Origin of the sequence: Pandoraea sp. CB10b_02 (assembly GCF_002216225.1) — a bacterium.
Classification (GTDB): Bacteria; Pseudomonadota; Gammaproteobacteria; order Burkholderiales; family Burkholderiaceae; genus Pandoraea; species Pandoraea nosoerga.
The window spans coordinates 169,548-226,154 of record NZ_NJGW02000008.1; the positions used below are offsets into that span (position 1 = coordinate 169,548).

54 protein-coding genes (2 of these 54 running past the window's edge) are annotated in these 56,607 nt (G+C 65.5%); 25 read left to right on the forward strand and 29 right to left on the reverse strand.

Annotated features, from left to right (window positions below):
- The 4 genes from CDN36_RS11020 to purH form a co-directional block, all read left to right on the forward strand.
- On the forward strand, positions 1–596 hold the final stretch of the coding sequence (locus tag CDN36_RS11020; protein ID WP_287496735.1) for a UbiH/UbiF/VisC/COQ6 family ubiquinone biosynthesis hydroxylase. 775 nt of this gene lie to the left of the window's left edge; 596 of the gene's 1,371 nt are visible here — the last part of the coding sequence; its start codon lies off the left edge, out of view; the stop codon is at positions 594–596.
- A gap of 256 nt (positions 597–852) precedes the next feature.
- Positions 853–1,881 carry a tRNA dihydrouridine synthase DusB gene (gene dusB / locus CDN36_RS11025; protein WP_370749877.1) on the forward strand — a complete coding sequence of 343 codons (1,029 nt, stop codon included), beginning with the start codon at positions 853–855 and terminating at the stop codon, positions 1,879–1,881.
- A complete protein-coding gene (locus CDN36_RS11030) occupies positions 1,878–2,111 on the forward strand; it encodes a Fis family transcriptional regulator (RefSeq protein WP_010803993.1) in 234 nt (77 codons plus the stop codon). The genes dusB and CDN36_RS11030 overlap by 4 nt, the downstream gene beginning before the upstream one ends.
- Before the next feature lie 162 nt (positions 2,112–2,273).
- A complete protein-coding gene (gene purH, locus CDN36_RS11035; RefSeq protein WP_287496736.1) occupies positions 2,274–3,839 on the forward strand; it encodes a bifunctional phosphoribosylaminoimidazolecarboxamide formyltransferase/IMP cyclohydrolase in 1,566 nt (521 codons plus the stop codon).
- A 56-nt stretch (positions 3,840–3,895) separates the two neighbouring features.
- On the opposite strand, the gene CDN36_RS11040 is transcribed toward purH, so the two are convergent.
- From CDN36_RS11040 to CDN36_RS11070, 7 genes are all read right to left on the reverse strand, one after another.
- Positions 3,896–4,513: a HutD/Ves family protein gene (locus CDN36_RS11040; RefSeq protein WP_287496737.1), complete on the reverse strand. Its 618-nt coding sequence runs from the start codon at positions 4,511–4,513 to the stop codon at positions 3,896–3,898.
- A gap of 9 nt (positions 4,514–4,522) precedes the next feature.
- Positions 4,523–5,791: a glutamate-5-semialdehyde dehydrogenase gene (locus tag CDN36_RS11045; protein WP_287496738.1), complete on the reverse strand. Its 1,269-nt coding sequence runs from the start codon at positions 5,789–5,791 to the stop codon at positions 4,523–4,525.
- A gap of 218 nt (positions 5,792–6,009) precedes the next feature.
- The gene (holA, locus tag CDN36_RS11050) at positions 6,010–7,089 is read right to left on the reverse strand and encodes a DNA polymerase III subunit delta (protein ID WP_287496739.1); all 1,080 of its coding nucleotides are present in this window, start codon (positions 7,087–7,089) and stop codon (positions 6,010–6,012) included.
- Between the two features lie 8 nt (positions 7,090–7,097).
- Complete coding sequence (locus CDN36_RS11055; RefSeq protein ID WP_287496740.1) at positions 7,098–7,613, reverse strand: LPS-assembly lipoprotein LptE; 516 nt, start codon at positions 7,611–7,613, stop codon at positions 7,098–7,100.
- Positions 7,614–7,704: 91 nt separating this feature from the next.
- Positions 7,705–10,299, reverse strand: a complete 2,595-nt coding sequence (leuS, locus tag CDN36_RS11060; RefSeq protein ID WP_150554796.1) for a leucine--tRNA ligase — start codon at positions 10,297–10,299, stop codon at positions 7,705–7,707.
- A gap of 278 nt (positions 10,300–10,577) precedes the next feature.
- Positions 10,578–11,375: a 4-hydroxy-tetrahydrodipicolinate reductase gene (dapB, locus tag CDN36_RS11065; protein WP_150554858.1), complete on the reverse strand. Its 798-nt coding sequence runs from the start codon at positions 11,373–11,375 to the stop codon at positions 10,578–10,580.
- A gap of 31 nt (positions 11,376–11,406) precedes the next feature.
- Positions 11,407–12,168: an outer membrane protein assembly factor BamE gene (locus CDN36_RS11070; RefSeq protein ID WP_241013675.1), complete on the reverse strand. Its 762-nt coding sequence runs from the start codon at positions 12,166–12,168 to the stop codon at positions 11,407–11,409.
- Positions 12,169–12,333: 165 nt separating this feature from the next.
- Between CDN36_RS11070 and fur the strand changes: the two genes are divergently transcribed.
- Entirely contained in the window at positions 12,334–12,765 is a 432-nt protein-coding gene (gene fur, locus CDN36_RS11075; protein WP_150554798.1) for a ferric iron uptake transcriptional regulator, read from the forward strand.
- Between the two features lie 208 nt (positions 12,766–12,973).
- The gene (locus CDN36_RS11080; protein ID WP_287496741.1) at positions 12,974–13,807 is read left to right on the forward strand and encodes a Wzz/FepE/Etk N-terminal domain-containing protein; all 834 of its coding nucleotides are present in this window, start codon (positions 12,974–12,976) and stop codon (positions 13,805–13,807) included.
- A gap of 97 nt (positions 13,808–13,904) precedes the next feature.
- Here CDN36_RS11080 and gap read toward each other — a convergent pair whose 3' ends face one another.
- Positions 13,905–14,915, reverse strand: coding sequence for a type I glyceraldehyde-3-phosphate dehydrogenase (gene gap, locus CDN36_RS11085; protein WP_150554800.1), 1,011 nt, complete (start codon positions 14,913–14,915; stop codon positions 13,905–13,907).
- Between the two features lie 28 nt (positions 14,916–14,943).
- The gene (gene tkt, locus CDN36_RS11090; protein WP_287496742.1) at positions 14,944–16,956 is read right to left on the reverse strand and encodes a transketolase; all 2,013 of its coding nucleotides are present in this window, start codon (positions 16,954–16,956) and stop codon (positions 14,944–14,946) included.
- Between the two features lie 197 nt (positions 16,957–17,153).
- On the opposite strand from tkt, the gene CDN36_RS11095 reads away from it, so the two are divergent.
- The 4 genes from CDN36_RS11095 to CDN36_RS11110 all read left to right on the forward strand — a co-directional run bounded on the left by CDN36_RS11095 (position 17,154) and on the right by CDN36_RS11110 (position 20,262).
- On the forward strand, positions 17,154–18,131 hold the full coding sequence (locus CDN36_RS11095; RefSeq protein WP_287496743.1) for a spermine/spermidine synthase domain-containing protein: 978 nt from the start codon (positions 17,154–17,156) through the stop codon (positions 18,129–18,131).
- Between the two features lie 152 nt (positions 18,132–18,283).
- Complete coding sequence (locus CDN36_RS11100) at positions 18,284–18,703, forward strand: VOC family protein (protein ID WP_150554803.1); 420 nt, start codon at positions 18,284–18,286, stop codon at positions 18,701–18,703.
- Between the two features lie 72 nt (positions 18,704–18,775).
- The gene (locus CDN36_RS11105; RefSeq protein ID WP_287496744.1) at positions 18,776–19,573 is read left to right on the forward strand and encodes a 16S rRNA (uracil(1498)-N(3))-methyltransferase; all 798 of its coding nucleotides are present in this window, start codon (positions 18,776–18,778) and stop codon (positions 19,571–19,573) included.
- Between the two features lie 50 nt (positions 19,574–19,623).
- Entirely contained in the window at positions 19,624–20,262 is a 639-nt protein-coding gene (locus CDN36_RS11110) for a YidB family protein (protein WP_150554804.1), read from the forward strand.
- Positions 20,263–20,536: 274 nt separating this feature from the next.
- On the opposite strand, the gene CDN36_RS11115 is transcribed toward CDN36_RS11110, so the two are convergent.
- From CDN36_RS11115 to CDN36_RS11125, 3 genes are all read right to left on the reverse strand, one after another.
- Positions 20,537–21,043, reverse strand: a complete 507-nt coding sequence (locus tag CDN36_RS11115; RefSeq protein ID WP_370749881.1) for a barstar family protein — start codon at positions 21,041–21,043, stop codon at positions 20,537–20,539.
- A gap of 49 nt (positions 21,044–21,092) precedes the next feature.
- The gene (locus CDN36_RS11120) at positions 21,093–21,494 is read right to left on the reverse strand and encodes a guanyl-specific ribonuclease (protein WP_370749883.1); all 402 of its coding nucleotides are present in this window, start codon (positions 21,492–21,494) and stop codon (positions 21,093–21,095) included.
- Positions 21,495–21,820: 326 nt separating this feature from the next.
- Entirely contained in the window at positions 21,821–24,124 is a 2,304-nt protein-coding gene (locus tag CDN36_RS11125) for an NADP-dependent malic enzyme (protein ID WP_150554806.1), read from the reverse strand.
- Positions 24,125–24,527: 403 nt separating this feature from the next.
- On the opposite strand from CDN36_RS11125, the gene thiL reads away from it, so the two are divergent.
- From thiL to CDN36_RS11140, 3 genes are read left to right on the forward strand one after another with little or no spacing between them, the layout of a single operon-like run.
- Positions 24,528–25,559 (forward strand): thiamine-phosphate kinase, encoded by a 1,032-nt coding sequence (gene thiL, locus CDN36_RS11130; protein ID WP_287496772.1) that lies wholly within the window; start codon positions 24,528–24,530, stop codon positions 25,557–25,559.
- On the forward strand, positions 25,556–26,077 hold the full coding sequence (locus tag CDN36_RS11135; protein ID WP_150554807.1) for a phosphatidylglycerophosphatase A family protein: 522 nt from the start codon (positions 25,556–25,558) through the stop codon (positions 26,075–26,077). Before thiL ends, CDN36_RS11135 begins: the two co-directional genes overlap by 4 nt.
- Before the next feature lie 21 nt (positions 26,078–26,098).
- The gene (locus CDN36_RS11140) at positions 26,099–26,602 is read left to right on the forward strand and encodes a CinA family protein (protein WP_150554808.1); all 504 of its coding nucleotides are present in this window, start codon (positions 26,099–26,101) and stop codon (positions 26,600–26,602) included.
- Between the two features lie 91 nt (positions 26,603–26,693).
- Here CDN36_RS11140 and pyrF read toward each other — a convergent pair whose 3' ends face one another.
- A complete protein-coding gene (pyrF, locus tag CDN36_RS11145) occupies positions 26,694–27,506 on the reverse strand; it encodes an orotidine-5'-phosphate decarboxylase (RefSeq protein ID WP_150554809.1) in 813 nt (270 codons plus the stop codon).
- Positions 27,507–27,699: 193 nt separating this feature from the next.
- Positions 27,700–28,662, reverse strand: coding sequence for a magnesium/cobalt transporter CorA (gene corA, locus CDN36_RS11150; RefSeq protein ID WP_150554810.1), 963 nt, complete (start codon positions 28,660–28,662; stop codon positions 27,700–27,702).
- 346 nt (positions 28,663–29,008) lie between these two features.
- Between corA and CDN36_RS11155 the strand changes: the two genes are divergently transcribed.
- A complete protein-coding gene (locus tag CDN36_RS11155; protein WP_150554811.1) occupies positions 29,009–29,881 on the forward strand; it encodes a mechanosensitive ion channel family protein in 873 nt (290 codons plus the stop codon).
- 49 nt (positions 29,882–29,930) lie between these two features.
- Here CDN36_RS11155 and mtgA read toward each other — a convergent pair whose 3' ends face one another.
- The 7 genes from mtgA to mpl form a co-directional block, all read right to left on the reverse strand.
- A complete protein-coding gene (mtgA, locus tag CDN36_RS11160; protein WP_287496745.1) occupies positions 29,931–30,689 on the reverse strand; it encodes a monofunctional biosynthetic peptidoglycan transglycosylase in 759 nt (252 codons plus the stop codon).
- 9 nt (positions 30,690–30,698) lie between these two features.
- Positions 30,699–31,571 (reverse strand): shikimate dehydrogenase, encoded by an 873-nt coding sequence (gene aroE, locus CDN36_RS11165; RefSeq protein WP_287496746.1) that lies wholly within the window; start codon positions 31,569–31,571, stop codon positions 30,699–30,701.
- Between the two features lie 126 nt (positions 31,572–31,697).
- Positions 31,698–32,594, reverse strand: a complete 897-nt coding sequence (gene lpxO, locus CDN36_RS11170; protein ID WP_150554814.1) for a lipid A hydroxylase LpxO — start codon at positions 32,592–32,594, stop codon at positions 31,698–31,700.
- A gap of 125 nt (positions 32,595–32,719) precedes the next feature.
- Complete coding sequence (locus tag CDN36_RS11175; RefSeq protein ID WP_287496747.1) at positions 32,720–33,679, reverse strand: energy transducer TonB family protein; 960 nt, start codon at positions 33,677–33,679, stop codon at positions 32,720–32,722.
- An 8-nt stretch (positions 33,680–33,687) separates the two neighbouring features.
- Positions 33,688–35,877 carry a ribonuclease catalytic domain-containing protein gene (locus CDN36_RS11180; RefSeq protein ID WP_287496748.1) on the reverse strand — a complete coding sequence of 730 codons (2,190 nt, stop codon included), beginning with the start codon at positions 35,875–35,877 and terminating at the stop codon, positions 33,688–33,690.
- Between the two features lie 77 nt (positions 35,878–35,954).
- Positions 35,955–36,566 (reverse strand): YqiA/YcfP family alpha/beta fold hydrolase, encoded by a 612-nt coding sequence (locus CDN36_RS11185; RefSeq protein ID WP_287496749.1) that lies wholly within the window; start codon positions 36,564–36,566, stop codon positions 35,955–35,957.
- A gap of 165 nt (positions 36,567–36,731) precedes the next feature.
- Positions 36,732–38,114 carry a UDP-N-acetylmuramate:L-alanyl-gamma-D-glutamyl-meso-diaminopimelate ligase gene (gene mpl / locus CDN36_RS11190; protein WP_150554817.1) on the reverse strand — a complete coding sequence of 461 codons (1,383 nt, stop codon included), beginning with the start codon at positions 38,112–38,114 and terminating at the stop codon, positions 36,732–36,734.
- Positions 38,115–38,233: 119 nt separating this feature from the next.
- On the opposite strand from mpl, the gene CDN36_RS11195 reads away from it, so the two are divergent.
- From CDN36_RS11195 to CDN36_RS11240, 10 genes are all read left to right on the forward strand, one after another.
- Positions 38,234–38,890: a UDP-N-acetylmuramate--alanine ligase gene (locus CDN36_RS11195; RefSeq protein ID WP_287496773.1), complete on the forward strand. Its 657-nt coding sequence runs from the start codon at positions 38,234–38,236 to the stop codon at positions 38,888–38,890.
- A 171-nt stretch (positions 38,891–39,061) separates the two neighbouring features.
- Positions 39,062–39,586, forward strand: a complete 525-nt coding sequence (locus tag CDN36_RS11200) for a TlpA family protein disulfide reductase (RefSeq protein ID WP_150554818.1) — start codon at positions 39,062–39,064, stop codon at positions 39,584–39,586.
- Between the two features lie 165 nt (positions 39,587–39,751).
- Positions 39,752–40,198, forward strand: coding sequence for a type II 3-dehydroquinate dehydratase (gene aroQ / locus CDN36_RS11205; protein ID WP_150554819.1), 447 nt, complete (start codon positions 39,752–39,754; stop codon positions 40,196–40,198).
- A 70-nt stretch (positions 40,199–40,268) separates the two neighbouring features.
- Entirely contained in the window at positions 40,269–40,733 is a 465-nt protein-coding gene (gene accB, locus CDN36_RS11210) for an acetyl-CoA carboxylase biotin carboxyl carrier protein (RefSeq protein ID WP_206111207.1), read from the forward strand.
- An 87-nt stretch (positions 40,734–40,820) separates the two neighbouring features.
- Positions 40,821–42,182 carry an acetyl-CoA carboxylase biotin carboxylase subunit gene (gene accC / locus CDN36_RS11215; protein WP_150557153.1) on the forward strand — a complete coding sequence of 454 codons (1,362 nt, stop codon included), beginning with the start codon at positions 40,821–40,823 and terminating at the stop codon, positions 42,180–42,182.
- A gap of 29 nt (positions 42,183–42,211) precedes the next feature.
- Entirely contained in the window at positions 42,212–43,105 is an 894-nt protein-coding gene (prmA, locus tag CDN36_RS11220) for a 50S ribosomal protein L11 methyltransferase (RefSeq protein ID WP_150557154.1), read from the forward strand.
- A gap of 24 nt (positions 43,106–43,129) precedes the next feature.
- On the forward strand, positions 43,130–44,218 hold the full coding sequence (locus CDN36_RS11225) for a DUF3426 domain-containing protein (protein ID WP_287496750.1): 1,089 nt from the start codon (positions 43,130–43,132) through the stop codon (positions 44,216–44,218).
- A 33-nt stretch (positions 44,219–44,251) separates the two neighbouring features.
- A complete protein-coding gene (tpx, locus tag CDN36_RS11230; protein WP_287496751.1) occupies positions 44,252–44,749 on the forward strand; it encodes a thiol peroxidase in 498 nt (165 codons plus the stop codon).
- A 192-nt stretch (positions 44,750–44,941) separates the two neighbouring features.
- Positions 44,942–45,877, forward strand: a complete 936-nt coding sequence (locus CDN36_RS11235) for a carbohydrate kinase family protein (RefSeq protein ID WP_150557157.1) — start codon at positions 44,942–44,944, stop codon at positions 45,875–45,877.
- Positions 45,878–45,895: 18 nt separating this feature from the next.
- Positions 45,896–46,375, forward strand: a complete 480-nt coding sequence (locus CDN36_RS11240; protein WP_150557158.1) for an outer membrane lipoprotein — start codon at positions 45,896–45,898, stop codon at positions 46,373–46,375.
- Between the two features lie 187 nt (positions 46,376–46,562).
- Here the strand turns inward: CDN36_RS11240 and CDN36_RS11245 are convergent, their stop codons facing one another.
- From CDN36_RS11245 to CDN36_RS11255, 3 genes are all read right to left on the reverse strand, one after another.
- Positions 46,563–47,174 carry a histone H1-like DNA-binding protein gene (locus CDN36_RS11245; protein WP_287496752.1) on the reverse strand — a complete coding sequence of 204 codons (612 nt, stop codon included), beginning with the start codon at positions 47,172–47,174 and terminating at the stop codon, positions 46,563–46,565.
- Positions 47,175–47,198: 24 nt separating this feature from the next.
- Positions 47,199–47,504 carry a hypothetical protein gene (locus CDN36_RS11250; protein ID WP_150557160.1) on the reverse strand — a complete coding sequence of 102 codons (306 nt, stop codon included), beginning with the start codon at positions 47,502–47,504 and terminating at the stop codon, positions 47,199–47,201.
- Between the two features lie 388 nt (positions 47,505–47,892).
- On the reverse strand, positions 47,893–49,035 hold the full coding sequence (locus CDN36_RS11255; protein ID WP_150557161.1) for a ribonucleotide-diphosphate reductase subunit beta: 1,143 nt from the start codon (positions 49,033–49,035) through the stop codon (positions 47,893–47,895).
- 575 nt (positions 49,036–49,610) lie between these two features.
- On the opposite strand from CDN36_RS11255, the gene CDN36_RS11260 reads away from it, so the two are divergent.
- Positions 49,611–50,573, forward strand: coding sequence for an aldose 1-epimerase (locus CDN36_RS11260; protein WP_287496753.1), 963 nt, complete (start codon positions 49,611–49,613; stop codon positions 50,571–50,573).
- A gap of 145 nt (positions 50,574–50,718) precedes the next feature.
- Here CDN36_RS11260 and CDN36_RS11265 read toward each other — a convergent pair whose 3' ends face one another.
- The 5 genes from CDN36_RS11265 to CDN36_RS11285 form a co-directional block, all read right to left on the reverse strand.
- A complete protein-coding gene (locus CDN36_RS11265) occupies positions 50,719–53,670 on the reverse strand; it encodes a ribonucleoside-diphosphate reductase subunit alpha (protein ID WP_150557163.1) in 2,952 nt (983 codons plus the stop codon).
- 378 nt (positions 53,671–54,048) lie between these two features.
- Positions 54,049–54,648, reverse strand: a complete 600-nt coding sequence (gene ampD, locus CDN36_RS11270) for a 1,6-anhydro-N-acetylmuramyl-L-alanine amidase AmpD (RefSeq protein ID WP_150557164.1) — start codon at positions 54,646–54,648, stop codon at positions 54,049–54,051.
- A gap of 519 nt (positions 54,649–55,167) precedes the next feature.
- A complete protein-coding gene (locus CDN36_RS11275; protein ID WP_150557213.1) occupies positions 55,168–55,680 on the reverse strand; it encodes a DUF1269 domain-containing protein in 513 nt (170 codons plus the stop codon).
- 204 nt (positions 55,681–55,884) lie between these two features.
- Positions 55,885–56,163, reverse strand: coding sequence for a PP0621 family protein (locus CDN36_RS11280; RefSeq protein ID WP_150557165.1), 279 nt, complete (start codon positions 56,161–56,163; stop codon positions 55,885–55,887).
- 6 nt (positions 56,164–56,169) lie between these two features.
- Positions 56,170–56,607, reverse strand: partial view of a cytochrome C assembly family protein gene (locus CDN36_RS11285; protein WP_287496754.1) — the end only. Its footprint extends 447 nt past the window's final position; only the last 438 of its 885 coding nucleotides appear in the window; its start codon lies beyond the right edge, outside the window; the stop codon is at positions 56,170–56,172.

The window sequence follows — 56,607 nt, forward strand, 5'->3', positions numbered from 1 at the left end:
CGCTTTTGCCGCAGGAGCACGGTTACGCGCTGGTCTGGTGCTGCACGCACGCGCAAGCCAGGCGCCGTCGCGAGCTCGGCGACGTTGCACTCCTCGACGAGTTGCACGCCGCCTTCGGCGATCGCATGGGACGCTTCACATCGATCAGCGCCCGCGCGAGCTTCCCGCTCGGCCTGAACGCCCTCGGCAACATCGTGGACGGCCGCGTCTGCGCCATCGGCAACGCCGCGCAGACGCTTCACCCCGTGGCAGGGCAGGGCCTCAACCTGGGCCTGCGCGACGCGTTCGATTTGGCCGACACGCTCGTGCGGCACGCACGGGCGATGGCACCATCTGCCGCGCGCACCGCGATCGATGCGATCGCACCCACGCGCGCCGCGGGCGTTCCCGGCCCTGCCGCCCTCGCCGCCTTTGCCCGCCGGCGCCGCGCCGATCGCGGCCTCACGATCCGCATCACGGACCTCCTGCCCCGCGTTTTCGGCATCGACGCCACACCCGTCGCGCTCCTGCGCGGCGTGGCGCTGGCCGGCCTGGACCTCGTGCCGCCGCTCAAGACCGCCTTCGCCCGGCAAATGATGTTCGGCCAGCGCGGCTGAGCTGCACTGAATTCCACTGAGTTCCGAAGTCCCGGTTACGACGCCGTGCTGTCACGGCCTCGCGGTTTTTCCGGGCGCCTCGGATTCCCCAGGTCCCCTCGCCCGCCCCGCAAGCACTCTCCGAAGCCGCTCCCCGCCTCCCGCACCATCGCTCCGTTTCCCCCTCTCGCTCCCGAGCGTTTTTGCTCATTTTTTAGGCGACGGGGGCAGGTTTTCGCAGTAAAATACAAACTTTTTCCCGGCTTTTCCCTTCATCGTGCGTATTGGCCCTCACGAACTTCGCAACAACCTGTTCGTCGCTCCCATGGCGGGCGTGACGGATCGGCCGTTCCGCCAGTTGTGCAAACGACTCGGCGCGGGCTATGCCGTCTCGGAGATGGTGGCGTCGAACGCGCAACTCTGGAAAAGCGAGAAGACGATGCGCCGTGCGAACCACGCCGGCGAGGTCGCCCCGATCGCCGTGCAGATTGCCGGCGCCGATCCGGTCATGATGGCCGAGGCCGCCCGCTACAACGTCGAGCGCGGCGCTCAGATCATCGACATCAACATGGGCTGCCCGGCCAAGAAGGTCTGCAACGTCGCCGCGGGCTCCGCCCTGCTGCAGAACGAACCCCTCGTCGCCCGCATCGTGTCGGCCGTGGTGGGCGCCGTGGGCGACGTGGTGCCCGTCACGCTCAAGATCCGCACCGGCTGGGACCGCGAACACAGGAACGCGTTGACGGTCGCGCGCATTGCCGAAGACTGCGGCATCAGCATGCTCACCGTGCACGGCCGCACGCGCGCCGACCTGTATCACGGCGACGCCGAGTACGAGACCATCGCCGCCGTCAAGGCTGCCGTCCGGATTCCGGTGGTGGCCAACGGCGACATCACGTCGGCGCACAAGGCGAAGCACGTGCTGGACGTGACCGGCGCTGACGCGATCATGATCGGGCGCGCCGCGCAGGGCCGGCCCTGGCTGTTTCGCGACATCGAGTTGTTTCTCGCCACGGGCGAGATCGCGCTGCCGCCGCGCGTCGACGAGATCCAGCAGATCATGAACGAACACCTGGAGGACCATTACGAGTTCTACGGGGAGTACACGGGTGTGCGCACCGCGCGCAAGCATATCGCATGGTATTCGCGCGGCCTGCCGGGGGCAGCCGCGTTCCGCCAGCGCATGAATACGCTCGACACCACGCAGGAACAGTTGGCCGCGGTCAACGAGTTTTTCGAACAGCAGAAGGCGCACTCGGACCGCCTCTGCTATGAACAAGAATCGCCGAGGGAGCTATTAGCCGCATGAGCAAAACAAACATAGAACAATGCGTGCGCGACAGTCTGGATTCGTATTTCCGCGATCTGGACGGCGCACGGCCACACGATGTCTACGACATGGTCGTTTCGGTCGTTGAAAAACCGCTGCTCGAGTTCGTGCTCGGCAAGGCCGACGGCAACCAGTCGCTCGCCGCTGAATATCTGGGGATCAACCGCAATACGCTGCGCAAGAAGTTGCAGCAGCACGGTCTGCTCTAGCCGTTGCGCGAGAACGGGCGGCCCGCGCAATCCGCGCGCCGTCGCCCGTCAGCCCCGTCGCGGGGCGCGCCGCAGTCGGGATCTCGTCACCATGGCGTCTTCCGGATCACGCCCGCCCCTTCGCCCAACCGCTCCGTTTTTGCCGTTTCACTACCGTCCGTCATGATTAAGCAAGCTCTCATTTCCGTCTCCGACAAGACCGGCATCGTCGACTTCGCGAAGTCGCTCGCTGCGCAGGGCGTGTCGATCCTCTCCACCGGCGGCACCGCCAAGCTGCTGGCCGACGCCGGCCTGAAGGTGACCGAAGTGGCCGATTACACCGGCTTTCCGGAAATGCTCGACGGGCGCGTGAAGACGCTGCATCCGAAAGTGCACGGCGGCATCCTTGCCCGCCGCGACCTGCCCGAGCACATGGCCGCGCTCGACAAGCACGGCATCCCGACCATCGACCTGCTGGTCGTGAACCTCTATCCGTTCGTGCAGACGATCGCCCGGGACGACTGCTCGCTGGAAGACGCCATCGAGAACATCGACATCGGCGGCCCCACGATGCTGCGCTCGGCCGCGAAGAACCATCGCGACGTGACGGTCATCGTCGATCCGGCCGACTACGCCGTCGTGCTCGAAGAGATGAAGGCGAACAACAACACGGTCGGCTACGCCACGAACTTCCGCCTCGCCACGAAGGTGTTCGCGCACACCGCGCAGTACGACGGCGCGATCACGAACTACCTCACGAGCCTGGGCGAATCGCTGCGTCACGACGAGCGCGCGACCTACCCGGCCACGCTGAACCTCGCCTACACGAAGGTGCAGGACATGCGTTACGGCGAAAACCCGCACCAGAGCGCCGCGTTCTATCGCGACATCACCGCGCCGGCCGGCTCGCTCGCGAACTATCGTCAGCTCCAGGGCAAGGAACTGTCGTACAACAACATTGCCGATGCCGACGCTGCCTGGGAGTGCGTGAAGACGTTCGATGCGCCGGCCTGCGTGATCATCAAGCACGCGAACCCGTGCGGCGTGGCCGTGGCCGCCTCGCCGGCCGAAGCCTACGCGAAGGCGTTCCAGACGGATCCGACGTCGGCCTTCGGCGGCATCATCGCGTTCAACCGCGAAGTCGACGAAGCCGCGGCACAAGCCGTTGCCAAGCAATTCGTGGAGGTGCTGCTCGCCCCGTCGTTCACGGATGGCGCCAAGCAGGTGTTCGCCGCCAAGCAGAACGTGCGTCTGCTCGAAGTGCCGCTGGGCGACGGCGTGAACCAGTACGACTTCAAGCGCGTGGGCGGCGGCCTGCTCGTCCAGTCGCCGGATGCGAAGAACGTGGCGCCGCATGAGCTGCGCGTGGTGACCAAGCGCCATCCGACGCCGAAGGAAATGGAAGATCTGCTGTTCGCGTGGCGCGTGGCGAAGTACGTGAAGTCGAACGCCATCGTGTTCTGCGCCGGCGGCATGACGCTGGGCGTGGGCGCCGGCCAGATGAGCCGCGTCGACTCGGCCCGCATCGCCAGCATCAAGGCGCAGAACGCCGGCCTGTCGCTGAATGGCTCCGCCGTCGCGTCGGACGCCTTCTTCCCGTTCCGTGACGGTCTCGACGTGGTGGTCGACGCCGGCGCGACCTGCGTGATTCACCCGGGCGGCTCGATGCGCGACGACGAAGTCATTGCCGCCGCCGACGAGCGCAACGTCGCCATGCTGATGACCGGCACGCGTCACTTCCGCCACTGAGCGCCACTGAGCGCTGGCAAGGCGGCGCCGGACGCGCCGCCTTCGCCGTGACAACCTTAGCGACGCGTCAGCGTCGTGAGGAAAACGTCTGCCGCGTCGGTCCCGGCCCGCAATTCGCACGACACCGGCACGCCCTGGGGATCGATACGCAGCCCGTGGCCGGCCGGCACCATCACGCGATGGCCGTCGCCGAACTGCACGTCCACCTCGCCATCCGCGCAGTAGAGAAACGCGACGGCCTCGGCTTGCGCCGGCAAGGCCCAGGACAACGGTTGCCCCTCGAGGCGGTGCTGCGTCAGCGTGTGCTGCCAACGGTCGCGCCGCGTCATGACGTTGAAGTCGTCGATGGGCACGCCGTCGACGTCCAGGGCCGGCGTGCTGCTTACCGCAAGCTCGCCGCCGAAGGCGTAGGGCGGCGTGTGCGTGCCGAGCGTGACGCCCGGGCGCCCTTCCACTTCGAGCGCAAGCGTACCGCCGCGAATGATCGCAAGCGAACGGTCGATGCCCGGGAATTCGGAGAACGGCCCGGGCGCCGCCACGGTCGCCGTGCTGATACGCCAATCGAAGCCGTCCTCGCCCGCGCGGCGCGCGACCGCCAGCTCCGTGGTCACGCCCTGGCCGTTCTTCCATGGCATCTTCAGAAAATCGGCCGGGCCGAGCAGTCGATGCTTCATGACGCCTGCTTACTTGCGAACTTCGCCGTGTCCGAACACGACGTACTTCATGCTCGTCAGCCCCTCGAGGCCGACCGGGCCGCGTGCGTGCAGCTTGTCGTTCGAAATGCCGATCTCGGCGCCCAGACCGAACTCGAAGCCGTCCGCAAAGCGCGTGCTCGCGTTGATCATCACGCTGGCCGAATCCACTTCGCGCAGGAATCGCATCGCCGCGCTGTAGTCCTCGCTGACGATCGCATCGGTGTGGTGCGACCCGTAGCGGTTGATGTGTTCGATGGCAGCGGCCAGACCGTCGACGATCTTGATCGCCAGCACGGGCGCCAGATATTCGGTCGACCAGTCCTCTTCGGTCGCCGCTGCGACGCCGGTCACGCCAGCCTCGGCCAGCGCCGCCACCGTGCGCTCGCAGCCGCGCAACTCCACCTGCTTGCCCTGGAGCATGCGCGCAATGGCTGGCAGCTGGTCGATGGCCTGCCGATCGACGAGCAGCGTCTCCATCGTGTTGCACGTGCCGTAGCGGTGGGTCTTGGCGTTTTCGCAGATCGCCAGCGCCTTCGCGGGATCGGCACGGCCGTCGACGTAGACGTGGCAGATACCGTCGAGGTGCTTGATCATCGGCACGCGGGCGTCCTGCATCAAGCGTGCGATCAGGCTCTTGCCGCCGCGCGGCACGATCACGTCGACATACTCGGTCATCGTGATGAGTTCGCCGACCGCCGCGCGATCCGGCGTGTTCACGACCTGCACGGCGTCGCCCGGCAGCCCGCTGGCGGCCAGGGCTTCGGCAATGAGCGCGGCCAGCGCCGTGTTGCTTTCGATCGCCTCCGAGCCGCCGCGCAGAATGGTCGCGTTGCCGGATTTCAGGCACAACGCCGCGGCGTCGATGGTCACGTTCGGACGCGATTCGTAAATGATGCCGATCACGCCCAGCGGCACCCGCATCTGGCCGACCTGAATACCGCTCGGCTGCACGCGCACGTTGCTGATCTCGCCGATGGGGTCGGACAGCCCCGCGATCTGGCGCAGACCCTCGACCATCGTGCGCAACGCCTTGTCGGATAGGGTCAGGCGGTCAATGAAGGCCGCATCCTGACCGTTGGTGCGAGCACGCTCGAGGTCGCGGCGATTCACTTCCTGCAACTTCGCGCCGTCGCGCTCGATCGCGTCGGCGATGGCCAACAGGGCCCGGTTCTTGGCTGCGGTGTCGGCACGCGCCATCGCGCGCGAGGCGTCACGGGCGCGCTGGCCCAGTGACTGCATGTAGGCTTTGATATCCATATCGTCGGTGTGGCCGTCTCTTTTGCCGGCGAATCGCTCGGTACTCGCGCGGCGTGCTGTTGGCTGTCGATGGCGGCGCCTTCCGCGGTTCCTGGAAAGACGCTGCACGAAGTCTCGCCGGTCATGCGCCAGATTGTCCGTCAATTGCGGTAGCTTTGCTGGCGCCGCTCCCGCACCTCGGGAGGTGTCGAGCCGGCATTGGCGGGGTCGGGCGCGTTCTACGCGTGCACTGGGTGAGCTGCACGTGCGGAGCGCGCCATCGGCGGTCGCTCGCCTACGAGCAGTAGCGCGAGCTGCAGCATGCCGTCCCACGGGTCGCCAGGCAGCCCATCGGCGCGCAGTCCCTTGACCTGCCGGTCCAGCCGCGCGGCGAGTTGCAACGCCTGTGCGAGCCGCGTCGGCGTGACGCGGTTCGCGGCCTGCTCCATCAGGCGCTCGCGCGGCCCCCACACGCGGTATTCGCGCAGAAGCATTGGCAGCGGCTTGCCGGCAGCCATCCCGCGCGTGATCTTGGCCAGTGTGCGGACCTCTTCGGTCAACGCCCACAGGACGAGCGGGGCGGCTTCGCCCTCGCCGCGCAAGCCGTCGAGCATGCGCACGAGACGCGGGGCGTCGCCGGCCAGCACCGCTTCGCTGAGCTTGAAGACGTCGTAACGCGCCACGTTGAGCACAGCGTCCTGCACCTGGTCGAACGTGAGAACACCCTCCGGATACAACAGGCCGAGCTTCTGGATTTCCTGGTGCGCGGCGAGCAGGTTGCCTTCCACGCGCTCGGCAATGAACTGCAACACGCGGCGTCCCGGCTCGCCCGCTTCGACGCGCTGTCCTTGCGCCGCGAGACGTTGCGCGATCCAGTCAGGCAGGCGGTTGCGATCGACCGGATCGACCTTGACGGTCACGCCCGCCCGATCGAGCGCGGCGAACCAATCGGATTTGGTCGCCGTGGCGTCGAGGCGCGGCAGGGTGATGATGGTGAGCACGTCGCCGCAGGCCGCCTCGGCATGCGCCTTGAGCGCCGCCCCGCCGTCCTTGCCCGGCTTGCCGCCCGGAATGCGCAGCTCGATGAGCTTGCGGTCACCGAACAGCGACATCGACTGCCCTGCGTTGGCAAGCGTACCCCAGTCGAAACTGCGCTCGACGCTGAGCACGTCGCGCTCGGTAAAACCGCCCGCGCGCGCCGCCGCACGCACGCGATCGACCGCCTCCTGCACGAGCAGGCTCTCATCGCCGTAGATCGTGTAGATCGGCGAGAGGGTCTTGGCGAGGTGCGCGTCAAGCGCGTCGGGACGCAGTTGCATGAGCGTGCTTACAGGTCCGGCTTCTTCTCCGGCATGGCCTTCACAGCCTCCATGCGGCGAATGATCTGGTCGACGGCGTCCTTCTGCATGTCGCGGCTGAGCAGCGCGGCTTCCGCATCGCGTGCACTCGACTCGTTGTCGCTGTACGGCAGGTTGCGGGTGAGACGGATGGTGCTCAAGGGAATGATCGGCGTGCCGTCGGGCGTGACGAGTTGGAACGTATAAGTGTTGCGCATCTCGTACTCGCGCGCCTGTCCATTCGCATCGAGGCTCACCGCCGTGCGCGAAGACGAGGCATTCACGATCTCGAGACGCGCGTCCGCGTCCTTCGGCTCGGTGACCACGATCGTCCCCTTGCTGCCATAGCGGATATAACGCGAGATGTCGGTGGCCATCTGGCCGCCGCCCGAGATGTACAGCCGCTTGAACGCATACTCGCTGGCGCCTCGCAACTGGAAGCCGCAGGCGGACAGCGCCAGGGCGCAGCCCAACAGCGCAACCCAGCCGAAGATCCTGCGCGCCATGCCGACGCCTCGTTGCCCGGATGTCATTTGCACGTGATGTGCCCTCTTCCAAACGTTACCCATTCATCGGCCGCCGACGGACGGCGCCGCTTCAGACCACCACGTTCACCAGACGGCCCGGCACGACGATGACCTTCTTCACCGGTTTGCCCTCGCCGAACTTCGCCGTCATTTCGTGCGCGAGCGCCGCCTGCTCGATAGCCTCGCGCGAGGCGTCCTTCGCCACGCGGACCGCGCCGCGCACTTTGCCGGCCACCTGCAGCACGAGTTCGATCTCGTCCTGCACGAGGGCGGCCTCGTCGACCTGCGGCCATGCGGCGTCGAGCAGGTCGCCCATCTGCGAGGCGTAGCCGAGCTCCACCCACAGCGCGTGCGTGATGTGCGGCACGACCGGGTACAGCACGCGCAGCAGAATGCCGTAGCACTCGCGCAGCGCGCCGGCCCCGGCCGCGCCCTTGTCGCCCTCGATGGCGTTGAGCATCTTCATCGCCGCCGAGACCACCGTGTTGTACTGCACGCGCTGGTAATCGTAATTGGCCTGTTTGAGCACACTGTGAATCTCGCGGCGCAGCGCCTGGGCCGCCGGGCTTGCCGCGTCGATGGCGGCGTGCGCCTGACGCAGCAACGCCGCATGCGACTGACCGAAGCCCCACAGACGGCGCAGGAAGCGGCTCGCCCCTTCCACGCCCGCGCCCGACCACTCGAGCTGTTGCTCGGGCGGGGCGGCGAACATCACGAACAGGCGGGCGGTATCGGCGCCGTACTGATCGATCAGCGACTGCGGATCCACGCCGTTGTTCTTCGACTTCGACATCTTCTCGATGCCGCCGAGCGCGACGCGCGCGCCGTCGGCCTTCGCAGTGGCGGCGACCGGGCGGCCCTTGTCGTCGAACTGCACCTGCACATCGAGCGGGTTGAACCAGGTCTTCTTGCCCGAGGCATCCTCACGGAAATACGTCTCGTTGAGCACCATGCCCTGCGTGAGCAGGTTCTGCGCCGGCTCCTTGAAGCTCACCAGGCCCAGGTCACGCATGACCTTCGTCCAGAACCGCGAGTACAGCAGGTGCAGGATCGCGTGTTCGATGCCGCCGATGTATTGGTCCATCGGCATCCAGTAGTCGGTGCGCTCGTCGACCATCTTGTCGGCGTCCGGACAGGCATAGCGCGAGAAGTACCACGACGAATCCACGAACGTGTCCATCGTGTCCGTCTCACGGCGCGCCGGCTTGCCGCACTTCGGGCAGTCGCACTTGAGGAACGCCTCCGACTTCGCGAGCGGGTTGCCGGTGCCGTCCGGCACGAGATCTTCGGGCAGCACCACCGGCAGGTCCTTCTCCGGCACAGGCACGGCGCCGCAAGATTCGCAGTGGATGATCGGGATGGGGGTGCCCCAGTAGCGCTGGCGCGAAATGCCCCAGTCGCGAAGGCGGAACGTGACTTGCTTGTCACCGACGCCCTGCGCCTTGAGGTCGGCCGCAATGGCATCGACGGCGGCCGAGAAGTTCAGCCCGTCGTACTTGCCGCTATTGATCAGCGTGCCCGCTTCCTTGTCGCCATACCACGCCTGCCAGGCGTCGGTGGAATACGTCTCGCCCGGCACGGCCACGACCTGCCGGATCGGCAGGCCGTACTTGCGGGCGAACGCAAAGTCACGCTCGTCGTGGGCCGGCACGCCCATCACGGCGCCTTCGCCGTATCCCATCAGCACGTAGTTGCCGATCCACACCTCGACCTTGTCGCCGGTGAGTGGATGCGTGACGAAAAAGCCCGTGGGCATGCCCTTCTTTTCCATCGTGGCGATGTCGGCCTCGGCCACGCCCCCTTGCTTGCATTCGGCGATGAAGGCCTGCAGATCCGGGCGGTCGGCCGCAAGCCGCGTGGCGAGCGGATGCTCGGCAGCGATCGCACAGAAGGTCACGCCCATGATCGTGTCGGCACGCGTGGTGAACACGCGCAGCAGCCTCTGCTCGCCATCCAGTTCGTATGGGAAGCCGAAGTTCACGCCGAAGCTCTTGCCGATCCAGTTCTGCTGCATCACCTTGACGCGCTCGGGCCAGCCGAGTTCGTCCAGGTCGCCGAGCAGTTCGTCGGCGTAATCGGTAATGCGCATGTAGTACATCGGGATTTCGCGCTTTTCGACCAATGCGCCCGAACGCCAGCCGCGACCGTCGATCACCTGCTCGTTCGCGAGCACGGTCTGATCGACCGGATCCCAGTTCACCGTGCCCGTCTTCAGATAGACGACGCCCTTTTCCAGCATCTTCAGGAACAGCCACTGGTTCCAGCGGTAGTACTCCGGCTTACAGGTGGCGACTTCGCGCGACCAATCGATCGCCAGGCCCATGGCCTGCATCTGCTTCTTCATGTACTCGATGTTGTCGTAAGTCCACTTGGCCGGCGGCACGCCGTTGGCCATGGCGGCGTTCTCCGCCGGCATGCCGAATGCGTCCCAGCCCATCGGCATGAGCACGTTGTAGCCGCGCATGCGCATCTGGCGGTACATCACGTCATTGATGGTGTAATTGCGCACGTGCCCCATATGCAGCTTGCCCGACGGATACGGCAGCATCGAGACGCAATAGAATTTCTGTTTGTCCGCGCGCTCGGTGGTCTTGTAGGCGTCGATCGCCTGCCAGTGTGACTGGGCGGAGGCTTCGACGTCGGCGGGAACGTATTTTTCTTGCATGATGGGTCGGCGAATAGGATTCGGCTCGGTTTCGGCCCCGACGCGTGCGGCAAAACGTGCGCCACGCGTGGAGTTTCGGGGCAGATCCGGGGAAAACGATGATTATAACGCCGCCGGGAGCGGATTCGGCGTGGCGGCAGCGGGATTTGACCTTGCGTCTGACGAGGCGCGATCGGCGCCGAACCGTGGGCATCGACGGCGGCCGTGCACGCCGCCAGAAGACAGCGGTTGCGGGTGCCGAGGCGCTGCACTGGCGCGGCCTGCGGCACCTCGGGCGATCAGCGCAGGCCCAGCACGTCCTGCATGTCGAACAGACCGGTCTTGTGGTGCGCGAGGAAACGCGCCGCGCGCAGCGAGCCTTGCGCGTAAGACAGACGGCTCGACGACTTGTGGGTGATTTCGATGCGCTCGCCGATGCCGGCGAACAGCACCGTGTGGTCGCCGACGATATCGCCGCCGCGCACGGTCGCGAAGCCGATCGTCGACGGGTCGCGCTCGCCAGTCACGCCCTCGCGGCCGTACACGGCACATTCCTTCAGATCGCGGCCCAGGGCTTCGGCCACCACTTCGCCCATGCGCAGGGCGGTGCCCGACGGCGCATCGACCTTGTGACGGTGATGGGCCTCGATGATTTCGATGTCGTAGCCGGTATTCAGAATCTTCGCGGCGACCTCGAGCAGTTTGAAGGTGGCGTTCACCCCCACGCTCATGTTCGGCGCGAACACGATCGCCACACGTTCGGCGCCCTTGGTCAGACGCGCCTTGTCATCGTCCGACAGTCCGGTCGTGCCGATGATCATCTTCACGCCGTGCTTTTCGGCGGCGGCCAGGTGGGCGAGCGTGCCCTCCGGGCGAGTGAAGTCGATCAGGTATTCGGCGTTGGCGAGGGCGGCGTCCAGATCCGCGGTGATTTTCACGCCGGTGTCACGGCCGAGGAAGGCCCCCGCATCGACGCCAAGCGCCGGACTGCCTTCACGGTCGAGCGCGCCGACCAGTTCGGCGTCATCGGCGGCCAGCACGGTTTCGATCAGCATCCGGCCCATGCGGCCGGAGGCGCCTGCAATCGCGATCTTCATCATGGTGAGTCTTTGGTCGTCTTCCAACGGCTTACTTCGGCATCGAGAACAGACCGCCGCCCGAAGTCACGCGCGGCGACGGGACGATCCCGGTGCCGGTGGCCGTGGCGGTGGACGGGGCGCCGCTGCCGGAGGAACCGCCGCTGGCAGCCGGCGAAGCCGCCTGTGCTTGCGAGGCGGCCTGGGTGCTCGGCGTGCTCGGGGCGCTCGAAGCGGCGCCGGCGTTCGCGGCTGCTGCATCCGTGGAAACCGTCGCGACGCCCGTATTGGCCGGCACGGCGGCCGTAGGCGCCGCCGCTGCGGCGTCGGGCGACGGTGCGGCAGCCTCGGCGGCCGCCGCACTGGCGGTCGAAGGCGCCGGGGCTTCGGTCTTCACGGCTTTGCCCTTCTGGCCGTCGATTTCCTGGACCAACTGGTATTCCGTCGGCAGGTTTTCGCCGCCCTCCCAGCGGACCAGCGAGTCCCCATCGAAATAGACCTTCAGATGGCGCTCCTGCACCACCGACGCATTGCCGCGCTTGAAGTAGAAGACGTAGTCCCAGCGATTGGCGTGGAACAGGTCCGTGAGCAGCGGCGTGCCGAGCAGCTGACGCACCTGGTCACGCGTCATGCCGGCCTGGAGCTGGTCGTAAGCTTCCTTCGAGACGAAGTTACCCTGCACGATGTTGATGCGGTACGGCGTGACCACGCCGATCACCTTGTCGGTCACGCTGTCGTAAGTGGAGCAACCGGCCAGCGCCAGCAGGGCTGCGGCCGCGTAGACGGGAAGCGGAAGGGAGAGATAACGACGCAAATCTGACTCGCTTTCAAAAAAATCGAACTTGATCCGGCACGCCCGGCGCGCCGCCACATCGCCCCTGTTGACGGCAGAAACCGTCCCGTTTGCCCCGGTTTGCGCCCGGGCAAGGCAAAAAGGCATTATTATTGGGGCTGTATTGTACTCTAGGGACGTAGAGCGATGCCGAATCCCGCCGATTTGAAAAATATCGGACTGAAAGCCACGCTTCCGCGCCTCAAGATTCTGGAGATTTTCCAGAACAGCGAGGTGCGCCATCTGACTGCTGAAGATGTTTACCGGCATCTGCTCGATGAAAAGCTCGATATCGGTCTGGCCACGGTCTACCGTGTGTTGACCCAGTTCGAGCAGGCCGGGCTATTGTCGCGCAGCAACTTTGAATCCGGCAAGGCCGTTTTCGAACTGAACGAAGGCCATCATCACGACCATCTGGTCTGCCTGGACTGCGGCCGCGTCGAGGAGTTCTTCGATGCCGAGATCGAGCGCCGTCAGAAGCTGATCGCCAAGGAACGCGGCTTCGCGCTCCAGGAACACTCGCTTGCGATGTACGGCAGTTGCACCAAGGATCCGTGCCCGCATCGGCAGAAAAATTAAAAAACGTTTTTGCGTAATGCCTCCTGTTCGGGGGGCATTACGGACAATTCCCGCCCTGCTGACAACTTCCGGAACTCGAAGCGCCCTCTCTCGTCTACAATGCTGTCCGCAAACCGGGTATGTTAGCGGGGGACGGCCGTCCTCGGCACGATTGTATTGAGGTTCAACCCCTCCTATGACTAGCGAAAAATCGCCTGACGCCGTACAGATGGATGCCGACGAAGTATCGTTGGCCGATATCCTCGCGTTTCTTCAAAGGAATCTGAAGATCATCATCTCGCTTGCCGTGCTCGGCGCGGTGCTTGGCGTAGCCATCACCTTCGCGCTGCAGAAACAGTGGGAAGGCAAAGTAACGTTGCAGGTCGGGCGCGCGGCGGGTTCACCGGTTGTGGGCCCTGACGGGCCGCTAATCGAATCGCTGCAACAGACGGTCGGCCGGATCCAGTTGAACGCTTTCCGGGATAAGGTCGCGGCCGAGGTGCTGCCCCCGTTGCGTGGCAATGTGGATGAATTACGCAAGAGCGTTGTGTGGAAGGCGCTCAAGGCCCGCACGGTCCAGGGAACGGCTTACTTCGAAATCACGGCGCGAGGAACGTCGCCGGAACAGACGGAACAGGCACTGAACGCGGCATCGCATCTCATCCAGGTCGAACATGCCGCGATTCTCGAGCGCGCCCGCGCGCTCCCCAAGCAGCAACTCAGTGTCATCGACGCCGCCATCGAAGCCAATACCCAGGCGCAGCAAGCGCTCAGCAAGGCATTGGCGAATTCCAAGAACTCGGACTCGGTGATGGCGTTGAGCGCACTGCAAAGCAGCCGGACGGAGCGCGCCTCCCTGAACGAAAGCCGCTTCCGCGCAGCCCAGATGCTGGCACCGGATCAGTCATACAACACGCGGATCATCAGCGACGTTCAGGTCGAGCAGAGGCCGGCCTTCCCGCGCAAGTCGTTCTTTGGCGCCGGCGGGCTGATTCTCGGCGCCCTCCTGGGTGTTCTCATCGGGTTTATTCGCCACACGCGTTCGGCGAACGCTCGACGCTAACCGGCAACGCTACGTTCATCGCGGAAGACCAAACAAAAAGCCGCTGTCTCACGACAGCGGCTTTTTCGTTCCTGCGGCCTGGCGTCCGCCGTGGTGCTTACTTGGCCGACATCAGCGCGACGGTCGTGTCGAGCATGCGGTTCGAGAAGCCCCACTCGTTGTCATACCACGAGCTCACCTTCACCAGACGCCCCGACACCTTGGTCAGCGTGCCGTCGAAATTCGACGATGCCGGGTTGTGGTTGAAGTCGACCGACACCAGCGGCGCCGTGTTGTACGTCGCGATCGCCTTGAGCGGGCCCTCGGCAGCTTCCTTCAGGATCGCGTTGACTTCGTCCACCGTCGTGTCGCGCTTGGCGACGAACGACAGATCGACGATCGACACGTTGATCGTCGGAACGCGAATGGCGTAGCCGTCGAGCTTGCCGTTCAGTTCCGGCAGCACCAGACCGACCGCCGAAGCCGCGCCCGTCTTGGTCGGAATCATGCTCATCGTGGCCGAACGGGCGCGACGCAGATCTTCGTGATAGACGTCCGTCAGCACCTGGTCGTTCGTGTAGGCGTGAACAGTCGTCATCAGACCCGTTTCCAGGCCGATCTTCTCGTGCAGCGGCTTGACCAGCGGTGCCAGGCAGTTCGTGGTGCACGAGGCGTTCGAGATGACCGTGTCGGTCGACTTGAGCACGCCTTCGTTCACGCCGAACACGACCGTGGCGTCCACGTCCTTGCCGCCCGGCGCCGAGATGATCACCTTCTTGGCGCCGCCCTTCAGGTGAGCGCTGGCCTTTTCCTTCGACGTGAAGAAGCCCGTGCACTCGAGCACGACGTCCACGCCCAGTTCGCCCCACGGCAGTTCAGCCGGGTTGCGGTTGGCCAGCACGCGAATCTTGTCGCCGTTGACGATCATGTAATCGCCGTCGACCGACACCGTGCCCGGGAACTTGCCGTGCGCCGTGTCGTATTGCGTCAGGTGAGCGTTCGTCTGCGCATTGCCGAGGTCGTTGATGGCGACGATTTCGATGTCGTGCTTCTTGCCACCTTCGTAGTGGGCACGCAGAACGTTGCGGCCGATACGGCCATAGCCGTTGATAGCGACGCGAATGGTCATGGGGGTTTCTCCGTAAGGTCTAACGAAATCAGCCAAGCACGGACTTGACCGTCGCGACCACGTGGTCGACGGTGAAGCCGAAGTGTTTGAACAGCACGCCGGCCGGAGCCGACTCGCCGAAGGTATCGATGCCGACCACGCCGCCCTCCAGGCCGACGTACTTGTGCCAGAATGCCGTCACACCGGCCTCGATCGCAACTCGCGGCACGCCGCGCGGCAGCACGCTCTCGCGATAGGCCTTGTCCTGGCGATCGAACACGTTGGTCGACGGCATGGACACGACACGCGCCGCAATGCCCTCGGCTGCGAGCGCCTGCGCGCCCTTGAGGGCCAGATCGATTTCGGAGCCGGTCGCAATCAGCACGATCTGCGGATTCGCAACGTCGCGCAGCACGTAACCACCGCGGCGAATGTCGGCGATCTGCGCCTCGTCGCGCGAGACGAACGGCAGGTTCTGACGGCTCAACACGAGGCTCGACGGACCGTCGTGACGCTCGAGCGCCGCAACCCAGGCCGCCGCCGTCTCCGTCGTATCGCACGGACGCCACACATCCATCTGCGGGATCAGACGCAGGCTCGACACATGCTCGATCGACTGGTGCGTCGGACCGTCTTCGCCCAGGCCGATCGAGTCGTGCGTGAATACGAAGATGGAGCGCAGCTTCATCAGCGCCGCCATGCGCAGTGCGTTACGGCTGTAGTCGGAGAACGTCAGGAACGTGCCGCCGAACGGGATGTAGCCGCCATGCAGCGCGATGCCGTTCATGACGGCGCTCATGCCGAACTCGCGCACGCCGTAGTTGATGTGGTTGCCGAACTGCACGCCCTCGGCGTTCACGCGCACCGCCTTGCTGGCCTTCCAGTTCGTGAGGTTCGAGCCGGTCAGGTCGGCCGAACCGCCGAGGAACTCGGGCAGCACGGCAGCAAGACCCTCGATGGCCAGTTGCGACGCCTTGCGCGTGGCCACCGTCTCGGCCTTCTCGTGGGTCTTGGCAATCAGCGCCGCCGCCGCCGTTTTGAAGTTGCCGGGCAGCTCGCCCTTCATGCGGCGCTCGAACTCGGCCGCTTCGGCCGGGAACTGGCTGCGGTACGCGGCGAAACGCTCGTTCCACGCGGCCTCAGCCTGCTGGCCCGCTGCCTTCGCATCCCACGCGGCATACGCCTCGGCCGGCACCTCGAACGGCGGCAGGTTCCAGCCCAGCGCGGCGCGCGTCGCGGCAATTTCCTCGGCGCCGAGCGGCGCGCCGTGCACGTCGTGGCCGCCCTGCTTGTTCGGCGCCCCCTTGCCGATCAGCGTCTTGCAGCAGATCAGCGTCGGGCGGTCGGACGTCTTGGCCTTCGCGATCGCCGCGTCGACGGCGTCGACGTCATGGCCGTCAACGCCGCGGATCACGTTCCATCCGTAGGCTTCGAAGCGCTTCGGCGTGTCGTCGGCGAACCAGTGCTCCACGTCACCGTCGATCGAGATGCCGTTGTCGTCGTACAGCGCGATGAGCTTGTTCAGACGCAGCGTGCCCGCGAGCGAGCAGGCCTCGTGCGAGATGCCTTCCATCAGGCAGCCATCGCCGAGAAACACATACGTGTAGTGATCGACGATGTCGTTGCCGGGACGGTTGAATTCCTTGGCAAGCAATGCTTCGGCGAGCGCGAAGCCCACGGCGTTGGTGATGCCCTGGCCCAACGGGCCCGTGGTCGTCTCGACGCCCGGCGTGATACCCACTTCGGGGTGCCCCGGCGTCTTGCTGTGCAATTGGCGGAAGTGCTTGAGTTCTTCGATCGGCAGATCGTAGCCCGTCAGATGCAGCAGCGAGTAGATGAGCATCGAGCCGTGACCGTTCGAGAGCACGAAGCGATCACGATCGTACCAGTGCGGATTGACGGGGTTGTGCTTGAGGTGACGGCCCCAGAGCGCGACCGCGATATCGGCCATGCCCATCGGCGCACCAGGGTGGCCGGAGTTGGCCTGTTGGACCGCGTCCATGGAGAGGACGCGAATGGCGGAGGCCATCAGCGCAGCCGTTGCAGGAGAGGAGTTCGTCATGGTGACCAGCCGGAAGAGCGGGCGTGCCCCGTTGCCGCGAGCTGCCGCGCGAAATTCAAATGCAGGAAAAGACCAAGATTTTACCAGATGCGGCACTCGCCCGTGTCGATTGCGCCGAACTTCCCCAACCGGCGAGAACGTGGAATCATGCGAAGAAGTGGCTCGTTCGCCACAAATTAGAGGAAGTTGCCTTGCCGATGCCGACCAAACGCGACGTCACTCCCGAAGATTGCGGCACCTCCCCATCGGGCGGGGTGCAGCCTTTGAGCGCCCCGCTCGGACCTTGGGCCAGCTATGCGTTCGCCGGACGCACGGTCTTCGCCACGACGACGCCTCATCAGCGCATCGAAGTCGTCGATCTCCCGGCGCTCGGCCCGCTCGGGCGCGCCTATCGGCTCGACGGCCGCTTCATGGCGTCGCTCGCCGACGCCCACATCTGCCACGAACTCATGGTGCATCCGCTGCTGCTCGCACACGGCGCGGTGCAACGCGTGCTGATCCTGGGCGGCGGCGACGGCGGCTCGGCCCGCGAGGCGCTGCGTCACCCCGGCGTGCGCGAAGTCGTGGTCGCCGAGCTCGATGCGCAAGTCCCCGCCACGATCCTGCAATACCTGCCGGCCATGGCCGACGGGGCGTTCGACGATCCGCGCACCACGCTCGTGATCGGCGACGCGCGCGATCTGGTCGACGCAGCGCTTTGCCGCAAAGAGCGCTTCGACGCCGTCGTCTTCGACCTCACGGAGGCCGACGGCAACGCCGCCGCGCTGCACGAGGCGCCGTTCTTCGCCAGGATTCGCCAACTGCTCGGGCCGGGTGGTGGCGTTGCGCTGCAACTGGGCTCGCCTTGGTTCCAGCGCGATCAGGTGCGGCGCGTACTCGGCGCGCTTCGCGGCGTGTTTCGGCATGTCCGCCCGGCCACCGCCTACGTGCCGCTCTACGGCACGCAATGGGCGCTGGCATACGCGAGCGACGCCTTCGACGTGCGCACTGCCCTCCACGCCGCCCCCCACACCGCCCCGTCCGCGCCCGGGCCGGTCGCGCGTGAGTCACACCATCTACGCTACTTACGCCACTACGCCCCTCACCGGCATGCCGCGCTGTTCGACATCGCGCCCGAACTGGCCAACATTCTCGGCGAAGCGCGCACGGGGAATGCGCCGGAGACCACACGATGAGGCACGATGACACGTGGCGGATGAAGCGTTCACGCGTTCCTTGTATATTGAGGACAAGTCATGACCGTCGGCCTGCGAACGTCCGCCCGCCGCAGGACGTTGAGAGCCGCCCGACCGGCTCGCCGGGCTGACGGACCCACCGGAGCCGAGCCATGTCCGATCCCCGCCCCTCCCATGTGCCGTGGTTGACACCGTACCTGACCGTGCGCGACGCCAAAGCGGCGGCAGCGTTCTACGAACAGGCCTTCGGCTTCACCGTCCACGACATGGTGGACGACGACGGTGCCGTCATGCACGTCGAAATGTACTATCAAGGCCAGTTGATCCTCATGTTTGCTCCCGAGGGAGCGTTCGGCAGTACGGCACGCTCGCCGCGCTCCTCCGGCGTGGAAGCCCCCCAGAGCTTTTACGTCTACACGGAGGATGTCGACGCGCTCTACGCGCGCGCGACGGCAGCCGGTGCAAAAGGCGTCATGCCGCCAAGCGATCAATTCTGGGGAGACCGGTTCTGTCAGTTGGAAGACATTGACGGCTATCGCTGGGGCTTTGCACGCCCGACGACCTCGCGGTAGCGGACCGACGCCCGCGCGCTTTCGAACGCCCGCGAGCGCGTGAGCGGCGCATCTCGTGCGGCGCGCTGCGGTATGCTTCTGTTCCCGGCACCGACCCCGGTTACTGTTTTCGCTCAGCGTTCCCAAGCTTCCATGCCACGTTTTTTCATCGACGCGCCGCTGCACGCGGGCGCGCTGCTCGATCTTCCCGAAGCCGTCGTCCGGCACATACAGGTCCTGCGCCTGAAAGCGGGCGACACGCTCACGCTCTTCAACGGCGCGGGCGGCGAATTTCCCGCCGTGCTCGTGAGCCTGGACAAACGCCACGCCGCGGCGCAGCTTGGCGAGCATGATCCGCGCGAGGCGGAAACGCCTTATCGGATCACGCTGGCGCAGGCAATCGCAGGCGGCGACAAGATGGACTGGCTCATCGAGAAGGCGATCGAACTGGGTGTCGCCGACATTCAACCGCTTGCCACGGAGCGGTCGGTCATCCGGCTCGAAGGCGAGAGAGCGGCGAAACGCGTGGCCCATTGGCAGGCGTTGGCACAGGCCGCGTGCGAACAATGCGGCCGAAATCGTGTCCCGCGCATCCTGCCGATCCGCCCCATCGCCACCTGGTTGCGCGACCAGGATGCGATTACGAGTTACGCATGGCGTGTGCTATTGTCACCTAGAGCAGACGGCGGCTTCGATACGCTGCCGCCGCAAGCGCCGTCGCAGCCGGGCGTTCTGCTCTTCGGCCCGGAGGGCGGGCTGGCGCCTCAGGAAGAGGCCTTCGCTCGGGAGGCCGGGTTTACGGCCATCCGTCTGGGCGAGCGTATCTTGCGGACGGAAACGGCCGGCATGGCGGTACTCGCTGCATTGGCCGCGCGCTGGGGTGGTTGGTAAGCACGGATGATTCAAGAAAACGGCTTCACAAGCCTAAAGGAGTAATCGTCATGGGTATCCTCGATTCCATTCTCGGCGGCGCCGTCGGCAACCCGGCAGGCGAGAACAGCGGCGGTGGCAATACGAAAATGTTGCTGCTGATGGGCTTGCTGGCGATGATCGCCAGCCGTTCGGGCAGCCCTCAGGGGCAGGACGGCGAAGGTGGCGGACTGCTCGGCTCGTTGGGCGGCGCACTCGGCGCAATGCTGGGTGGCGGCGCGGCTGGCGGTGGCGCCGGCGGCCTCGGCAGCCTTCTGGGCGGCTTGCTCGGCGGCGCGCAGACCCCGCAGGCGGGTGCGGGCGCGCCGGCGACCTCGCCCGGCGACTTGATCGGCGCCCTCGGTGGTCTTGGCGGCCTGACGCAAGTGCTGGAGAGCGGGGGCTTGGGAGACGCGGTCCGCTCCTGGGTCGGTACGGGCGCGAATCAGGCGGTCTCGGCCGATCAGGTGGCGCAGGCGCTGGGCCCGGGCGGCCAATTGCAGCAACTGGCGAACACGGCCGGCGTCAGTCAGGAAGAGGCTGCGCAGCAGTTGTCGTCGCTCCTGCCGGAAGTCGTCAACCACCTCACACCGAATGGTGACATGCCGCAGGGACAGTTCGATCTCGCGAGCCTCGCTCAGCACTTCCTCGGCGGACGGCCCAGCGCATAAGTCCGTCCACCCCGGCCCTGAAACGGAAAAAGGTCCGCTTGGCGGACCTTTTTCTTGGTAACGGAATGCCGAGCCGAGCCCCGCAGCGGATAAGTCGAAGTGGACGGACTGAAGTGGACGACTGAAGGGGCGCGCACCCAAGTGAGCGCGGCGAATGCGCCGAATGCCACCAATGCGACCAATGCGGCGTCCGCCGCCTTCTCCCGCCAAACACTGTCAAACTACGTCGATCAAAGGCGAAAGGGCGCCGGGTGTCGCGCGCCCATACCTCGCCTTACGCGAATGAATAAAAGACGCGGAACGAGACGCGGCGCTCAGCCCAGAATTCCGCAGCGTCGCGAAACACATCCAACAGTGTCTCGCGGCCATCCTTGTCGAACTTCGTCACCACGGGCAATCCCTCGAGCACCACGACGAAGCCCGGCTGAGGGCCGCAGTGACTGACCAGATCGGTCAGGCAGTCGTGCAATGCATCGTAGTTCTTCCCGAAATGCTTGGGGAAGAGGAACGATGTCGCGATCGTCTCCAGCACCTCGGCCTTGCTCTGCGCCTGCGAACAATTGGCGTACAGGAAATGCTGCCCGAGTCGCTCGGCCTCTGCGGCCAACTCCGGCACGCGGAATGCGCGGATCGACTGCACGATATTCGGCCTGACGGTCTTGAAAAGACTCATATCTCCCTCTTCCGATAGGGCATGGCGGCGGCCAGCCCGCGCTACAGCATGCAGGCCCAGCACCTGCTTGAACAAGTTGCCCTCGCCCGCACCGAATGGATCTGCCATAAGATCTTTCCCGCGTTCCTGTGCGAAAACCGGCTCACTCATACTGCTGTCATTCCCTTATGCGTCTAAAGCTGTTGTAGTGATCTTGGGTGTAGTAACACGGATCGACCACGCGTTGATCGCCGCCACAGACGATGCGCCTGGCGCCCCTGTTGCGGGCACCGGGAGTCGGCACCGTGTATTCATGGTAATAGCCGCGCGGCATTTTGGGCAGGCGCTTTTCGTAGTTCCCGAACACGATGCCATCCTTGGCATACGGGAACGGCCCGCCCTGGGCAATCAGCGTCAGCGTCCGCTGCGCTTCGCGGGGCAATTCGGCAACGGCAACCGTTGCCGTTGAATCTGCGACGAACGGCGCGGTTTCGCGCGCCATGACATTGCCCGCCAGAATGACACCGCTCGCCGCCGTCAGTGCCACGATGCCCCGGTGAAGCCAACGTGCCATGGTCATAGCTAGCCTGCCTGCCCGGCGATCTTGCGCTGCGGGCCCGTTCTGGTGGGTGAAGCCGTAAGGTTATCGCTATTGCTCGAGAGAATCAATGTCGGCTTACATTTTGCAACCAAACCACTCGGCAAATCCCAAGAAACACAAGGTTTTTATCAAAAGTAAGCACCCACATTGGCATATACGACGCCAAAATGCGCGTGGCCGGAACGACAAAACGCCGCCCATGCCAGGCGGCGTTTTGTCGTAACGCGCGGCCGCAATGTTTTGCCGCGGTGTCATGCCATGAACGGGCACAGAATGGCGGCGAACCGCCGCTGGAGGCTACCCGCTCAGACGAGCCCTTGTTGCGCTGCCGCATCGGCCACCACGAGCGCCGCCATGTTGATGATCCGGCGCACCGTGGCCGACTCGGTCAGGATATGCACGGGCTTGGCCGCGCCGAGCAGGATGGGGCCAATCGCAACGTTGTTGCCTGCCGCCGTCTTGAGCAGGTTGTAGGCGATATTCGCGGCATCGATGTTCGGCATTACCAGCAGGTTGGCCGCACCAGTGAGCGTCGAATCCGGCATGATGCGCGCGCGCAGTTCCGGATCGAGCGCGCAGTCGCCGTGCATTTCACCGTCGACCTCCAGTTCGGGCGCACGCTCCTGCAGAATCGCCAGCGTTTCACGCATCTTGCGTGCGCAATTCGCATCGCTCGTGCCGAAATTCGAGTGCGAGAGCAGCGCCACCTTCGGCTGAATGCCGAAACGGCGAATTTCCTCGGCTGCCATCAAGGTGATCTCGGCCAGATCTTCCGCGCTGGGATCCTGGTTGATGTGCGTATCGACGAGGAATATCTGGCGGTTCGGCAGGATCAGTGCGTTCATCGCACCATAGACGTGGCCGCCCGGGCGCTTGCCGATCACGCGATCGATGAAGTGCAGGTGGCGCCCCGGCGTGGAGACCGTGCCGCATATCAGGCCGTCCGCCTCGCCCTTGCGCACCAGCATCGCGGCGATCAGCGTCGTGCGGCGGCGCATTTCCACGCGCGCATACGACGCCGTCACGCCCTTGCGATTGGTCAATTGGTGATACGTCTCCCAGTAATCACGGTAGCGCTCGTCGTGTTCGGGGTTGACGATGGTGAAGTCGACGCCCGGCGTGAGGCGCAGGCCGTACTGCTGAATGCGGTGTTCGATGACGGCGGGGCGGCCGACCAGAATCGGCGTGGCAACGCGCTCGTCCACCAGCACTTGCACCGCGCGCAGCACGCGCTCCTCCTCACCCTCGGCAAACGCAATGCGTTTCTTGTCGGCGGGCACGCTGCGTGCGACCGAGAACAGCGGCTTCATCAGGCTGCCACTGTGATACACGAACTGCTGCAGCGACTGCGAGTAGGCGTCGACGTCCGCAAGTGGACGCGTGGCCACGCCGGCGGCCATCGCGGCTTCGGCCACCGCCGTCGCGACCTTGACCAGCAGACGCGGATCGAACGGCTTGGGAATCAGGTATTCCGGGCCGAACGACAGATTCTTGATGCCATACGCCGATGCAACGATGTCGCTCTGTTCCTGACGCGCCAACTCCGCCAGTGCATTGACGGCGGCGATTTCCATCGAGCGCGTGATGGTCGTGGCGCCGACGTCAATCGCGCCACGGAAAATGAACGGAAAGCACAGGACGTTGTTGACCTGATTCGGATAGTCGGTGCGGCCGGTCGCCATCACGCAATCGGGACGGACTTCCTTCGCCAGTTCCGGCGTGATTTCCGGATTCGGATTGGCCAGCGCGAAAATCAGCGGCTTGTCGGCCATGGCCTTGACCATTTCGGGCTTGAGCACGCCGGCCGCCGACAGACCAAGGAAGATGTCGGCGCCGCCGATCACTTCGGCCAGGCCGCGTGCTTCAGTCTTTTGCGCGAAGCGGATTTTCTCCGGGTCCATCAATTCGGTGCGGCCTTCGTACACTACGCCGGCGAGGTCCGTCACCCAGATGTTCTCGATGGGCAGCCCCATGTCCACCAGCAGGTCCAGACAGGCGAGCGCTGCCGCGCCGGCGCCGGACGCCACCAGCTTCACCGAGCGCAGATCCTTGCCCACGACCTTCAGACCGTTGATGAGCGCTGCGGCGACCACGATGGCCGTGCCGTGCTGATCGTCATGGAAGACCGGAATCTTCATGCGCTCGCGCAGCTTGCGCTCGACGATGAAGCACTCGGGCGCCTTGATGTCTTCAAGGTTGATCGCGCCGAAGGTCGGCTCGAGCGCCGCGATGATGTCGACCAGTTTCTCCGGGTCTTTCTCGTCGATCTCGATATCGAACACGTCGATATTGGCGAATTTCTTGAAGAGCACGCCCTTGCCTTCCATCACCGGCTTCGAGGCGAGCGGACCGATGTCGCCGAGGCCCAGCACCGCCGTGCCGTTCGAAATCACGCCCACCAGATTGCCGCGCGCCGTGTAGCGCGACGCGTTGAGCGGATCGACGACGATCTCCTCGCATGCGGCCGCGACGCCCGGCGAATACGCCAACGCCAGATCGCGCTGGTTGAGCAACTGCTTCGTCGGCGCGATGGCGATTTTGCCTGGCGTGGGGAATTCGTGATATTCGAGCGCAGCTTCGCGCAGTTTCGGATCGATCGGCGTGGGCATGTAGGAAAGCTCTTGGCGAACAGAATTGTCAAAATTTCAGTGCGAATTGTAGCCCCATTTATTCACGCCATTTATGCAAAAAACGGATAAGGGCTGCACCCGCTGCGTGCCGATAGTCGCCAAAAAGCCTCGCAAATTCAACGCTGCAACGCACCATCGAGCCATTTTTCGGACGGGTGGCCGTCCACGACTCAGGTGTTGTCCGAGCGCCCGCTAATCCGTCGTCCGATTTCGCCGTGCGCCGCGGCGTCTCGCTTGGGCAAAGCGCTGCCGGCTCTTAGAATAGGGCTTCACGCTGCACGACACTGCAGCCCTTTCATCCCATGCCGGCGGCGGCCCCAACGTTGCACCAGTTTCGTGCATCGATGCGCCCGGGCCGGCGACCGAGCCGTCGCTCATGATCATGTCTTGCGTGCCGCCTTCTGCGTCTCCTTCCGCGTCTCCTTCCGCGTCGTCTTCGCCGCTCTCCGAGTTCTCGTTGATCGATCGCTTCTTCGCCCATGCCACGCAGCCGGGCGAGCACGTGGCGCTCGGCATCGGCGACGACTGTGCGCTGTTGCGGCCGAGCGCCGGCGAGCAGCTCGCAATTTCCACCGACATGCTCGTGGAAGGACGGCATTTCTTTCCCGATGCCGACCCGCGTGCGCTGGGCCACAAGACGCTTGCCGTCAATCTGTCGGATCTGGCGGCAATGGGCGCAAAGCCGATCGGGTTCACGCTGGCGCTGGCGCTGCCCGAGAGTGATCCGGCGTGGCTCGCTCCATTCGCCGAAGGACTGGCAGCGTTGGCCGATCGCCACGCGTGCCCGCTCGTTGGCGGCGACACCACGCGCGGCCCGCGCAACCTTTGCGTGACGGTCTTCGGCAGCGTGCCCGCCGAGCATGCGCTGCGGCGCGACGCGGCGCGGCCCGGCGACGACATCTGGGTTTCCGGCGATCTCGGCGATGCGCGGCTCGCACTCGGCGCGATGCGAGGCGAATGGTCACTCGCGCACGACGATCTTGCACGGGCGCGACGCGCGATGGACCTTCCGGAGCCGCAAGTCACGCTGGGCCTTGCGCTGCGCGGCGTAGCGCGCGCCGCGCTCGACATCTCGGATGGATTGCTGGGCGATCTCGGACACATCCTGGCGCGCTCCGACGTGAGCGCGCGAGTGAATGTCGACGCCCTGCCGCGCTCGGCGTTGCTCGCGAAGCAAGCGCCGGCGATCCAGCGACTTTGCACGCTGGCGGGAGGCGACGACTACCAACTGTGCTTCTGCGCGGACAGCGGGCAACGCGCCCGTATCGAGGCGATCGGCGATGAACTCGGCCTGCGCATCACGCGTATCGGTACAATATCGGTTCCCGACGCCCGCCAGCAGAGACTGCAACTTCATGACAATACCGGCGCGAGCGTCGCTGCCGACTTCAAAAGTTTCGACCATTTCCAATGAGCACTGATCAACCGGCCGCCGTCAATCCAGGCAGCGGCCCGCGCCGGCCGACCTCGCGATTCCTGCTGTCGCACCCCGCACATCTGTTTTCCCTCGGCTTCGGCACGGGTCTGTCGTCATTCGCCCCGGGCACCGTGGGCACGTTTTTCGGCTGGGCGTCCTATCTGGTGCTCAACCTGTATCTGACCGTCACCGGCTGGGGTGTGCTGATCGCGGCATCCATCGTCGGCGGCATCTGGATGTGCGGCTACACCGCGCGCAAGCTCGGTACGCAAGACCCCAGTGCGGTGGTCTGGGACGAGATCGTCGCCTTCTGGATCGTGCTGCTGTTGATTACGCCAGCGAGCTTCGTCGGTCAATTGGTGGCGTTCGTGCTGTTCCGCTTCTTCGACGCCGTAAAGCCGCCGCCGGTCCGCTACTTTGACCGTACCGTCAAGGGCGGGCTGGGCATCATGCTCGATGATCTCGTCGCGGCGTTCTGCACGTTGCTCGTGATCGCGCTGTGGCGCTCCATCTGATCTTTTTCAAGGCGTCGTCCCGTGGTCTCCGAACAAAATCTCCTTGCCCAACTCGCGGTGAAGGTCGGCAATCGTCTGCGCGACGAGCGGTTAATGCTTGCAAGCGCCGAGTCGTGCACCGGCGGCCTGGTCGCCGCCGCGATCACGGATATTTCGGGCAGCAGCAACTGGTTCGAGCGCGGCTTCGTGACGTACTCGAATCAAGCCAAGACGGAAATGATCGGCGTGCCGCCGGAGCTGATCGACAGGCATGGCGCGGTAAGCGAGCCTGTCGCGCGCGCCATGGCCGAGGGGGCGCTGCTCAACAGCCGTGCGCAGATTTCGGTGTCGATCACGGGCGTGGCCGGGCCGGGCGGCGGGACTGCCGACAAGCCGGTGGGAATGGTGTGCTTCGCATGGAGCAATCGCCTGAGCACGATCGTCGAGACGAAGCACTTCAAGGGCGATCGCACACAGGTGCGCAGCCAGGCCGCGCAGCACGCGCTGCGGGGCATTCTCGAGCTGCTGGACAAAGCGGAAAGCTGAGAGGCGACGAAGCGCTGCGCCGCGAGTCGGTGCAAGCGGTCGGCAAGGCGCCGGCCCAGCGAAACGGGCGGCGGCGTCTCGGGACCGAGCCTCAACGATAAGCGTTAATGCTATCCCGCGTGTTCTGCGCCGCCGCGGCGGCGGCCGCGGCAAACCGCTCGTCGCGGCCGGCATAAATGATGGCGCGCGACGAGTTGATCATCATGCCCGTGCCGTTGCCGGTGCGCCCGGCCTTCACCGTCGCTTCGACGTCGCCGCCCTGGGCGCCCACGCCCGGAATCAGCAGCGGCATGTCGCCGACGATGCCGCGCACCGCAGCAATTTCCGCGGGGAACGTCGCACCGACCACGAGACCGATCTGGCCGTTGGTGTTCCAAGGCCCGGAGGCGAGACGCGCGACCGTCTGGTACAGCGGCTTGCCGTCGACATCGAGGAACTGCAGATCGCTGCCGCCGGGATTCGACGTGCGGCACAGCACGATCACGCCCTTGTCGGGATAGGCCAGATACGGCTCCAGCGAATCGAAGCCCATGTACGGGTTCACCGTTACGGCGTCGGCGCGATAGCGCTCGAACGCCTCCCTCGCATATTGTTCGGCCGTGCTGCCGATGTCGCCGCGCTTGGCGTCCAGAATCACCGGCAGCCCCGGGTGGTCGGCGTGGATATGCGCAATCAGGCGCTCGAGCTGCGCTTCGGCGCGATGTGCCGCGAAGTACGCGATCTGCGGCTTGAACGCGCATGCATACGGCGCGGTCGCGTCGACGATCTGGCGGCAGAACTCGAAGATCGCATCCGGCTGGCCTTGCAGATGGGCGGGAATGCGCGACGGCTCGGGATCGAGACCCACGCAGAGCAGCGAGTTGTTGTGTGCCCAGGCGGCGTTGAGAGCTTCGATGAATGTCATGGCGGTGTTCCAGCGGGTTGCGCGGCGGTGGTCCGACGCGGCGTGATTCGGGCGGGCGCAATCCCGCAAGGCCGCCATTTTACCTGCTCGGCGGGCCCGCCCCGCCGGCGCGGCGCGCATGCCGCGCCGATGTCCCCGCGGCCCTCCGACAGCCGCCGACAACACCTGCCGGGAACAAGCCGCCGCGTCGCGCTCAGTCGAGCCAGCCGCGATGCCGGAAATACAGGAACGGCGCGATGGCCGAGAGAATCATCAGCCCGATCGCGAACGGATAGCCCGCCTCCCAGCGCAACTCCGGCATCATCTGGAAGTTCATGCCGTAAATGCTCGCGATGAGCGTCGGCGGCAGAAACGCCACGGCTGCCACCGAGAATATCTTGATGATCTTGTTCTGGTTGATGTTGATGAAGCCGATGGTCGCGTCCATCAGGAAGTTGATCTTGTCGAACAGGTACGCCGTGTGATTGTCCAGCGACTCGATGTCGCGCAGGATCTGCTTGCCTTCCTGATACTGCTCGTCCTTGAGCATGCGCGCGCGCATGAGAAACGACACGGCGCGACGCGTGTCCATCACGTTGCGCCGGATGCGCCCGTTCAGGTCCTCCTCCGCCGCAATGCTCTCGAGCGCCTTGGCGGCGTCCGCGTCAGTGAGGTTCTTGCCGAGCACGCGCTTGCTCACTTCCTCCAGCGCCGCGTAGACGCCCTCGAGCGCGTCGGCCGAGTATTCGGCATCGGTCGAGTAAAGATCGAGCAGCACGTCCATCGCATCGCGCACCGAGCCCGGACGGATACGCGCGCGCATGCGCACCAGGCGGAACACCGGCAGGTCTTCGTCGTGAATGGAGATCAGCAGATCCTTGAGCACCACGAACGCAACCGGCACGTTGCGCGATTGTTCCTCGTCGTCGAGCAGAAAATCGGTGCGGATGTGCAACACGCCGCTATCGTCTTCGTAATAGCGCGCCGAGGCCTCGATGTCGGTCACTTCGTCGCGCGACGGCAGTTTGACCCCGTAGGCCTCCTCGACCCAACGTCGCTCTTCCTCCGATTCGCTGTGCAAATCGACCCAGACCGGTGACACGCTGGTCAGGTCGCTGGGTTGGTCGCAAGTCACCTGTTGCAGGCGGCCATGATGGATGACGAAGGCATTGATCAAACGAGGTTCTCCCAGCTACGCGGCGACGCCAAGTGTAGCAGCCGCGCCACAGTGACGCCAATGGCGGCATATCGTATCGCCACGGGGCACGCGCCGCGCCGCATTTCGCCGTTTGTCGGCGGCAGCCCGACATTCACGTGGGACCGACGCTGGCGTCACGCAGGAGCATGGCCAATTTCGACGGATTCGGGCGCATCGACGGCGAGCGGTGGCGGGCGGTGGCGAGCGGTGGCGGGCGATGGCGGGCGATGGCGAGCGGTGGCAAGTTGCGCAGAACCAATCTACGCGCTTTGCGTCAACTCTGTTATCGCCGCCGTCAGGCATCCATCCCCTGGGAGACATTCAAATGACAGAAGTGACGACCCCGCTCGCGTCCTTCGACGCCGCGATGGGATTCCTCGCCGCCAATGCCGTGCACTACGGGCTCTCGTTCGTGCAAGCCGTGCTGATTCTGTTGATCGGTTTCTGGATCGCGTCGCGTCTGGCGCGCATGGTGCGCGGAGCGCTCGGCCGCTCGCCGCACTTCGACGCCACGCTCAAGCCGCTGATCGAGTCGGTCGTGCTGTGGGCCGTGCGCGGCATCACGGTCATTGCGGTACTCGCGCAGTTCGGCGTGCAAACGGCCAGCATCATCGCCGTATTGGGTGCTGCCGGGCTGGCCATCGGCCTCGCGCTGCAGGGCACGCTGCAGAACATCGCGGCCGGCACGATGCTGCTGGTGCTGCGTCCTTTTCGCAACGGCGACTACATCACGGCCGGTTCGTCGGTGGCGGGCACCGTGGAAGAGATCGGCCTGTTCACGACCACGCTGACCAACGCCGACGGCATCTACGTTTGCGTGCCGAACAACCAGATCTGGGGCCAGCCGATCACGAACTTCAGCCGCAATGCCACGCGTCGCATGGAAATTACCGTGGGCGTGTCGCTCGACGACGATCTCGACGCCGCCATGGACGCCTTGCGCGCGCACGTCGGCGGCGACAAGCGCGTGCTCGACAAGCCGGCGCCGGAAGTCATGGTCAAGCAGGTGAGCGACAGCGCCGTGATCGTGAACGTGCGCGTGTGGTCGCTGCTGGAGAACTACTGGAGCCTGTACTGGGACTTGCAGCGCAGCGTGAAGGAAACCGTCGAAGGCGTGGGCTGCTCGTTGCCGTACCCCACGCGCACCGTCGTCCACGTGCCATCGCAGCCGGCGCCAGACGTTTCCCAGCGCCACTGAACGTCCCCGCGCTCATGCGAGCCACGCGCACCATGCGCAGCCCCGTCGGCTATTGCGGCAATTCGGCCGCACCCATGCGCCGCGCGATGACACCCGCGCGTTGCGACAGATAGGGCGAATTGCGGTGCGTATCGAAGTAGCGCGGACGCGGCAGCATCACCGCCAGACGCGCCGCCTGCCACGGCGAGAGCTTCGAGGCGGGAATGCCGTAGTAATAGCGCGCTGCGGCTTGCGCGCCAAAGACCCCCTCGCCCCATTCGACCGAGTTCAGATAGATCTCGAAGATCCGCTGCTTGTCCATCCAGAATTCGAGCATCCAGGTAATGCTCAACTCCTCGGCCTTGCGCAGATAGCTTTTCTCGCTGGAGAGAAAGAGGTTCTTGGCGAGTTGTTGCGAGATGGTCGAGCCGCCCGCGACGATGCGCCCTCTCTTCTGATTCTTCTCCCACGCGCCGAGCATCGCGTCGATCTCGTAGCCGTCGTGATTGACGAAGTTCGCGTCCTCGCTGGCGATGATCGCGCGTTTGAGGTTGCGCGAAATCTGATCGTAAGGCACCCATTCGTGCCTGAGCACCGCCCCCGGGTCCGACTCGCGCAGGCGCGCTTGCGCGGCGCGCATGAACGCCGTGGAGTCCGGATTGAAGCGCACCCACCAACCGATCTGGAGGAAGTAGTAGAGCTGGGTCGCGAGCACGCCCACGACCAGCAGCGTCAGCACGTAGGCGGTCCAATGCCACGGCCCCCAGCGGCGTTTGCGAGACGTGCGGGAGGTCCGGCCGGCACGGGAAACGCGGCGCGTCGCAGCCATCGCCGTGCGTCAGCCTTTGCCGGTAAGCCGCGCACGCAGGGCTGCGCGCACGGCGCCGGTGGACGGCCGCACGCCGCGCCACAGGGCAAACGCTTCGGCGGCCTGCTCCACCAGCATGCCGAGCCCGTCCGCGGTGCGCGCCGCGCCGGCCGACAGGGCGTGCGTCATGAAGACCGTCGGCTGCGCGCCGTACATCATGTCGTAAGCGAGCGCCCCCGCGGCGTAGACGCCTGCCGGCAGCGGCGGCACGTCGCCCTGCAAACTGCCCGCCGTGGCGTTGATGACGACGTCGAACCCCGCCGGCACCGCCTCCCATCCCCCTCCCGCGAGCGAGACACCCTGGCGCGCCGCTGCATCGCGAAAGCGCGCGACCAGTTCGTCGGCACGCGCTCCCGTGCGGTTGGCGACGAAGAGCGCCGCCGGGCGCGCCTCGATCAAGGGGAGCATCGCGCCGCGTGAAGCGCCGCCCGCGCCCAGCAGCAGCACGCGGCGACCGCTCAGCGATACGCCCAGCGGCCCCTCGATGTCGCGCACGAGACCGACACCGTCGGTGTTGTCGCCGGTCACGCCCTGCGCGTCGAACACCAGCGTATTGACGGCGCCGGCGGCCTGCGCACGCTCGGTCAGGCGATCGGCCAGCGCATGCGCCTCGAGCTTGAACGGCACGGTGACATTCGCGCCCCGTGCGCCATGGGCGATGAAGTCGCGCACCGTGGCGGCGAACGCGTCGAGCGGTGCGAGCAGTCGTTCGTAGGTCAGATGCTGCCCCGTCTCGCGCGCAAACTCGGCATGGATGAACGGCGACTGGCTATGCTCGACCGGATGGCCGATTACGGCATAGCGATCGGCGGGCGATTTCCCGACAGGCGTTTGGTTTGTCATCGTCGTCAAAGACGCGGCGCCTGGCTTTCGCTCAGGCGCCGCGTTCGGATGTGTCTCAAATCGTCCGGCGTCGACGACAGCGCTTCGGGGCGCCCGCGCGCCGGGCCGGTATTTCCCGGGCGTCGATCACCAGAAGATCCACAGCGCAATGCCGCCGAACAACGCCCACTTCACCGCATAGTACACGTAGCGGTTCCACGCCTTGAGGCGTTTGCCGACGATGCGGATCGAATAAATATACTTGAACGCCTTGTTCAGTCCACCGGTGCGATCGCCGGCATCGTTCGGCGAGGCGGCCGCTCCCACGAGGTGACGGCCGACCCAATGGTTCACCGCCTGCGTCCAGCGATACTTCATCGGCCGCTCGACATCGCAGAACAGAATGATGCGGTTCTGGCCGCTCTGGTTTTCCGCGTAGTGGATGTACGTCTCGTCGAACACCACGCCTTCGCCGTCGCGCCAACTGTATCGCTGACCGTCGACGTCGATGTAGCAGCGATCGTCGTTCGGCGTCACCAGGCCGAGGTGATAGCGAAGCGATCCGGCGAACGGATCGCGGTGGCGCACGAGGCGGCTGCCGTGCGGCAATTCGGCGAACATTGCGGCCTTGATCGTCGGGATCTTGCTCACGAGTTCGGTCGTCACCGGGCACAGCTCGTAAGCGGACGGATGCGCGTCGTCATACCACTTCAGGTAGAAACGCTTCCAGCCGCTCTTGAAGAACGAGTTGAAGCCGACATCGTTATATTTGTCGGACGCCTTGATGCGACTCGCCTCGAGCAGCGCCACGGCTTCGGTGCGGATCGCCTCCCAGTTCTGCCGCAACGGCTCGAGTTCGGGGAAATTTTCCGTCTTCAGATACGGCGTCGTCGGCACACGCGAGAACGCATACATGAAAACGTTCAGCGGCGACAGAAACGTCGAGTGGTCGGACAGCTGGCGGAAAAATTTGTGACGAACCTTGCCGCGCAGATGGACATACAGCGCGCACGCGGCAATGATCGCCAGGACGATCCATTTCATGGCGAAGACTTTCCAGTTCGGGAAAACCCCGTAATTATAGAAATTTTTGGAAAGACTTACCGGCCAGCCCTTGCCCGGGCGCCGCGCATCGCTGGCCAACGGGCGTCAACGCCCCGGATCGAGCGCTATCGCGGCGATGTCGTGAGCGCGGCGCCCGACGTCGGCGAAGCGAGCGTCTCGGCCTGCACGCCCTGCCGCGTGAAAGTCATGCGCGTGACGATTTCGAGGATGTCGTAGCGCTGCTTCATTTCGGGGGAGAAGTCCCCGAACGGCGCACTCGCCTGCACGATGGCCACCGCGCGGCGATCGAGGTCCCGGTTGCCGGAGCTGCGCGTCACCTCCACGCCGGCAACGTTCCAGCCGTCCTTGTGATACCCGAGGCCGCCGCGCTGATTGACGTTGAGCGTGACGATGAGCTCGCCGTAAAGGCGCTCGTTGCCCACCTGCGGGAAATGCTCGGTGCCGTAGCGCTCGACGCGATGGCGCAGGGTGTCGAAGTACCGGGCATACGCGACTTCACGGGTGTTGGCCGTGACCTGACCGCGTTTCGGACGGGTCTGATAGGCGCGCAACTGCTTGTCGATTTCGGCCTGCAATCGCGCGATTTGCTGATCGACGTTCTCGTCATCCGCGCCGTGTCCCCGCTGCGCGACATCGGTACGGTTGCGCTGCGCTTGCGGCGCGGCTGCGTACTGGCTGCGCAACTGCGCGAGCAGCTTCTCCTGCATCGCCTCGAGATCGCTGACGTTGCGCTGCATCTGCGCGATCGGCGCACCGTCTCGCTGCACCTCGCGCGACGGCAATGGCGACGTGGCGCGTTCACCATCGTGCTCGCCGCCACCGATGAGATTGGCCTGCGCGAGCGCCGTGGGCTTGTCGGGGGCCCGGGCGGACTTGGCGTTGACGAGCACGACTTCGAGCGGCGTGTCCGCGCTGTGCAGACGGAAGCGGTCGGGCGCGACAAAATGCACGGCCAGCGCGAGCAGATGAACGACGGCCGAAAGTAGCAGCCCGGTCCCGAGCGGATGCTCGCGCATGAACTGCCAGCCGCGGCGTCGCGCCGCGGCCGTCGTACCGGAGGCCAATGCGGGTTTCAGCACGCCGCGCCGGCCGAGGCGTCGCGCGCCTGCGCAGCCATCAGAGCGGCCGCCAGCGGGGATGCGTTCGCAGCATCGGCGTCGGACGCATGAGATGCGGGGGCGGCATTGCGGCCACCGTCAGCCCCGCCGCGGCCCTCGGCATGGCCGCCGCCATCCTCGCCGCTCTGGCCCGCTCCGTCGGCGCCCTCGGCACCTTCGGCTCCATCCGTCCCATCGGCGCCGTCACTGCCCTCGCCGCCTTCTCCCTCGCCGCCGTCGCCTTCGTCATCGTCGTCGGCGAGCGCGCTCTGGCCCGCGCCGAGCACCTGCGCGACGCGCACGGAAATGCTCAACGTGACGACATCGAGCGACAGGATATCGAGCATGATCTGCGTGCCGCGCGCGTGCAAGCCGAGGCCCGGCACGATCAACGTGAGCGGAATCTCGTTCAGACGCACGGTGTCGCCCTTTAGCACGCTGGCCTGCACCTGCGAACGGTTCTCCTGGAGCAGCCAGCGCAGACACCAGTAACGCTCCATGCGGCTCTGATGCTCCGCATACGCGGCATAGGCCGCCTCGAAGCTCGAGACCGTGGCGTAGAGGTCGGCATCCTTGGGCTTGAATGGCGCGGCGAGCTTCGCCGTCACGCCATGCCGCACACAGGCGAGCAGTTGCCACTGGTTCACCAGGTCCACGTAACGGCGCAGCGGTGACGTGCTCCACGCGTACTGCTCCACGCCCAGGCCTTCGTGGGGCGCGGGCGAGGTCTGCATGCGCGTGCGATTGACGCCGTAAGCGCGCTGGGCGCGATAGATGCCCGGCACGCCGCATTCGGCAAGCAGGCGTCCCCACCGACTGTTCGCGAGAATGGCCATTTCGGCCACGATCAGATCGAGCGGCGCGCCGCGCATGCGCTGCTTGATCGTGACGTGCTCCCCGTCGACGTAGAAGTTGAAGTCCGTCTTGTTCTGGACCTCCGGACGCAGGCCGTAGCCCACGCGCGCCGCCTGGCGCTTGTCGTACAGCGACTGGGCGAACGGCCACAGCAGCCGCAGTTCTTCCTTGCGCGGATAGTCGCCGCTGCCGTCGGCAAGCGTCTCGGCCGTGATGACCGCATCGAGTTCGTTGTGGCGCAGGTTCGCGGAAATCGGCACGCGTTCGGCGCGCGTTTCGGTCGCGACGATCTCGTAGGTGTCCGTCTTGACGACCACATAGAGCGACAGCGCGGGCCGCGCCCCGCCTTCGGCGAGGGTGTACGCCTCGACCACCGCGTCGGGCAGCATCGTGATCTTCTCGCCCGGCGCGTAGACGGTTGACAACCGCGCGCGCGCAATCTCGTCGATGGGGTCGCCGCGCGTGATGCCGAGGCCCGGCGCCGCGATGTGGATGCCCACGCGCATGAGGCCGTCGGGCAGCCGTTGTACCGACAGCGCGTCGTCGATTTCAGTGGTCGTCGAATCGTCGATCGAGAATGCCTGCACTTCGGCCAGCGGCAGCTCGTCGGCCGGCAGCGGCGGCGGCCCCACGTCCGGGAAACCGGTCCCGCGCGGGAAGTGCTCGTAGAGGAACGCCGCCTCGTGATAGGCGCGCGGCGACGCGATGCCGCCGCAGGCGAGCATCACCTCGGCGTGCGTCTTGCCCATCGCGATGGCGGCGGCGTCGAGCGCCTTCCACTCGATGGCGTTCTTGTCGGGGCGAAACAGCAGCGCCAGTTCCTTGCCGCGCAGGGCCTCCGGCAGCGTGCCCGCGATCAGCTGGTCGGCGTAGCTCGCCTGGAGTTCGGCCTGCTGCTGCTTGCGCGCCAGCCCGGCGAGCGCCGCCTGTAACTGCTCCTGCGGCGCACGCTGATATTGGCCGCGGCCTTTGCGACGGAAATAGATCGGGGAGGCCTGCAAGGCCAGCGCCAGGCCCGCCTGTTGCGCCGCGCTCGCGCCCTCGCCGAAGTATTCGGCAGCGAGCACCGGAAACGGAAACTCTTCGGCGGGCGCGCATTCCCACAGGAAACTCATGTCGATTTCCTGGGCTGCGGCCTGTGCCTGCGCGATCAGTTCGGCGGGCGTGGGCGACTCGAAGCGCAGCAGCACGTCGCGTCCCTTGATCTTGCTGCGGCGCCCGCCAGGCAGTTCCACCTGATACGACTCACCCTGCTGCGACAACACCGTGCCAGCCTTGAAGCCGCCGGATTCCTCAAAAAAAATGTTCATGAAACAGCCATCGATCGCAATAGGCGATATTGTAGCCCGCCAATGTGCGGCGGTTTAAGGCAGAACGGGCAAACGCCTCATTCGCCGGCGAACGCTGCGGCAGCGCCTGGCGCGGGCGGCACGTCGATGCCGGCGAAGCGCAACACGTCGTCCATGTAGTTCGCGAAATCGGAAATCCCGTGGTCGCTCCCCTCGATCAGCGTGAGCTTGGCGCCGACAAACTTGGCCACCATGTCACGGTAGTCGAGCGTCTGGTCGCCGGTCGCCGCCACAAGGTAGTAGCGTTCGGGACGCGAGATCTGGGCCACGTCGATCATGCGCAACTCGTCGAGATGCCTCGGCTCGACCACGATCGAGCCGCCACCGTGCCACATGGGCTGCTCGCCAAGCCATTTGCCCAGATCGTCGTAAGGCCGCGTGGCCGGATTGAGCAACACCGCGCGGCAGCCGAGCTTTTCGGCCAGATACGTTGCGTAATAGCCGCCCAACGAGCTGCCGACGATGGTGAGCTTGTCGGCGCTCACGCCCGTGAGCAGACGTTGCGCGTCGACTACCGCCGCCAGCGGCGAGGGCGGCAGTTGCGGACAGGCCCACTGATGACCAAGGCCCAATCGATGCATGCGGGCCGCCATCAACTGGGCCTTGAAGGAACGCGGCGACGAACGGAAGCCGTGCAAATAGAGAATCATGTGAGCCTCCGGAGAATCTGGGGCAACCGGCGCATACGCCGGCCACGGGGGGTCGCGCGATTGCCGCGCCGATGTTGTGCGAGGGGTTCGAGGCGTGTCCGGGCGTGTCGAGGCGTTCGGCCCGTCTCGGGCGCGCTCACGCCCGCCCGCGTCGACGAAAGCCCATCAGGCATGCGCGGCGAGCGCATCGAGCAGCTTCTGATGAATGCCGCCGAATCCGCCGTTGCTCATCACCACGATCTGGTCGCCTGGCTGCGCCGCGGCACTGACCGCGCGCACAAGGCCGTCGATCTCGCTAAACGCCTGCGCGCGCGCGCCGAGTGGGGCCAGCGCGTCGGCAAGGTTCCAGCCCAGCGCGTCCTTGCCGGACGGGGCGCCGTAGCCGAAGACGAGGTCGGCGTCAGCGAGGCTGGCGGGCAATTGCGCCTTCATCACGCCGAGCTTCATCGTGTTCGAGCGGGGTTCGAGCACGGCCAGAATGCGGGCATTGCCCGCGCGGCGCCGCAGGCCGGCCAGTGTGGTCTGGATGGCCGTCGGGTGGTGGGCAAAATCGTCATACACGGTCACGCCGTTCGCCACGCCGCGCACTTCCATGCGTCGCTTGACGTTCTGGAATTTGCCCAACGACGCGGCCGCCTGCTCCGCCGGTACGCCGACATGGCGGGCGGCGGCGATGGCCGCGAGCGCATTCATCCGGTTGTGTTCGCCCTGCAGCGACCACTTCACCTCTCCCGCGGCCGCCGGACCGTGGTGAACCCAGAACGACTCCTGCCCGCCGGCGAGCGAATCGTTGGCGTGCGCGACATGCCAGCCGTCTTCCACGCCGAAGCGTTCCACTTCGCTCCAGCAGCCGCGCCCCAGCACCCGCTCCAACGCGCCTTCGCGCCCGTTGACGACGAGACGGCCCTGCCCCGGCACGGTACGCACCAGATGGTGAAACTGGGTCTCGATCGCGCCGAGATCCGGAAAGATGTCGGCATGATCGAATTCGAGATTGTTCAGGATGGCCGTGCGCGGGTGGTAGTGGACGAACTTCGAGCGCTTGTCGAAGAACGCCGTGTCGTACTCGTCGGCCTCGATCACGAAGAAGTCGCTGTCGGTAAGCCGCGCCGAGATGCCGAAGTTCATCGGCACGCCGCCGACGAGAAAGCCGGGGTGATAACCGGCGTCCTCCAGGATCCACGCCAGCATCGAGGTCGTGGTCGTCTTGCCGTGCGTGCCGGCGACCGCGAGGACCCACTTCCTGGAGAGCACGTGCTCGCCGAGCCATTGCGGGCCCGACGTGTACGGCAGATTGCGGTTCAGAATCTCTTCCATCAGCGCATTGCCGCGCGACACGACGTTGCCGATGACGAACAGGTCGGGCTTGAGCGAGACCTGATCGGCGTCGAAACCCTCGATCAGGCGAATGCCCTGCGCCTCGAGCTGGGTGCTCATCGGCGGATAGACATTGGCATCGCAACCCGTGACGGTGTGGCCGGCCTGACGCGCCAGAACCGCCAGACCGCCCATGAACGTGCCGCAGATGCCAAGAATATGAATATGCATGGATGGGGAGCGTGGTGAGGGACGGGGCGAACCCGTACCGGAATCGGGGTAGTGCAAAGCCAAGGGCTCCATTGTACCTGCGGCGAGGCGGGCAACGCCTTTCGGGTATCATCGACGGCATGACACGCAAATCCTGGAACGACGCCCAGCGCCTGCGCGAAGAAATCGCCCTGGCCGCGGCCCGCCTCATCGCCGAGGAGGGCGCGGACTACGCCATGGCCAAGCGCAAGGCGGCCAGGCAGGTCACTGGCGAGAACCGCATTGCGGGCGAATTGCTGCCAGATAACGATCAGATCGAGGCGGAAGTGCGCGAATACGTGCAAACATTCCTTTCTGATACGCAACCGGCAGAACTAGCCCACCTGCGCGAAGTCGCGCTCGCGGTCATGACGGAACTCGCCCGCTACCGGCCTTATATCACCGGCGCTGTATACAATGGCACCGCCACGGCGCTATCCGACGTCTATCTGCAGGCTTTTTGCGACAACCCGAAGGAAGTGGCCATCGATCTGCTTAATCGGGGCATTGACTACGAAGTCTCCGAGACCCGCCACTTCAACGGCCGGGGCATGGTCGAGACCCTGAGCTTTCTGTGGCGCATACGGGGTCAGCGGCGTGAGCCGGTCGGCGTGCATCTGTCGCTGTATTCGCTCGACGACATGCGCGGCGCGCTCAAGGCGACCGACGGCAACGGACGGGCCGTGCGCACGGACGCGGAAGGATTGCGTACCCTCATCGCGGAGACCGAGGCCAGGCAGGCTGCCCATAGCGGCTGAGGCGTCGGCGGATCGAAGCGAGACCGGTGTAGATCGGTCTGAATTAGTTTGAATCGGCTTGGGTCGGCTTGGATCGCCCTCCTTTCTCCGCCATTGGGGGGCTGTTTTTCGTTTATCGTACTTTTCGGACGCTTTCACCCGCCCTTTACCGCCTTTACCGTCTTTACCATCATGGCAAAACGCATTGTGATTCTGTTGCTCCTCGCGCTCGTGGGGTTGGGCGCGGGGTTCTGGTTCGGCCATCGAAGCCAGCAGTCGAGCGGGGCGACCGACGCCGCCGTCGCGCAGTTGCTGGCGACTCGCCTGCCGGACCTGCGCGGTAATGAACAGGCCGTCTCGCAGTGGCGAGGCAAGACGCTCGTGGTCAACTTCTGGGCGCCGTGGTGCGGCCCGTGCGTGGAGGAAATGCCGGACCTGCAGGCCCTTTCCACGGAATACGGCAGCAAAAACGTGCAATTTGTGGGGATTGGCATCGATTCGGCGCAGAACATGATCGCTTTCGAGCAGAAGGTGAAGGTCGACTACCCACTGCTGGTGGCCGGCTACGCAGGCACCGATCTGGCGCGCGCGCTGGGCAACAAGGCCGGCGCGCTGCCCTTCACTGTCGTGGTGGACGCTCAGGGCCGTCTGCACTACGAGAAGCTCGGCCGAATCACGCCGGACGAGGTGCGCACGGCGCTCCGGCCACTGATCTGACCCCGTCGATCTGCATAGCCGCGCACGGCCAACGGGCGCCCTCGAAGCCTGACATTGCGGGAACCCCTGCCGAAGCCGGCCGGCGCGGGCCGTTTTTCGCCCCACTGGACAAAATCGACCAACTGGCGTTTAATTGCGCCCAATTTCGTGAAATTTGATTCGCCAATGCCTCACCGCATTCTCGTGCTCCACGGCCCCAACCTGAACCTGCTCGGCACTCGCGAGCCGGAGGTGTACGGTCGCACGACGCTGGTGGACATCGACCAGGCCCTGGAGGCTCACGCCCAGGCGGCCGGTGCGCAGGTGGCGACATTCCAGAGTAATCACGAAGGTGCCCTGGTTGACCGGATTCAGGCGGCGCGCGGTGAGTCGATCGACTTCATCGTCATCAACCCGGCGGCCTACACCCATACCAGTGTGGCCATCCGCGACGCGCTGTCCGGCGTCGGCATCCCGTTCGTCGAGGTTCATCTCTCGAACGTTCATGCGCGCGAAGCCTTCCGGCATCACTCGTACCTTTCCGACATTGCGCAAGGCGTGATCTGCGGCCTGGGCTGGCGCGGCTACGTCTACGCACTCGATTTTGCCCTGCGGCGCCTCGCCGGCGGGTAGTCCCTTTCATCCCCTATCTTCCCTCGCGGGGCGTTGCCCCGCGTCGACACCGAATCAAGGAGCTTCCTTCATGGATTTGCGCAAACTCAAGACGTTGATCGACCTCGTGGCCGAATCGGGTATTTCCGAACTCGAAGTCACCGAAGGCGAGGGCAAGGTCCGCATCGTCAAGGCGCCGCCGCAGGTGATCGCCGCGCCGGTGCAGATGGCCATGCCGGCCGCCGCGCCGCAGGCCGCCGCGCCGGCGCCCGCAGCCGCGCCCGCGGCGCCGGTCGCGCCGGCCGCCCCGGCACAGCCGCAGGGTCACGTCGTGACGTCGCCGATGGTCGGTACGTTCTACCGGGCACCCTCGCCGGGCGCCGACGCGTTCGTGCAGGTGGGCGACTCGGTCAAGGAAGGCCAGACGCTCTGCATCATCGAGGCGATGAAGCTGCTCAACGAGATCGAGTCGGACAAGGCCGGCGTGATCAAGGAAATCCTCGTCGAGAACGGTCAGGCCGTGGAATACGGTCAACCGCTGTTCGTGATCGGCTAATGCCGGTTGTCGGACGCCGGCGCCGCCGCTCGACAGCACGGGGCGTCCGGCCCCGCTCCTCTCCCCTTACGGGCAGGACTGCACATAATGTTTGAAAAAATCCTCATCGCCAACCGCGGCGAAATCGCCCTGCGCATCCAACGCGCGTGCCGCGAGATGGGCATCAAGACCGTGGTGGTCTATTCCGAAGCCGACAAGGACGCCAAGTACGTCAAGCTCGCCGACGAGTCCGTCTGTATCGGCCCGGCCCCCTCGGCCCAGAGCTACCTGAACATGCCAGCGCTCATCAGCGCGGCCGAAGTCACCGACGCCCAGGCGATTCACCCGGGCTACGGCTTCCTCTCGGAGAACGCCGACTTCGCCGAGCGCGTAGAGCAATCGGGCTTCACCTTCATCGGCCCGCGCCCCGACACCATCCGCCTGATGGGCGACAAGGTCTCGGCCAAGCAGACGATGATCAAGACCGGCGTGCCGTGTGTGCCGGGCTCGGAAGGCGCGTTGCCCGAAGATCCCAAGGAAATCGTGCGTATTGCACGCCAGATCGGCTATCCGGTGATCATCAAGGCCGCAGGTGGCGGCGGCGGGCGCGGCATGCGCGTGGTGCATACCGAAGCCGCGCTAGTGAACGCGGTCAACATGACGCGTGAAGAAGCCGGCCGCGCTTTCGGCAACCCGGAAGTGTATATGGAGAAGTTCCTCGAGAACCCGCGCCATATCGAAATCCAGGTGCTGGCCGACAAGCACAAGAACGCCATCTGGTTGGGCGAGCGCGACTGCTCGATGCAGCGCCGTCACCAGAAGGTGATCGAAGAGGCGACCGCGCCGCTGATTCCGCGTCGCCTCATCGAGCGCATCGGCGATCGCTGCGCCGACGCGTGCAAGAAGATGGGCTACGTTGGCGCCGGCACCTTCGAATTCCTGTACGAGAACGGCGAGTTCTACTTCATCGAGATGAACACCCGCGTGCAGGTCGAACACCCGGTCACGGAGATGATCACGGGCGTCGACATCGTGCAGGAGCAGATTCGCATCGCCGCCGGCGAGAAGCTCGCCTACCGCCAGCGCGACATCCAGTTCCAGGGCCACGCCATCGAGTGCCGCATCAACGCGGAAGACCCGTTCAGGTTCACGCCGTCGCCGGGCCGCATCACCTCCTGGCACATGCCGGGCGGCCCCGGCATTCGCGTCGACTCGCACGCGTACAACGGCTACTTCGTGCCGCCCAACTACGATTCGATGATCGGCAAGCTGATCGCCTACGGTGCAACGCGCGAGCAGGCGATCCGCCGCATGCGCGTGGCGCTGTCGGAAATCGTGATCGAAGGGATCCAGACGAACATTCCGCTGCACCGGGAGTTGATGCTCGACGCCAAGTTTGTCGAAGGCGGCACGAGCATTCACTATCTGGAACACAAGCTGGCGCAGAAGTCTGCCGTCGGCGGCAATTGAGCCTCACATCGAAGCAGGAAACGCTCGTCATGTATCGCGAACTCGTCGTTGAAGTTGCCCGCGCCCAGGCCGAGGCCCTGTCGGACGCCCTGCTCGATCTGGGCGCGCTGTCGGTGTCCGTGGAAGACGCGGACGCGGACACGCCCGACGAGCAACCGATGTTCGGCGAGCCGGGACTCACTCCGAAGGACACCGCGTGGCAGCGCTCGCGCGTGGTGGCCCTCGTGGGTGAGGACCAGGACGCCGCCGTGCTGCTCGCGGCGGCCGTCAACGAACTGGGTCTCGGCCAGTCGCCGGCGTATACGCTGCGCGAGGTCGAGGAGCAGGACTGGGTACGCCTTACGCAATCGCAATTCGAGCCGATGCAGATCGGCCAGCGCATCTGGGTCGTGCCGTCGTGGCACGACGCGCCTGATGCCGACGCCCTCGTGCTCGAACTCGATCCGGGCCTCGCGTTCGGCACGGGCAGCCATCCGACCACGCGTCTTTGCATGGAGTGGCTGGAACAGCACGTGCAGCCCGGACAGTCGTTGCTCGACTATGGCTGCGGCTCGGGCATCCTGGCTATTCTCGCGCGCAAGTGCGGCGCGGATCCGGTCATCGGCATCGATATCGACCCGCAGGCGGTCGAATCGGCGCGCTACAACAGCGAGCGCAATCATGCGCCGGTCGAATACGGACTGCCCGACGAACTGCGCGACGGCCAATTCCATGTCGTGGTCGCGAACATCCTGTCGAATCCGCTCAAGCTGCTCGCGTCGATGCTGACGTCGCGCGTCGCCCCCGGAGGGCGGCTCGCGCTGTCCGGCGTGCTCGAGCGGCAGGCCGACGAAGTGATCGCGGCCTACGCGCCTTACATGCAGATGGCGGTCTGGCGCGCTCACGATGGCTGGGTCTGCCTGCACGGGCAGGCCGCGCGCTGAGCCGACGACGACGCGCCGACTCCCATGACCCAGTCCTCGCGCGTTCTCGCCACCCGCTGCCCCCATTGCCACACCGTCTTTCGCGTCGTCGCGGATCAGCTCAAGCTGCGCGACGGTCTCGTGCGTTGCGGCAACTGCCGTGAAGTGTTCGACGGACGCACCTATCTGTGCGAACCGCCGAACGACGAGATCGCCGGCGACAGTCCGGCCGCGCCGGGGACACCGGAGACACCAGAGGCTGCTCCCGCCGTACCCGACACGCCCGCCGCCACGGACACCGGCGGCTCGCCGGGCACATCGGCCCCGACCGCGCCCGCCGCCGGGCCCGCCCATACGAGGCCGCCGGTTCCCGAAATGCTCACGCCCACGGCCATCGCCGCGCTGCTGGGCGCGCCCGATGAGAGTCGCGCCCAGATGCAGCACGGCCCCGGGCGCTATATGGACGACGACCTCACTGCGTTGCGTGCGCCGACAACTGCGCCCGCCTATGCGACGCCGCAACCGCCGAAGACGTTCACCGGCGGCCGCGACCCGGCGACCCGCCACGGCGCGGCGCGCGTGGTATGGCGAGCGCTGCTTGCCCTGGCGATCATCGGACTGCTCGCGCAATGGGCGTGGCTCGAGCGCGCCGCGCTCGTCGACCGCGTACCGGCCTTGCGCGGCGTGCTCGCGGCAATCGGCCGTCCGCTGCACGTGACGGTTGCGCCGCCGCGCCAGCCGGACATGATTCAGATCTCGGGCGTCACGCTCGTCACCGACGCCCCCGACGCGAACGCTACAAATGCCGCAACCTCCGATGCAACCGCCGACGCGGCATCCGAGGCCGCAGCCGATCCAACGGCCCGGCCGAACGACACGGTCCCGATGACGCTCACCGTCTTCATCCGCAACCAGGCGGACCATGCGCTCGCCTGGCCGTCGCTCGAACTGACGCTGTCGGACATCGACGGCAAGCCGGTCGTGCGACGGGTTTTCGCGGCGAGCGACTACGTGGCCGACGCCGCGTTGCGCGACGCCGGCCTGGCACCGCGCAACGAACGCACGATTCGGTTACGATTGTCGGCGCAGGCAGCGCTGGCCAGTAACTATCGGGTGCTCGCGTTCTATCCCTGACACGCGCTGCCGCACTCAACCTAGGAGATATCGATGTCCCAAGTCACGCTCGGGGGCAACCCCATCGAAGTTGACGGCCAGTTCCCGCAGCCGGGGCAGACCGCGCCGGCCTTCAAGCTGGTCAACGCCAAACTGCAGGACGTCTCGCTCGACGACTTCGTTGGCAAGCGCAAGGTGCTCAACATCGTGCCGAGCCTGGATACGCCGACCTGCGCCACGTCCACCCGCAAGTTCAACGAAGCCGCCAGCAAGCTCGAGAACACCGTCGTACTGGTCATTTCGGCCGACCTGCCGTTCGCGATGAGCCGCTTCTGCGCCACCGAAGGGCTCAACAACGTCATCCCGCTCTCGACCATGCGCGGTCGCGAGTTCCTCAAGAACTACGGTGTGGCAATTGCCACCGGGCCGCTCGCCGGTGTCGCGGCGCGCGCCGTCATCGTGCTTGACGCGGACAATCGCGTCGTCCATTCGGAGCTCGTGTCGGAAATCAAGAACGAACCGAACTACGACGCAGCGCTTGCCGCCAAGTAAGCGCCGGCGTTCCTTCCAGTGCACCCGGTGCATGCAATGCCCCGCGCCGGCGGGCGCGTCGCGGCGCACCCGGGCGCACCGGCGGCATCGGCCGCGTGACATCGCCGACGCGCATCGGTGCGAGGCGCCGGCCCGCGGTTTGACAGAGCCGCCCTTCAGCCCCCCATCCATTCTTTCGCAAGGACCCATTCCGTGACTACCGTGATCTGCGGCTCGCTCGCCTACGACAACATCATGACCTTCGAAGGCCGCTTCGGCGAGCACATCCTGCCCGATCAGGTGCACATCCTGAACGTCAGCTTTCTGGTGCCGACGATGCGCCGCAACTTCGGCGGCTGCGCGGGCAACATCGGCTACAGCCTGCATCTGCTCGGCGGCAAGCCGGTTGTCATGGCCACCGTCGGCGAGGATGGCGCGGCGTATCTCGAGCGCTTCCAGTCACTCGGCATGACCACGGAATTCGTGCGCACCGTCTCCGGCAGCATGACGGCCAACGCGATGATCACGACCGATCTCGACAACAACCAGATCACCGCCTTCCACCCGGGTGCGATGATGTTCTCGTCGCAGAACCGCGTGGCCGATGTGCAGGGCGCAAAGCTCGGCATCGTCGCGCCCGACGCGCCGGACGCCATGCTCGCGCATGCCGAAGGTTTTGCCGCCGCCGGCGTGCCGTTCGTGTTCGACCCGGGCCAGGGTCTGCCGCTGCTCTCGCCCGAGGCACTGCGTCGCATGGTGGAACTCGCTACTTATCTTGCGGTCAACGACTACGAAGCCAAGCTCCTCGCCACGAAGACCGGCTGGTCGATGGAAGACCTGCAGTCGCGCGTCGAGGCACTTGTCGTCACGCGCGGAGAGCACGGGGCCCTGATCTTCGCCGGCGGCAAGCAGCACGACATTCCGGCCGTGACCGCCAAGCGTGTCGTCGACCCCACCGGTTGCGGCGACGCATTCCGTGGCGGTCTGCTCTATGGCATCGAAAAGGGCCTCGACTGGCCGACCACCGGCCGCCTGGCCAGCCTGATGGGCTCGCTCAAGATCGCCGAGCAGGGTCCGCAGACGTATGCACCCACGCGCGCCGAGATCGAGGCGCAATACGAAGAAGCGTTCGGCCACCGCTTCGAGTGAATTGATTAAGGCACAACGATGGCACGACTGACCACACCGCTCATTCTTCTCACCGCCGCGGCTTCGCTCACCCTGTCCGCCTGCACGGCGTTCGGGCCGAGCAACTCCGCGAGCGTCTACAGTAGCCGTCAGGCACAACGTGAACAGGTCGTCCGCATGGGTACGGTCGAATCGGTGCGTCCGGTGACGATCGACAGCAGCAACGGCGACCCCGGCATTCTGGGCATCGCCGGCGGCGGCGCGCTCGGTGCGATCGGCGGCAGCGCGATCGGCGGCGGTCGCGGCTCGATCGCGACGGGCATCGTCGGCGGTCTGCTGGGCGCGGTTGCCGGGCAGGCCATCGAAAGCCGCATGAGCAAGAAGGCGGGTCTGGAAATCACCGTGCGACTGGACAACGGTGAGCTGCGTGCGATCACGCAGGACGCCGACGAGGCCTTTCAACCGGGCCAGCGAGTACGCCTGCTCTCGAGCGGCGGTGTGACGCGTGTGACGCACTGACCTTCGGCGCTTCAGTACGGCGCGCGGCGAATGCGGCGCCCGCAGGGAAGCGGTATCGCAAGGCGGCGAGACGACGGCCATGAAAAAACCCGCTGTGACACGTAAGCATCACAGCGGGTTTCGGATCGAGTAGGCCTACTCGATCAAAAGACACCGAAGTGCCTTGGTTCCTGCATCGGCACTCGGATTACGGACGGCTGCCGGTCGGGAACGGCCATGCCGCTGCCGGGTTCAACGCCGTCTTGGCTGCTGCGGGCGCCGGTGCGGGAGCAGCGGCGGCAGCGGCAGGCTTGGCGGCAACCTTCTTCACCGCGGCCTTCTTCGCAGCAGGCTTCTTGGCAGCAGCCTTCTTCGCAGCAGGCTTCTTGGCGACAGCCTTCTTCGCAGCAGGCTTCTTGGCTGCGACCTTCTTCGCCGCTGCCTTCTTGGCTGCCGGCTTCTTGGCGGCGACCTTCTTCACTGCTGCCTTCTTGGCTGCCGGCTTCTTGGCGGCGACTTTCTTGACTGCTGCCTTCTTGGCTGCCGGCTTCTTGGCGGCGACCTTCTTCACTGCTGCCTTCTTGGCTGCCGGCTTCTTGGCGGCGACCTTCTTCACTGCTGCTTTCTTGGCGACCGGCTTCTTGGCGGCGACCTTCTTGGCTGCCGGCTTCTTGGCAGCTGCGGCCTTCTTCGCGACCGGCTTCTTGGCGGCCACGGCCTTCTTCGCGACCGGCTTCTTGGCGGCGGCAGCCTTCTTCGCTACCGGCTTCTTGGCGGCAGCCTTCTTGGCTGCAGGTTTTTTCTTAGCAGTAGTAGCCATCACATTACTCCTTAACGTGAGAGATCACTCAAACAAACCACCTGAGAAGGAAACCCGACCACCGTGCGGCGAACTGCCGGCGAGCGGGCTATTCATCGGCGTACGCATCGGACATCGACGGCTTACGCTAATGAATTCGGCGCTGCGCGCGCGATGCGAACCGTGTGTGCTCACGCGCGCAAAAAAATTGCCGGCGACATTGCCGCCAGCAATTCGATTGTCTTGAGAAAGGGGATTCGCCAGATTCTTCGGGGGGTAGCTTGCCTGTCCCGTCATCGGGATGGAGGAGATTGCGATAGCGGATAAGCGATACTGCTTGCTATGCACCAAGGTTTTTACGCTCCGTAACTACCAGCTCTCTGTCGCGGGAGGAAAGCGATGCACGCTTTCGTGTGTTCATCGAGACTGCAATTTATTTGAGCGAATAATAATTCTTTTGTGATGCGATGTTAATACTTTGCGCACAAAAAAGCGCACATCGATCGCAATGAAGAAGTCAATCTGTTGTATTTGATGCACAGCGCACTCGCATGCCGATGTGCGCGAAGCACTCACGCAGCGTCGATCACGACGCGTGAGCGAGGAGGATGTGTGTGACCCGCACGTTCTCTTTTGCTTCTCCTGCTGCCAGTCACACGTGCGTAGCACGCACACACCATCCTCTCGAAAACCGCATGGTTGCTGGCTTTGCAGCCAGCAACCCTTTCCCGCAGCCTGCTCAGTCCCAGCTCAGTGCGCCGCCGGTCTGGTACTCGATCACACGCGTCTCGAAGAAGTTGCGCTCCTTCTTCAGGTCGATCATCTCGCTCATCCACGGGAACGGATTTTCTTCGTTCGGATAGAGCGCCTCGAGACCGATCTGAGCGCAACGGCGGTTCGCGATGAAGCGCAGATAGCTCTTGAACATGCCCGCGTTCAGTCCGAGCACGCCGCGCGGCATCGTGTCTTCGGCGTAGCGGTACTCGAGCTCGACGGCCTTCAGGAACAGACCGCGGATCTCTTCGCGGAATTCCGGCGTCCAGAGGTTAGGGTTTTCCAGCTTCACCTGGTTGATGAGGTCGATGCCGAAGTTGCAGTGCATCGACTCGTCGCGCAGGATGTACTGGTACTGCTCCGCGGCGCCGGTCATCTTGTTCTGGCGGCCCAGCGCGAGGATCTGCGTGAAGCCGACGTAGAAGAACAGGCCCTCCATGATGCAGGCGAACACGATCAGCGAGCGCAGCAGCTTCTGGTCGGCTTCCTGCGTGCCGGTCTTGAACGACGGGTCGGCCACCACCTCGATGAACGGCAGCAGGAACTCGTCCTTGTCGCGGATCGACGGCACTTCGTGGTACGCGTTGAAGATCTCGCCCTCGTCCAGGCCCAGGCTCTCCACGATGTACTGGTAGGCGTGGGTGTGGATCGCCTCTTCGAACGCCTGACGCAGCAGGAACTGGCGGCACTCCGGTGCCGTGATGTGGCGATAGGTGCCCAGCACGATGTTGTTCGCGGCGAGCGAGTCGGCCGTCACGAAGAAGCCGAGGTTGCGCTTGATGATGCGGCGCTCGTCTTCGGTCAGGCCGTTCGGGTCCTTCCACAGGGCGATGTCGCGCGACATGTTGATTTCCTGCGGCATCCAATGGTTCGCGCAACCGGCCAGATACTTTTCCCAGGCCCACTTGTACTTGAAGGGCACCAGCTGGTTCACGTCCGTCGTGCCGTTGATCACGCGCTTGTCGGAGGCGCTCACGCGGCGCGTCGACTGCGAGGCGATCACACTCGGGGCGTCCCCCTGCGTGCCGAGAATGTTCGGCTGCGGCGAGAGCGGCGCCGCCGGTGCGGCGGGTTTGGCGATGGAGGTGTCTTCTTCCCAGTTCAGCATAGGGTCTCAGTCCGTTCAGGTTGGTGCGATACACGCAAGAGCGCGCATCGCCGAAGTGACAGATCAGCGCTTCGCGTGCGAAGGCCGACCAAAAACTTGCGATCCGGCGGCCGGCTGCCTTTCGCGAGTCGCGCGAAATTCACCGGAGGTCATGCCGTGTTTCGAGGTGATGCAGATGCGCAATGGCGCTGTATTGAACGACGATGCCGACGCGAGAGCCACCACAACATCCTCACCTCCCGACGTCGAATTGGATGACTCCAATTTAGCACAATTGTGTCACTCATTCCAGCGAACGACACTAGATATAGTGTCGCAGTGCACGATAACCACTATACCTAGTGTTTTCGCCCATTCTCCCGATGGGCGCCATCCGGCGCCGCGGGACCGGCATCTTGCCACGAATCGGCCGCTCGCGACAGCCTTCGCGCGCCCGGGTGCGAAGCCTAGCGGCGACAGTGCCGCCGTCGTCGCGGCATTGGCGTATCCTGTGCGGCAAGCGTCGCCGCGCAGCGAACCGGAACGGCAGATTCCGGCGCGCGCATCTTCGACGCAGATGAAGGAGAAACCCGACGATGACTTCCCCCGACGCCGAACGCGCACGCACCGGCACACCCGCCGCCGGCCCCACGCCGCTTACCCTCACCCCCGGCAAGCCGATCCGCCTGTCGGCTGGCACGCTGATTGCGGAGATCCAGCCGGCCTGTGGCGGACGGCTTTCGCGGCTCGCCCGGCGCGACACGCGCGGTGACGATTTCGACTATCTCGTGCCCCTGGGCAACGAGCCGTTCCCCTCGGACGAATGGCCGAAAGCCGGCGCGTTTCCGATGCTGCCGTATACCAATATGCTGCGCGAGGACACGCTGCACTGGCAGGGGCGCGCCATCACCGTTCTCGAGGCGCCGGCGGCGTCCAGTTCGCTGCACGGCTGGGGACTGCGTCGCGCGTGGGAAGTCGTCGACGAGAGTCCGCACTGCTGCGTGCTGCAACTCGACAGCCCCGCACAACCCGAGTGGCCCTGGCACTACCAGGCCTACCTCGCCGTGACGCTCGACGCGCAGGGCGTCGACGTGCAGTTGTCCATCACCAACCTGTCGACGGCCGACATGCCGGCCGGCCTCGGTCTGCACCCGTACTTCCGCTGGCCGGCAGGCGCGCGTCTCACGTTCGAGTCGGAAGCCGTCTGGCGCTCGCCTTCGGAGGACGTGCGCTGGCCGAGCGAGCAACGCGTACACGTGGGCGCGATCGAAGTCGTCTCGGTGGGCGGCGGACTCGACACCGAGGGCCGCTCCACCTGGTTCGCCGAAGTGCCGGCCGACACAGGGCGCTTCGAGGCGCGCATCGACTACGCCGGCGGCCTGCGCTCGGCCACCGTGCGCAGCGAGGACGCGGCATGGCTCGTCGTCCACTCGCCGGCCGGTCGCCCTTACCTGTGCCTGGAACCGTCGACCCATCGCGTGGGCGAGTTTGACGAGGACCACACCGTCGTGCCGCACGGCGAGACGCTCAGCCTCGCAATGCGCATCGATCTGCGCTGAAGGGGACGGCGCCGGCCCGCCCGTCGGCGGCGCCTCTGTCCGCCCGCGCGGCGCACACCGCGCAAAGAAAAAACCCCGTCGGCCCGCAAGGGCGACGGGGTTTTCCGTGTGCCGGGCGCCACATGCGGCCCCCGGCAGACCCGGCTTACTGGCAGGCCTCGCACTCCTCGAAGCCGGGGTCGCCCGGACGCATCGTGCAGACGGCGCCTTCGGCTTCCGGCATCGGCTGGGCCAGCGGCGAAGTCGGCTCGGCCGAGAAACCACCCGACACGCCGCCCGAGGACGGCACCGCGTTGAGCGCGCCGTGGCTCACCGTCGACTTCTCGACGTGCGTGGCGGCCATGGTGCGCAGGTAGTACGTGGTCTTCAGGCCGCGCGTCCAGGCCAGCTTGTACGTCTCGTCGAGCTTCTTGCCCGAAGCGCCCGCCATATAGATATTGAGCGACTGCGCCTGGTCGATCCACTTCTGACGACGCGACGCCGCCTCGACCAGCCACTTCGGCTCGACTTCGAACGCCGTGGCATAGATCTCGCGCAGGTCGGCCGGTACGCGGTCGATACGCGAGAGCGAGCCGTCGAAGTACTTCAGGTCGGCGACCATCACTTCGTCCCACAGGCCGCGAGCCTTCAGATCGCGCACCAGATACTCGTTGACCACCGTGAACTCGCCCGACAGGTTCGACTTCACGTACAGGTTCTGGAACGTCGGCTCGATACAGGCGGACACGCCGATGATGTTCGAGATCGTCGCGGTCGGTGCGATCGCCACGCAGTTCGAGTTGCGCATGCCGTGGGCAGCGATGTGCTTGCGCAGGCTGTCCCAGTCGAGCGTGGCCGACATGTCGACGTCCACGTAGCCGCCGCGCTCCTCGGCCAGCAGCTTGAGCGAGTCTTGCGGGAGGATGCCGCGGTCCCACAGCGAGCCCTTGTACGATGAATACTGACCACGCTCCTTGGCCAGTTCGGTCGACGCCCAGTAGGCGTAGTAGCACACGGCTTCCATCGAACGATCGGCGAACTCGACGGCGGCCTGCGACGCATACGGCGTGCGCAGCAGGTGCAGGCAGTCCTGGAAGCCCATGATGCCCATGCCCACCGGACGGTGATGCAGGTTCGAATTGCGCGCCTTCGGCACCGCGTAGTAGTTGATGTCGATGACGTTATCGAGCATGCGCATCGCCACGCGAATGGTGCGCTGCAACTTCTCGTGATCGAGCTCGTAACCGTTGGCGGTCTGCTTCATGTGCGCCACGAGGTTCACCGAACCGAGGTTGCACACGGCGATTTCGGTGTCGCTCGTGTTGAGCGTGATTTCCGTGCACAGGTTCGACGAGTGCACCACGCCCACGTGCTGTTGCGGCGAGCGGATGTTGCACGGATCCTTGAACGTGATCCACGGATGGCCGGTCTCGAACAGCATGCCCAGCATCTTGCGCCACAGCGCCTGCGCCGGCACCTTCTTGAACAGCTTGATCTCGCCGCGCGCGGCCTTGTCTTCATAGGCCGTGTAAGCCTGCTCGAAGGCCTTGCCGTACTTGTCGTGCAGATCCGGGCAGGTCGACGGCGAGAACAGCGTCCATTCGCCGCCTTCCATCACGCGCTTCATGAACAGATCGGGAATCCAGTTCGCCGTGTTCATGTCGTGCGTGCGGCGACGATCGTCGCCGGTGTTCTTGCGCAGCTCCAGGAATTCTTCGATGTCCAGGTGCCACGTTTCCAGATAGGCGCACACGGCGCCCTTGCGCTTGCCGCCCTGGTTCACGGCCACGGCCGTGTCGTTGACCACCTTCAGGAACGGCACCACGCCCTGGCTCTTGCCGTTCGTGCCCTTGATGTGCGAGCCGAGCGCGCGCACCTGCGTCCAGTCGTTGCCCAGGCCGCCGGCGAACTTCGAGAGCAGCGCATTTTCCTTGAGCGCTTCGTAGATGCCTTCCAGATCATCGGAGACGGTCGTCAGGTAGCACGACGAGAGTTGCGAGCGACGCGTGCCGGAGTTGAACAGCGTCGGCGTCGAGCTCATGAAGTCGAAGCTCGACAGGATCTGGTAGAACTCGATCGCGCGCGCTTCCCGCTCGACTTCGTTGAGCGCCAGGCCCATTGCCACGCGCATGTAGAACGCCTGCGGCATTTCGATGCGGTGACCGTCGATGTGCAGGAAGTAGCGGTCGTACAGCGTCTGCAGTCCCAGGTAATTGAACTGCAGGTCGCGCGAGGCGTCGAGCGCGGCGCCCAGCTTGGCGAGGTCGAACGAGAGCAGCTGCTCGTCGAGCAGTTCGGCTTCGACGCCCTGCTTGATGAAGCGCGGGAAGTACTCGACGTAGCGCGCCGGCATTTCGGCCTGCGGCACTTCTTCGCCGAGGATCTCGCGGCGAATCGTGTGCATCAGAATGCGGGCGGTGACCTGGCTGTAAGCCGGTTCCTTTTCGATCAGGGTGCGCGAGGCGAGGATTGCCGAGTCGTAGACCTGGGACAGCGGCACGCCGTCGTACAGGTTCTTGATGGTCTCGGCGAGGATCGGCTCGGCATCGACTTCGCTGCCCAGGTTCTCGCAAGCGGCCTGCACCACGGCGCGCAGGGCGGCCATGTCGAGCGGGCGGCTCACGCCGTTGTCGGTGACATGCAGCACCGGTGCGGCGGGCGTGGCGGTCTGCGGCGCGGCCTCGACCGCGTGCGCGCGCTCTTGCGAGCGCTTCTCACGGTAGAGCACATAGGCGCGCGCCACGTTGTGCTCGCCTTCGCGCATGAGCGCCAGTTCGACCTGATCCTGAATGTCTTCGATGTGGAAGGTGCCGCCGTTCGGGCGGCTGCGCACCAGCGCGCGCACGACGTTCTGCGTCAACTGCTCCACGAGTTCGCGAACGCGCGCCGAAGCCGCGCCCTGCCCGCCGTTGACGGCCAGGAACGCCTTGGTCACGGCGATCGCGATCTTCGACGGCTCGAAACCCACCACCGCGCCGTTGCGTCGAATCACTTTGTAGTCGGCGTTGGTCGCCGGCTGGAATGCGCCCGTGGTCTGGGGCGCCGACGCACCCGCGCCGTTGCCGGCATTCGCCGCAGGCGTCGGGTTCGGGCGGGTGAGGTTTTCGTTAGTCTGCATGTAAAAAACTCCCGTTCCAATGAGATGGTGCTGTTAGCGCGTCTCTACCGGTTTCAGTGCCGGCAAAAATACGCCCTGGGGGGCGCCGATGGAGCGAAGTGCTGAACACCGCACGACCGACGGACGGCCAAGGGTTCGAGGTGTCCGCTGCACGGCTTTGCTGCTATGCCGCCCCGCGCGAGACGCCGCAGGACAAGCACGGTATTGAGGGTTTTGCTTTCGGCGCCGATCTCCACATCAACCACTAGATATAGTGGTCAGCGCTCGAATTGGCACTAAGTATAGTGGAGATGACGCACTCCGCAAACCCAAAAATTTCTACTGCCGGGAACGCCCGTGGCGCCGTCGTGTCAAGCAAAACCTACCCACGCATGGGGATTAATCGGCCGGCTGAAACGGCAATGCCGCGGGGCTCAGGCCCGCCATCTTGCGCAAGCGCCGCCACTCGAAATGCGGTCCCGGGTCGGTCTTGCGCCCCGGCGCTATGTCGGCGTGTCCGGCCACCGCCCGAATCGGATAACGCTCAAGCAACAGCCGCGTGAGCGCCGCCAGCGTGACGTACTGCGCGGACGTGAACGGCACGTCGTCGGCGCCTTCGAGTTCCACACCGATCGAAAAATCGTTGCAGCGCGTGCGGCCGGCGAACGACGACGCTCCGGCATGCCACGCACGCGCGTCGCACGACACGAACTGCTGCAACGCACCATCGCGCCGCACGAGAAAGTGCGACGAGACGTGTACGCCGCGGATCTCGTCGAAGAACGGATGCGCGTCGTGATCGAGACGGTTCTGGAAGAACGCCGCGATCTCGGGGCCGCCGAACTGTCCCGGCGGCAGCGAGATGTTGTGCACCACGAGCAGCTCGGTCGGCATACCCTGCGGCCGGGCGTCGAAGTTCGGCGACGGCAGATGTTCCGCTTCGCGCACCCAGCCCTCGCCGTCGAGCGTCAACACGGGCAGTGTGTCCGGGGCGTTCATGCGTCACCTCGCGCCAACGCCGCGACGCACGGCACGCCGGACGCGCCCGCTGCCCACACCCGGTCCGTCGCGGCCGAGGCCGGAGCCGCGGCGCGCACGAACGCGCTCGGTGCAACGACACCGTGGCGGGCGTCGCACGAACGGTCCTGACGATCAGGACGATCCGGATGTCTCGGGCGAAGCGGGGATGCGGGCTCACGCCGGAGCGCAACCTTAGGGGATGGAGATGACTGGAGCATGACGGGCACGAAGAACTCCCGTGGAGCGAGGGGAGGCATTGTAGCCCACTTGGCGTGGCGACGCCCCAGGGCGCGCGTGCCGCGAAAGAAGAAGCCTCTCGCCGCACCTGGCCGAGAGGCTTCCGTGGGCGTGACCACGCCCGGGGATGGCGTCGCTCTCGTGTCGCGCGACACGCGCACCATCCCGCGCCGCTCACAGGGGCGGCGCCAAGGGCCGTTGCCGGCCGATGAAACCCGTTCTTGCGTCGTCGAATCCGTCACCTCGCGCCGTGTGCGCCGATCAGGGGAACGCCGGAATGGCAGCTTCCACGCCTTCCATGTGCGCTTCCGGGTGATGCGCCTTGAGCATGTCGCGAATCTCGTCGACGCGCCCGTCCCGCACGTCCACCATCAGCAGGATCATGCCGCGCTCGAGCGGTTCGCGAAACGCCTTGAGTCGCGAGTTCGGCACCGACACGCCGATCATGCTCGACACCCAGGCGCCGAAGAGCGCGCCGAGCGGCGCCGTCACGATCATCAGCTCCCACTGGGGGCGCGTACCCACGATGGGGAAAAACGCGGCGACCGCACCGACGGCCAGCCCACAGAAACCGCCGATCACGAGCCCGGCTTCCGCGCCGTGCACGATATCGGAGGTCTGAAGCAGGTTCGCCTCGTGCAGTCCCTCCAGGTCCATTTCGTCACGCGCCATGAAGTGGATGTGACGCTCCTCGATCCGGGCAAGCAGCAAGTCGCTCATCGTGCGCTGGGCACTGGCCAGATCGGGAAGAAGGAAATACATCCGTCTGCGCATTAGCATAGTGCGCCCTCCTGTCGTCGCCCCCCTTCGCGCGCCTTGTCGCGCGGCTTGTCGCGCGTCTTGTCGATGGGGTCGGTAACTGAGTTTTAGTGCATGCGACAGGCATGTGCAAGGCAGCGCGCTGGCGCCGCCTTGCCGCCTTGAGGAGAGCGAGGGAAGAATGCGGTATCGATGCGCGCACGGTTCGCGCGGGCGCGCTCAGGCGCGGCGTTCGCGCGCGAGATAGGCGTCGCGATGCGCGCCGCTGCAAAAGTGCGTGCCGCCGGCGCCCGCCACGGATTCGCTCTCGGGAAGGTAGGTGTCGCATTCGTCGCAGCGCACCATGCGCTCGGCCGGCGGCAGCGACTGCTGCGCCGTCGTGCGTGCGCCGTTGGACGGCGGCGCACGCATGCGCTCGGCGTCGCGCTTGCGCTCGTTGTGGCGCATCCACCAGGTCCCGGCAATCAACAGCAGGAGTAACAGCAGGATATTGCGCATCGCGCTTCAAGTCTCCGTCATGCGATGCAGCACCACCTCAAGGACGAAGCGAGAACCGACATACGCCAGCAACAGCGCCACGAACGACGCCAGAACCCAACGCAGCGCGACCTTGCCGCGCCACCCGTAGAAGTGCCGCCCGAGCAGCACCGCCCCGAACATTACCCACGACACCACCGCGAACACCGTCTTGTGATCGATGCGCACGGCGCGCCCGAACAGCGCCTCGGAGAACATCACGCCCGAGATCAGCGTCAGCGTGAGCAGCACGAAGCCGGCGCCGATCAGGCGGAACAACAGCTTCTCCATGGTGAGCAGCGGGGGCAGCGTCTCGAGCCAGCGGGAGAGCCAGCCGGTCGCCTCGCCGCTTCGCGAGGGGTGCAGGTGACGCTCCGCATAGATCATCAGCAGCGCGTGAAGCGCGGCGAGCGCGAACAGCCCGTA

What these genes read in the sequence shown, in the direction of transcription:
- CDN36_RS11030 (WP_010803993.1), top strand. Translation starts at nt 1,878, where the DNA reads ATGAGCAAAACAAACATAGAACAATGCGTGCGCGACAGTCTGGATTCG.
- purH (WP_287496736.1), top strand. Translation starts at nt 2,274, where the DNA reads ATGATTAAGCAAGCTCTCATTTCCGTCTCCGACAAGACCGGCATCGTC.
- CDN36_RS11040 (WP_287496737.1), bottom strand. Translation starts at nt 4,513, where the DNA reads ATGAAGCATCGACTGCTCGGCCCGGCCGATTTTCTGAAGATGCCATGG.
- CDN36_RS11045 (WP_287496738.1), bottom strand. Translation starts at nt 5,791, where the DNA reads ATGGATATCAAAGCCTACATGCAGTCACTGGGCCAGCGCGCCCGTGAC.
- holA (WP_287496739.1), bottom strand. Translation starts at nt 7,089, where the DNA reads ATGCAACTGCGTCCCGACGCGCTTGACGCGCACCTCGCCAAGACCCTC.
- CDN36_RS11055 (WP_287496740.1), bottom strand. Translation starts at nt 7,613, where the DNA reads ATGGCGCGCAGGATCTTCGGCTGGGTTGCGCTGTTGGGCTGCGCCCTG.
- leuS (WP_150554796.1), bottom strand. Translation starts at nt 10,299, where the DNA reads ATGCAAGAAAAATACGTTCCCGCCGACGTCGAAGCCTCCGCCCAGTCA.
- dapB (WP_150554858.1), bottom strand. Translation starts at nt 11,375, where the DNA reads ATGAAGATCGCGATTGCAGGCGCCTCCGGCCGCATGGGCCGGATGCTG.
- fur (WP_150554798.1), top strand. Translation starts at nt 12,334, where the DNA reads ATGCCGAATCCCGCCGATTTGAAAAATATCGGACTGAAAGCCACGCTT.
- CDN36_RS11080 (WP_287496741.1), top strand. Translation starts at nt 12,974, where the DNA reads ATGGATGCCGACGAAGTATCGTTGGCCGATATCCTCGCGTTTCTTCAA.
- gap (WP_150554800.1), bottom strand. Translation starts at nt 14,915, where the DNA reads ATGACCATTCGCGTCGCTATCAACGGCTATGGCCGTATCGGCCGCAAC.
- tkt (WP_287496742.1), bottom strand. Translation starts at nt 16,956, where the DNA reads ATGACGAACTCCTCTCCTGCAACGGCTGCGCTGATGGCCTCCGCCATT.
- CDN36_RS11095 (WP_287496743.1), top strand. Translation starts at nt 17,154, where the DNA reads ATGCCGACCAAACGCGACGTCACTCCCGAAGATTGCGGCACCTCCCCA.
- CDN36_RS11100 (WP_150554803.1), top strand. Translation starts at nt 18,284, where the DNA reads ATGTCCGATCCCCGCCCCTCCCATGTGCCGTGGTTGACACCGTACCTG.
- CDN36_RS11105 (WP_287496744.1), top strand. Translation starts at nt 18,776, where the DNA reads ATGCTTCTGTTCCCGGCACCGACCCCGGTTACTGTTTTCGCTCAGCGT.
- CDN36_RS11110 (WP_150554804.1), top strand. Translation starts at nt 19,624, where the DNA reads ATGGGTATCCTCGATTCCATTCTCGGCGGCGCCGTCGGCAACCCGGCA.
- CDN36_RS11115 (WP_370749881.1), bottom strand. Translation starts at nt 21,043, where the DNA reads ATGGCAGATCCATTCGGTGCGGGCGAGGGCAACTTGTTCAAGCAGGTG.
- CDN36_RS11120 (WP_370749883.1), bottom strand. Translation starts at nt 21,494, where the DNA reads ATGACCATGGCACGTTGGCTTCACCGGGGCATCGTGGCACTGACGGCG.
- CDN36_RS11125 (WP_150554806.1), bottom strand. Translation starts at nt 24,124, where the DNA reads ATGCCCACGCCGATCGATCCGAAACTGCGCGAAGCTGCGCTCGAATAT.
- thiL (WP_287496772.1), top strand. Translation starts at nt 24,528, where the DNA reads ATGTCTTGCGTGCCGCCTTCTGCGTCTCCTTCCGCGTCTCCTTCCGCG.
- CDN36_RS11135 (WP_150554807.1), top strand. Translation starts at nt 25,556, where the DNA reads ATGAGCACTGATCAACCGGCCGCCGTCAATCCAGGCAGCGGCCCGCGC.
- pyrF (WP_150554809.1), bottom strand. Translation starts at nt 27,506, where the DNA reads ATGACATTCATCGAAGCTCTCAACGCCGCCTGGGCACACAACAACTCG.
- CDN36_RS11155 (WP_150554811.1), top strand. Translation starts at nt 29,009, where the DNA reads ATGACAGAAGTGACGACCCCGCTCGCGTCCTTCGACGCCGCGATGGGA.
- mtgA (WP_287496745.1), bottom strand. Translation starts at nt 30,689, where the DNA reads ATGGCTGCGACGCGCCGCGTTTCCCGTGCCGGCCGGACCTCCCGCACG.
- aroE (WP_287496746.1), bottom strand. Translation starts at nt 31,571, where the DNA reads ATGACAAACCAAACGCCTGTCGGGAAATCGCCCGCCGATCGCTATGCC.
- lpxO (WP_150554814.1), bottom strand. Translation starts at nt 32,594, where the DNA reads ATGAAATGGATCGTCCTGGCGATCATTGCCGCGTGCGCGCTGTATGTC.
- CDN36_RS11180 (WP_287496748.1), bottom strand. Translation starts at nt 35,877, where the DNA reads ATGAACATTTTTTTTGAGGAATCCGGCGGCTTCAAGGCTGGCACGGTG.
- CDN36_RS11185 (WP_287496749.1), bottom strand. Translation starts at nt 36,566, where the DNA reads ATGATTCTCTATTTGCACGGCTTCCGTTCGTCGCCGCGTTCCTTCAAG.
- mpl (WP_150554817.1), bottom strand. Translation starts at nt 38,114, where the DNA reads ATGCATATTCATATTCTTGGCATCTGCGGCACGTTCATGGGCGGTCTG.
- CDN36_RS11195 (WP_287496773.1), top strand. Translation starts at nt 38,234, where the DNA reads ATGACACGCAAATCCTGGAACGACGCCCAGCGCCTGCGCGAAGAAATC.
- CDN36_RS11200 (WP_150554818.1), top strand. Translation starts at nt 39,062, where the DNA reads ATGGCAAAACGCATTGTGATTCTGTTGCTCCTCGCGCTCGTGGGGTTG.
- aroQ (WP_150554819.1), top strand. Translation starts at nt 39,752, where the DNA reads ATGCCTCACCGCATTCTCGTGCTCCACGGCCCCAACCTGAACCTGCTC.
- accB (WP_206111207.1), top strand. Translation starts at nt 40,269, where the DNA reads ATGGATTTGCGCAAACTCAAGACGTTGATCGACCTCGTGGCCGAATCG.
- accC (WP_150557153.1), top strand. Translation starts at nt 40,821, where the DNA reads ATGTTTGAAAAAATCCTCATCGCCAACCGCGGCGAAATCGCCCTGCGC.
- prmA (WP_150557154.1), top strand. Translation starts at nt 42,212, where the DNA reads ATGTATCGCGAACTCGTCGTTGAAGTTGCCCGCGCCCAGGCCGAGGCC.
- CDN36_RS11225 (WP_287496750.1), top strand. Translation starts at nt 43,130, where the DNA reads ATGACCCAGTCCTCGCGCGTTCTCGCCACCCGCTGCCCCCATTGCCAC.
- tpx (WP_287496751.1), top strand. Translation starts at nt 44,252, where the DNA reads ATGTCCCAAGTCACGCTCGGGGGCAACCCCATCGAAGTTGACGGCCAG.
- CDN36_RS11240 (WP_150557158.1), top strand. Translation starts at nt 45,896, where the DNA reads ATGGCACGACTGACCACACCGCTCATTCTTCTCACCGCCGCGGCTTCG.
- CDN36_RS11245 (WP_287496752.1), bottom strand. Translation starts at nt 47,174, where the DNA reads ATGGCTACTACTGCTAAGAAAAAACCTGCAGCCAAGAAGGCTGCCGCC.
- CDN36_RS11255 (WP_150557161.1), bottom strand. Translation starts at nt 49,035, where the DNA reads ATGCTGAACTGGGAAGAAGACACCTCCATCGCCAAACCCGCCGCACCG.
- CDN36_RS11260 (WP_287496753.1), top strand. Translation starts at nt 49,611, where the DNA reads ATGACTTCCCCCGACGCCGAACGCGCACGCACCGGCACACCCGCCGCC.
- CDN36_RS11265 (WP_150557163.1), bottom strand. Translation starts at nt 53,670, where the DNA reads ATGCAGACTAACGAAAACCTCACCCGCCCGAACCCGACGCCTGCGGCG.
- ampD (WP_150557164.1), bottom strand. Translation starts at nt 54,648, where the DNA reads ATGAACGCCCCGGACACACTGCCCGTGTTGACGCTCGACGGCGAGGGC.
- CDN36_RS11275 (WP_150557213.1), bottom strand. Translation starts at nt 55,680, where the DNA reads ATGCGCAGACGGATGTATTTCCTTCTTCCCGATCTGGCCAGTGCCCAG.
- CDN36_RS11280 (WP_150557165.1), bottom strand. Translation starts at nt 56,163, where the DNA reads ATGCGCAATATCCTGCTGTTACTCCTGCTGTTGATTGCCGGGACCTGG.